Here is a 56,521-nt window from a genome sequence, read left to right as displayed (position 1 = left end):
TTCACACAGGTCACACCCGGGATCCGGGTCAGCAGCTCGTACGCCGTGTCCCGCTGTTCCAGAAGCCGGCCCCCGGGCAGGACCAGGTCCTCGATCGACTGCCGGCCCTGGAGCGCGGCCGCCACCGCGTGCTGCGCCGGCATGTTGGCGCACAGGCGCATGTTGGCGAGGATCGTCAGTCCCTCGATGTACGAGGAGGCGTGGGCCTTGGGGCCGCAGACGGCCAGCCAGCCCGAGCGGAAGCCGGCCACCCGGTAGTTCTTGCTCATCCCGTTGAAGGTGAGGACGAGCAGGTCGGGCGCGAGGGCGGCGGTCGGCGTGTGCGTGGTGCCGTCGTAGAGGATCTTGTCGTAGATCTCGTCCGAGCAGACGACCAGGTTGTGGCGCCGGGCGATCTCCGTGAGGGAGCGGAGCATCTCGTCGTCGTAGACCGCGCCCGTCGGGTTGTTCGGGTTGATGATCACGATCGCCTTGGTGCGGTCGGTGATCTTCCGCTCGATGTCGGCGAGGTCCGGCATCCAGTCCGCCTGCTCGTCGCACCGGTAGTGCACGGCCGTGCCGCCCGCCAGCGAGACGGAGGCCGTCCACAGCGGGTAGTCGGGGGCGGGGACGAGCACCTCGTCGCCGTCGTCGAGCAGCGCCTGCATCGACATCTGGATCAGCTCGGAGACACCGTTGCCGAGGTAGATGTCCTCGACGGAGAGCGGAATGCCCTTGGTCTCGTAGTGGCTCATCACCGCGCGGCGGGCGGAGAGCAGGCCCTTCGCGTCGCCGTAGCCGTGGGCGTCGGCGAGGTTGCGCAGCACGTCCTCGAGGATCGCCGGCGGGCACTCGAAACCGAAGGCGGCCGGGTTGCCGGTGTTGAGCTTGAGGATGCGATGACCGGCAGCCTCCAGCCGCATCGCCTCTTCGAGCACCGGGCCCCGGATTTCGTAACAGACGTTGGCGAGCTTCGTGGACTGGATCACCTGCATGTCGAGAGCTTACGGCGGGCCGGGACGGGACGCCTCGTGTTTTGGGACACGTCGGGCGGTACGGGGAGGGGCGGGCGTATGTCGCGAATGTGACCTGGCTCGCTCTCGGGGCGGCGTGATCCCTAGAATTCGCGGCCATGAGCCACCAGGACAGCGGCGCCCCCCGCGCCCCGGAGCGCCGCAGCCGGCACGCGTCGGCGCGCCGCGCGCCGGGCGTGCGGTGGGGACTCTTCGGAGGGGGCGTCCTCGGCGTCGGACTCCTCGCGGCCGTTGTCGCAGCGGTCGTCGGCGGAACGTTCCGGTCCGGGCAGGACGGGGGGTCGCGGTCCGAGGACGACCGGCGTCCGGGGATGCCCGCGCTGATCCAGGCGGACCCCTCGTCGAGCGGCGACTCCGAGGGGGCGGGCGGGGACGGGAACGGGGACGGGAACGGGGACTCGGGCGGAGGATCGGGCGAGGGCACGGGAGCGCCGCGGCCGGGCACGGCCACGGAATCCGCGGCCGCCACCGGGGCCGCGACTCCGAGCGCCTCCGTTACTCCGTCCGGGGACGAGGGCGCGGGGGCGGGCTCGGGGGCCGTGACCGCCTCGCCCACCGCCGCGACGGACGGTTCCGGCGGCCGGCCGGGCAAGTCGGGGTCGGCTCCGGGCGCCTCGAAGCGACCGAAGTGAGCCGCGTGCGGCGAGGGCGGTGAGTGCGGCCGTGCGGCGGCGGGCACGGCGGGTGCGCGCGGATCCGCATCCGCACCCGGGTCGGGGTGCGGCGCGCGCACCGCGCGTATCGCCGCTGTCACCAGGTGTTTCGCGCCGGTCACCGGAACCGGCCCGGTCGCGCGGGTCAGGATAGGTTGACCCGTCATGTGGGTTCTGAGCGCCTCCGGATGCCGGTGGCTGGGTGCGGCCGGATCACTCGCCGTGGCCGTCGGCGGTCTCGCGGCCGGCACGCTTCCGGTACGCGAGCCGTGGGGTCTGTGGGTCCCGCGCGGCTCGATGGTCACGGTCGCCGGCGCCGTCCTCGCGTACCTCGGGCTCACGCTGCTCGTGGCGGCCTGGTGGCGGTACGGGCGGCTGCTGGCGGACGGGGTGCGTGACCGGATCCTGGTGACCCTCGCGTGCTGGACCGCGCCGCTGCTCCTCGCCCCGCCGCTGTACAGCGCCGACGTCTACAGCTACATCGCCCAGGGCGCGATGGTCCTCGAAGGCCACGACGTCTACGGAGCCGGCCCTTCCGTCCTGGGCCCCGACGACCTGGGCGCCGACGCCGCCGACAGCGTCGGCGGGCACTGGACCGACACACCCGCGCCGTACGGCCCGGTCTTCCTCGTCCTCGCCCAGGCGGTGGTGCGGCTGACCGGTGGCGAGATCGTGCCGGCCGTGTTCGGGATGCGGCTGATCGCGCTGGGCGCGCTCGCGCTCATCGTCTGGGCCGTTCGGGGGCTGGGTGGCGACAGCAGGGCGCTGTGGCTGGCGGCCCTCAACCCGTTGCTGCTGATCCACGTCGTCGGCGGCATGCACAACGACGGCCTGATGATCGGTCTGATGCTGAGCGGTGTGCTGCTCGCGGTGCGCGGGCGGTGGGTGCCCGGCTGCGTTCTCGTCGGGCTGGCGATGATGATCAAGTCACCGGCGGCGGTGGCGCTGCTGTTCATCGGGGTGATGGTGGCCCGCCGGGACGGGGGCGTACGGGGGCTGGTGAAGGGGCTCCTGCTGCCGGGGCTCGTGGCGGGGGCCGTGGCGGTCGGCGCGACGCTCGTCGCCGGGACCGGGTTCGGCTGGCTCCGCACGCAGAGCGTCGCCGGGGCCATCCACACGGCGTTGTCGGTGACGAGTGACGTGGGGCTCGGGCTGGGGTTGCTGGTCGGGGACGACCCCGAGCCGGTCAAGAGCGTGGTGCAGACGCTGGGGCTGCTGGCGGCGGTGGTGATCATTCTGGTGCTGGCGTGGCGGGCCTGGCAGGGGCGGATCGATCCGGTCCTGGGGCTGGGGCTCTCGCTGGTGGGGCTGGTGGCGCTCTCGCCGATGGTGCAGCCGTGGTACGTCCTGTGGGGGACGGTGGCGGTGGGGGCTGTGGGCGCGGTCGGCTGGGGGAGTCGGCTGGGGGCGGTGCTCGGGGTGGTGTCGGGGGCGCTCGTGTACGAGACGGCGCCGTCGGGGCATACGCCGTGGTACGGGTTTGTGATGGGTGGTGTGGTGCTGGTCCTGGGGCTCGTGCGGGTGCGGCGGGCGTCGGGGGCGGCCGGTCTTCGCGGCGGTGAGGCTCTCGTGGTGACCGGCCCCATGGAGCGGACGCGCCCGTAAGGCCGCCGTCCGCCGCGCCCACCGTCCCCCGGGCTCCGTCCGAGGGGACTCCCATCGCCCCGGCGGAACGAATGCCCACAGCGGGGAGCGCGGGGCGTGGGGCCGTCAGGTTGCCGGCGTGCGGCGGATGGAGCGGCCGGGGAGGGCGTCGGTGCGTTTGCCGTCTTCGATGACGAAGGTGCCGTTGATCAGGACGTGGGGGATGCCCGTCGGGAGTCTGCGGGGGGAGGCGTACGTCGAGCCCGCCGCGACCGTCATCGGGTCGAAGAGGACCAGGTCCGCGCGGTAGCCCTCGCGGATCAGGCCCCGGTCCGGCAGGCGCAGGCGGGCCGCCGGGCGGGAGGTCAGGTGCGCCACGCACTCCTCCAGGGAGAGCACGCCCAGCTCACGCACGTACCGCCCGAGATAGTGGGGGAACGTGCCGTACGCGCGCGGGTGCGGCTTGAGGCCCCGCAGGATGCCGTCCGAACCGCCCGTGTGGACCCGGTGGCGCATGATCGCCCGGACGTTCTCCTCGTGGCCCACGTGCTGGAGGATCGTCGTGCCCAGCCGGTCCTCGACGAGGAGCCGGCGGACGGTGGTCCAGCCGTCCACGCGGCGGCCCACGAACCGAGCGAGCCCCGGGTCGCTCACCCCCGAGATCTCGACGGTGTCCCACTCGACCGGGACGCCGTGGCAACCGTCCGAGCCGATCTCCTCCAGGTGGTGGCGGATCCGCTCGGAGGCCGCCTCGTCCCGGAGCCGGGCCAGGATCGCCTCCGGGCCGCCCTCGCTCGCCCAGCTCGGCAGCAACGCGACCAGCGTCGTGCAGCCGGGGGCGTAGGGGTACGTGTCGAGGCTGATGTCCGCGCCGGCGTCGAGCGCCCGGTCGAGGAGGGACAGCAGGTCCGGCGCCTTGCCCTTGTTCACGCCGAAGTTCATCGTCGCGTGGGCGAGGTGGAGCGCGCAGCCGGCGTCCCGGGTGAGGGCGACCATCTCCTCGTACGCCTGGAGCGCGCCGGCGCCGTACGAGCGGTGGTGCGGGCAGTAGTAACCGCCGTACCGCGCCACGACCCCGCACAGTTCGGTGAGTTCGGAGTCGGGCGCGTACATGCCGGGCGTGTAGGTGAGCCCGGAGGACATGCCGACCGCGCCCTGCTCCATGCCCTCGGCGACGAGCCGGCGCATCCGGTTCAGCTCGGCGTCGGTGGCGGGCCGGTCGTCCCAGCCGACGGCGTACATCCGGACCGTCCCCTGCGGGACGAGGTACGCGGCGTTGACGGCGATGCCCCTGCCGCCGTGGGAACGGTCGAGGCGGTCGAGGTACTCGCCGACCGTGCGCCAGTCGAAGTCGATGTCGGAGCCGTCGCCGTTCCACCCCGTGATCGCCCGGCGGACCTCCGTGAGCGTGCGGTCGTCCACCGGCGCGTACGAGAGCCCGTCCTGGCCCAGGACTTCGAGGGTCACTCCCTGCGCGGCCTTGGCGCTGTGGTCCGGGTCGCGCAGGAGCGCGAGGTCGCTGTGGGCGTGCATGTCGATGAAGCCGGGGGAGAGGGTGAGGCCCTCGGCGTCCAGGACGCGCCGGGCGGTGGGGCGCTGGCAGCCGGCCGCCGCGCCCTCCTTCACTATCGCGGCGATACGGCCGCCGTCGAGGGCCACGTCGGCGCGGTAGGAGTCCCCGCCGGAGCCGTCGACGACGTCCACGTCACGGATGACGAGGTCCATGGTGACCGGCTCCTCTAGAAGAACGTACGGATGTAGTCGACGACCGTGCCGTCCGCCTCCACCAGCGGGATCAGCTGCCACTTGTCGAAGGACGTGCAGGGGTGGGAGAGGCCCATGCCGAGCCAGTCGCCGACCTCGATGCCGGCCTCGGGCGCGGTGCGGAGCCAGCCGTGCTGGTCGGACAGGCCCGTCACGGTGATGCCGGTGGCCGGGCGCTGCGAGCCGTCGCGGGCGGAGCGGACCACCTGCGCCTCGGGCAGGTCGAGATCGTAGGCCGCGTCCCGCTTCCCCGCGTTGGTGAACGCCTGCTCGGCGGTCGGGCGGGAGACGACCTGCGCCCAGAGCCGGAAGGCGGGCTGCAGCGCGCCCTCCTCAGGGGCCCGGTTGAAGGGGGTGAGACGGCGGTAGTGGCCGTCGTCGTGCGAGACGTACGCGCCCGAGCGCAGCAACTTCAGGACGGGCAGGGAGAGTCCGGGGATCTCGGCGAAGACCTCGGCGACCGTGTCGAACCAGGCGCTGCCGCCAGCGCTGATCACGATCTCGTCGATGCCGGGGGAGAAGCGGCCGGCCTTGTCGAGGTCGGCGGCGAGCGCCACGAGCCGGTTCAGCCACTCCCGTACGCGCTCGGTGGTGGCCTGCGGGACCTCGCCCTCGTAGCCGGCGACGCCGACCAGGCGCAGGGTGGTGGTCGCCGCGACGGCGTCCGCGACGGCGGCGCAGTCGGCTTCCGTACGGGCTCCGGTACGAGCTCCCTCGCCGGCGCCGAGCTCCACGACGACGTCCACCGGGCGGGTCGCGCCGGCCTCGGTGAGGGCCGCGTCCATGAGCTCGACCCCGCGCACGGAGTCGACGTAGCAGATGAAGCGGAAGCGGGGGTCGGCGTCGAGCTCGGTGGCGAGCCAGTGGAGGGCGGGCGCGTCGACGAGTTCGTTGGCGAGGAAGATCCGGGCGATGCCGTGGGCGCGGTAGACGCGGGTCTGGTGCGGGACGGCGGCGGTGATGCCCCACGCGCCGTGCTCCAGCTGGCGGTCGAAGAGCTGGGGTGCCATGGAGGTCTTGCCGTGCGGGGCGAAGGCGAGGCCGTGGTGCTCGGCGTAGGCCTCCAGGAGGCGGAGGTTGTGCTCGACGGACTCGGCGGAGAGGGCGAGGACGGGAGTGGTGAAGCCGCCCGTGAAGAGATTACGGCGCTGGGCGGCGAGCTCGCCGACGGTCAGGCCCTCGGCGTCCGGGGGCAGCCCCTTGAAGCGGTGGTCGACGCGCTCGTTCGCCAGTTCTGCGGGCATGGGGTCTCCTCCGTATTGCGGTGTTGCAACATACGCAACACCCGTTGCGCATACCGCTTGAAGCTGTCTAACATCCGGGCCAACGCCGGGTCAACGGACCCGCATGATCGCCCAGGAGCCCGAGTGAGCGGAAACCCGACCGTGGGCGAGCGGTCCGTGGACGGGCGGTCCGTGGACGTCGCCTGCCTCGGGGAGTCCATGGTCACCTTTCTGCCCTCCCGGCCGGGCCGCCTCGCCGAGGCCCCCTCCTTCACCCGCACCATCGGCGGCGCCGAGTCCAACGTGGCCTGCGCCCTGGCGGTGGCCGGACACCGCGTGAAGTGGGTCAGCCAAGTGGGGCAGGACGGCTTCGGCGACCATCTGGTCGAGGCGATCGGGGCCTACGGGGTGGACGTCTCGGCGGTCGGGCGGGACGCCCTGAGGCCGACCGGGATCTACTTCCGTACCGCCACCGACCGGGCGACGGACGAGCACGAGGTCGTGTACTACCGGGCCGGGTCGGCGGCGTCCGCGATGTCACCGGCGACGGTGGGGCCCGAGGCCGTCGGCGACGCCCGCGTCCTGCACCTGTCCGGGATCACGGCCGCCCTCTCGGACGACTGCCTCGCCCTGATGCGCGAACTGACCGCACCTCGCGAGGGCCGCCCGACGGTGTCGTTCGACGTGAACTTCCGCCCGGCGCTGTGGCGCGAAGCGTCTCATGGCGGTGGTGTGCTGCTGGAGCTGGCGCGGGACGCGGATCTCGTCTTCGTCGGCGCCGACGAGGCGGAGGCGGCATGGGGGGTGGCGGGTCCTGAGGCGGTCCGGGCCCTGCTGCCGGAACCCGCGACGCTGGTCGTGAAGCGGGGCGGCCGGGGCGCGGTTGTCTTCGAGCGGGACATTCCAGCCGGTCCCGGCGGCCACGCCCCCGACACGCCCACCGGAACCGACACCCCCACGCCCACCGACACCGTCACCTTCGCCGCCGCGCCCCGCGTCGACGTCGTCGCGCCCGTCGGGGCGGGGGACGCCTTCGCCGCCGGGTTCCTCTCCGGGACGCTGCGCGGACTGCCCGTACGGGAGCGGATCCGGCACGGGCACCTCATGGCCGCCGCCGCCCTCACCGCCCCCGGCGACCTCGGGCACCCGCCCGCCCGTCGCCCGCCCGCCACCCCTCACGCAGCAGCTCCGCGGCGCTCCCCCTGGATCGCCCACGCCGACCGGCTCGTCGCCCTCGACGACGCGGCCTGGGGGAGACTTCACCTCGGCCCCGGCTGGACGCGTACCGGGGCGGACCAGGAGGGACGTACGCCATGAGCCAGACCGTCGACCGCGCGCTGAGCATCCTGCCGCTGCTCGCGCAGGGCCCCGCCGACCTCGGACAGGTCGCCGACCGGCTCGGGGTGCACAAGTCCACCGCCCTGCGCCTGCTGCGCACCCTGCACGAGCACGGCCTCGTGCACCGCCAGCAGGACCAGCGCTACCGCCTCGGCGCCCGCCTCTTCGCCCTCGCCCAGGAGGCCGTCGAGAACCTCGACATCCGCGAGATCGCCCACCCCCACCTCGCCGCGCTCAACGAGCAGACCGGGCACACCGTGCACCTCGCGGTGTACGAGGAGAGCGAAGTGCTCTACATCGACAAGGTCGAGAGCCGCTACCCGGTCCGGATGTACTCGCGCATCGGCAAGCCCGTCGCGATCACCGTCGCCGCCGTCGCCAAACTGCTCCTCGCCGACCTTCCCGAGCCGGAGCGGCGCGCCGTCGCCGCCAAGCTCGACTACCCCATGTACACGCCCCGTTCGACCCCGAACGCCGCCGCCTTCCTCACGGAGCTGGCGACCGTACGCGAACAGGGCTGGGCCACCGACCTCGGTGGCCACGAGGAGTCCATCAACTGCGTCGGCGCCCCCGTCCGTGGCGCCGACGGCCGGGTCGTCGCCGCCATGTCGGTCTCGGCGCCCAATGTGGTCGTCACGGCCGAAGAACTCCTCACCCTGCTCCCGCTGGTGCGCCGCACCGCCGACGCCATCAGCCGCGACTACTCAGGCAAGGACCCCGCATGACCGAGAAGACCGCCCTCACGCCCGCCACCCACACCGCCCCGCCCGCGAAGTTCTCGCACGGCGTCAGGAAGGGCAACATCCTCCAGGTCGCGGGCCAGGTCGGCTTCCTCCCGGCCGTGGAGGGCCAGGCCCCCACCCCCGCCGGTCCGACCCTGCGCGAACAGACCCTCCAGACCTTCGCCAACGTCAAGGCGATCCTGGAGGAGGGCGGCGCGAGCTGGGACGACGTGATGATGATGCGCGTGTATCTCACGGACGTCGACCACTTCGCCGAGATGAACGAGATCTACAACGCCTACTTCGAGGAGCAGGGCCTCAAGGCCCCCGCCTCGGCCCGTACGACGGTCTACGTCGGCCTCCCCAAGGGTCTCCTCATCGAGATCGACGCCCTGGCAGTCCTCGACTGAACCTGAGCTGATTCCCCTGCAACCACCGCCCCACGGCCCGGCGTTCGTCCCCGGAACGCCGTGCCGCGCTCCCCCCTGCCCAAAAACGAGGTGCTCCCCGTGCAGCCCCACACCGGTGGTCTCCTGCTCCAGTTACCCGGCACCGCCGGCCTGCTGACCGTCGCTGCCCTCGGGATCGCCCTCCTCCTCGTCCTGATCATCAAGGTCCGGCTGCAGCCCTTCGTCGCACTGCTCGCCGTCTCCCTCACTTCGGGATCTCGGAACGGGACACCCTGAAGTCCTGGACGGTCCTGGAGTCGGTGCTCTGCCTGGCCGGTTTCGCCGTCGCGGCCGCCCTCAGCCTCGCCGTCTGAGCCCTCCCGCGTCATACGGCCGGCTCACCCGCCGCAGCCGCCGCACCCTCCGCCGCAGCCGCCCCCGCCGGACGACGGCCGCTCGTTCGCCTTCCGGATCGCGCGGCGCAGGCCCTTGTCCCGTATCCCGCGCGTGCCGAAGAGGGCCACGCCGACCGCCTCCGGACCGGAGTGGCCCCGTTCGTGACCGCAGGCCGGGGCGTCCGCCCAGGAGGAGCCGTCCAGGTGGCGGTGGGTCTCCCGCAGCCGCGCCAGGGCCGCCGCGCCCGCCGGCGTCAGCCGGCCCTGCGGCGAGAACCGGCCGAAGGGCGCGAGGAAGAGGCTCGCCACCAGCAGCGCGAACGCGAGCAGCGAGGTGGCGTTCAGCCAGGCCGCGTCACCGCTCCCGCCGGCGGTGAACAGTCCGAGGAAGACGGAGGGCAGACAGACCGCGAGGTGCCACCGCCAGGCCCGCCGCCACGCCCGCAGCGGAGCGGGCGGCCACAACAGCCCCTCCTTGACGAGCTCCTGGTCCAGGGCCTTCATGCGACCGGACGTCACCAACGCCTCGTGCAACCGGTGCGCGGCCACCTCGCCTCCGGCCGTCTTCTCCCGTACGAGGAGGCGCAGGCGGTCCGAGCCGTATGCCTCGCTCTCGCCCGCACGGGCCTTCTTCCCGTCGAGGACGAGGAGCCCCGCCTGGTGCATCGCGAGGAGCACGGTGTCCGCGACCCGTTCCGGGCCGCCGGCGAGCAGCGCCACGGCCAGGGGGTCGGCCGGATCGGCCGGATCGGCCGGATCGGCCGGATCGGGCGTGTCCGCCGGCCGCCCCGGCGCACGACCCTCGGCCCGCCTGGCCACCAGCAGGAACAGCGTCCCGCCGCCCGCGAGGAGCGGCACGAGCAAGGTCAGACCGCCGTGGTGCACAGCACGTTCCTTCCCCCGTCGACCTCGTAGGTCCAGTAGATGTTCCGGTCGTCACGGCTCCGGGAGCAGTAGCCGGCCGGATAGGACTTCTGGGCCTGGTGGTAACCGGTGATCTGCAGCACCGTGTTGAAGCCCTTGGGGACCTTGGTCGCGTCGCAGTTCCAGAGGTTCAGGGTCCGGGACGCGGTGATCGTGTCGCCGCTGCGCTTGGCCACGAAGCACTGGCCCTTGCGGAACTGTCGCTCCACGCAGAGCGTGGTGGCGAAGGAGTGGCGCGAGCCGGAGTGGTACCAGTAGCCGCGGCCGTTGCCGGAGGCGCAGTCCGCGAAGTCGATGCCCTCGGTCGCCGATGTCACCCGCAGATAGGCGTTGGCGGCGGAGCAGCTCACCGTCTGCGGCGTCCTCGTCGACCAGGAATCGTAGCCGTCGTCGAAGGCGGTGAGACAGTCGCCGGTGTCGACGGAGCGGAAGGCCAGGTCCACGGCGTCCGGTGTCGGAGTCGGTGCGGGGGTGTACGTGGAGCCGGAGCCGTACGACGCGTCGTAGGTGGAGCGCGACGAGGACGAACCCCTGCCCGTCGAACCGGAGTTGCCGGTGTTCGTCTCGTAGATGAAGAACGCCACGAGGGCGAGCAGGAGGATCCCGAACCATCCGCCGCCGCTCTTGCGCGCCGGTGCCGGTGACGGGGCGGGCGGCGAGGGCGTACGGGCCGGGGGCGTCGGAGGTGTCCGGGAGGCGCGGGCTCGCCTGAGCTGCTCCTCCTGGGCGGCGAGGGCCGCGGCCATGGCGGCCTGGGCAGCCCGTGCCTGGTCGGCGCGGCGTGCCCGCTCCTCCGGAAGCACCCTGGTCGGGTGCGGTGGCGGGACCGCGCTCGTCCTCTGGTCCACGGTCGGCCCCTCGGCCTCTCGCGCCCCCGTCCCCGTCCCCGCCCCTGTCTCCCGGAGGCGTCGCCCCTGGCTCTCGTACGCGCCGATCAGCTCCGTCCAGCGCGGTGGCAGCCAGCGATTGCCGCTCGGGGAGTTCGGCAGGCCGGAGAGCGAGGCGGTGAACTGCTCCAGGACCTCGCCCGGTTCGGGCCGTGCGGCCGGTTCGGTCGCCAGACACGGACGGATCAGCGGGGTGAGCTCCTTCGGCAGCCCGCCGAGGTCCAGGTCGCCGCGCTGGACGCGGGCGAGCAGTCGCAGCGTGTCCCCGTCCACGGGGTAGGGCGGCCGGCCCACGGCGAGGTGGAAGAGGGTCGCGCCGAGCGAGTAGACGTCGGCCGCCGTCGTCGACTCCTCGCCCCGCGCCTGCTCCGGAGAGGTGAAGGCTATGGTCCCGAGGGTCAGTTGGGTCCGGGTGAGGTCGCTGGCGTGCGAGATGCCGAAGTCGATCAGGCGGGGCCCGTCCAGGGGCAGCAGGATGTTCTGCGGCTTCACGTCGCGGTGGACGATGCCCATCCGGTGCAGGGTGACCAGCGCTTCCGCCGTCCCGGCCGCGACCCACCGCACGGCCGAGGCCTGCAGCACACCCTTCGCGCGCACCAGCTCCGCCAGTGAGGGAGCGGCGATGTACTCGATCGCCATCCACGGCCGGTCGGCGGTGGCGTCCGCGTCGAGCACCTGTGCCGTGTAGACGCTGGTGACCCGCTGGGCGAGCGCGACCTCGCGCGCGAAGCGCCGGCGGTCGGTCTCTTCGACGACCCCCTCGGCGAGCAGTGTCTTCACGGCGACGAGCCGTCCGCCGCGCGTGCGGCCGAGATAGACCCGGCCCATGCCGCCCGAGCCGAGCCGTCCGAGCAGCCGGTAGCGACCGAGCTGTCGTGGATCGTCCCCGCGCAGTTCCTCTACGCGCGCCCCCGTCATGCCGTACCTCCCCCGTGGTACCGGTCCCGTCTCCACAGTGACATGAGGGGGGCGGCTCGGCCACGGTTCTCCCTGTCCCGGACGCGACCGGGACAGGGAGTTCACGCGATCGATATCAACTCGTGCAGTACTGCGCGGCCTTGCCGATCGAGCGGTACATGCAGTCCGCGTTCTCCAGCAGCTGCAGGACGGCGTCCTTGTTCCGGCTGGTCTCGCGCTCGATCACCTCGTCGGGCGGGTAGAAGCCGCCGCCGGAGGACGAGGCCGGGTACATCTCGAAGGTGTAGCCGAAGATCTTCTGCGCACCCCACAGGTAGTCGTCGATCGACCCGTCCGTGATGTAGAGGTCGCTGGACTGCTCGGCGGTGTAGCCGTTGCTCGCGGCCATCTTCTGTCCCACGGCCGCGAAGGCGTCGCGGTCGTCCTGGGTCATGCCGGGAGCGGTGTTCGCGGTGGTCCAGCCGTACGGCCAGAGCACCAGCTCGCTGTACGTGTGGAAGTCGATGCCGGCCTTGATCTGCTGCTTGCCGCCCACCACACGGGAGCGGACGAAGTCGGCGACGACCTTCACCTCGGGGGCGGACTCGGGGGCGGTGCCCCGGTAGGTCTCGGAGCTCTTTGAGCCGGAGGAGCCGCCGCAGCAGCCCCACTTGTAGTTCCAGTTGCGGTTCATGTCGGTGCCGACGTAGCTGGAGCCGGAGTTGGGCTGCCGGTTCTTGCGCCAGCTGCGGTAGGAGCCGGAGGCGATGTCGTACTCGCCGCCGTCGGGGTTGAGGTCCGGCACGATCCAGATCTCGCGGCTGTTCACCACGTTCGTGATCCGGGAGTCGGATCCGTAGCCCGCGCCCAGCTCGCGGAGCAGGTACAGCGCCATCTCGACGGTGAGGTGCTCACGCGCGTGCTGGTGGTGGGTGAAGAGGACCTCGGGCTCGCTCTCGTCCGTGGCGACGTTGTCGCTGATCTTGATGGCGACGATGTCCCGGCCCTGGTACGTCTTCCCGATCACCCGCTTGTTCATGATGCCCGGGTACTGGGCGAGCCGCTGGTCGATCTCCGCGTTCATCTCGGCGTAGTTGTGGTAGCGCGAGTCGGCGGAGGGGAAGTCGAGCGGGGTGACGCCGAGGCCCTCGACCGTGCGGTCCGGGGGCCCGGGCAGGGCGGTCACCTTGTGGCCGAGGGCCTTGACCTTCCGGAGCTGTTCCGCGTTGGCGCTGATCACGACCGAGCGGGCGTCGACCTCGTCGATCGAGACCCCGGTGGCGGTGAGGGCGGTGCGGGCGGCCACCGTGGAGGGTCCGGCGACCTCGTACTGCCGGATCACCTCTTCGGCGGAGGCGGAGGTGGCGGCGGTCGGCGCCGGGTCGGCCCCGGCGGGGGTCGCGCTTGCGGCGAGTGGCGTCGCCACGGCGAGCGCGAGAAGGGCCGCGAGGGTGGCGGACCTTCTTCCGCGAATGCGAAGTCGCATGCTGTCTCCTGGGTGGGGAGTGTGGGGGTGTGCGACAGGACAGGTACGGGTGTCCGGCCACATCGTCCGGCTCTGGCATGCACCGGTCAAGGAGCTGTCTTCGGCCATACTGTGCGCGTGGGGACGCTGATCGGTAGGTACGAGGTCGAGCACAAGCTAGGCGAAGGCGGCATGGGCACCGTGTATCTGGCGCGCTCGCGCGGCGGACGCGCGGTCGCGGTGAAGGTCGCACGGCCGGAACTCGCCTCGGATCCGGCCTTCCGCGCCCGCTTCCGGGCCGAGGTCGAGGCGGCCTGGAGGGTCGGCGGCTTCCACACCGCCCAGGTCGTGGACGCGGACCCCGAGGCCGATGCGCCCTGGCTCGCGACCGCGTACATCCCCGGTCCCACCCTCGCCGGCCTGGTCGCGGCCGAAGGGCCCCTGTCCGAAACGCGGCTGCGGGGACTGGGGGCCGCGCTCGCCGAAGCGCTGGAGGCCATCCACGCCTGCGGGCTCGTCCACCGCGACCTCAAGCCGGGCAACATCGTCATGGCGGCCGACGGGCCCCGGGTCCTCGACTTCGGGATCGCCCGCGCCCTGGAGTCGACCCGGCTGACGGCCACCGGGGCGGCCTTCGGCACCCCCGGCTACCTCGCCCCCGAGCAGGCTCTCGGCGGGGAGGTGACCGGCGCGGCCGACGTCTTCGCGCTCGGCGCCGTCCTCGTCGCGGCGGCCGGCGGGCGGCCCTTCGGGGGTGGCACACCGATGGGCCTGATGTACCGCACCGTCCATGAGGCGCCGGACCTGACGGCGGTTCCGGCCGGGCTGCGCGGCCTGTTGGGGGCCTGTCTGGCGAAGGCGCCGGCGGAGCGCCCGACCCCGGGCGAGATCCTGGACACCCTGGCGGGCGCGCCGCTGCGGGAGGGGGCGACGCCCACTGTCGTCGTACGGGACGCGACGCCGGTGCCTGTACGGGACGCGACGCCGGGGCGGGACGCGACGCCGGTGCCTGTACGGGACGCACTACCCGTACGGGATGTGCCACCGCTGCCCGCACTGCCCACCATGCCCGCGGAGCCGCCCCCTCCCGCGCCGGCGCTCGTCGCCGCGGACGGGGACTGCGGGGTGGTCGCCGACGCCGAGGGGATCCGCTTCGAGGTCTTCGACGAGGAGGCCGAGTTCAGCTGGGCGGAGATCGGATCCGTCGAGCACGAGTCCGCCCGCAGGGGCCGGCAGCTCCGTGTCGTCGTCACGCTGTACGACGGCTCGGCGTACGAGTGCGAGGTCAACGGCCGCGCCGCCCTCGTGAAGGAGTGGACCGCCCGGCTCGACCTGATACTCCGACACTGCATGCCGCGCTAGGTCGGGTCCGGAAGATAGTGCCGCCCGCCCGCGTGCCAGGCGGGACTTCACGGACACGTGCCTAGCCCGCAGACGCGGGCGGCGCCGCCGGGGGGAAGACCGGCGGCGCCACCGTTTCCGCACCGTCGCGTCGTTACGGCAGGTTGTGGACGTGCGGCCCGACCGCGTTGGACCAGGCGTTCGAGGCCGTCGCGTCCCAGTTGGTCGACCACGTCATCGCGCCGCGCAGGCTCGGCCAGGTCCGGGCCGGCTTGAAGGTGCCGCAGCCGGTGCCGCGGGTCAGGCAGTCCAGCGCGTTCTTCACGACCGACGGGTCGACGTAGCCGCTGCCCGCGCCGCGGGTGGAGGCGGGCACGCCCAGGCCGACCTGGGAGGCGTCGAGACCGCCCTGGAGCTGGATGCAGGCGAGGGCGGTGAGGAAGTCCACCGAGCCCTGGCTGTAGACCTTGCCGTCGCAGCCCAGCATCGAACCGCTGTTGTAGTACTGCATGTTGACCACCGTGAGGATGTCCTTCACGGCGAGCGCGGTCTTGAAGTACTCGGTCCCGGTGTTCTGCATGTCGATGGTCTGCGGGGCCATCGTCAGGACCATGGACGAGCCGGCCTTGGCGGACAGCTGGCGCAGCGCCTTCGTCAGGTACGTCGAGTTGATGCCGTGCTCCAGGTCGATGTCGACCCCGTTGAAGCCGTACTCCTGCATCAGGGCGTACGCGCTGTTCGCGAAGGCGGTCGCGGAGGCGTCACTGTTGATGGTGACGTTCCCCTTCTCGCCGCCGACCGAGATGACGACCGACTTGCCGGCGGCCTTCTTGGCCGCGATGTCGGCCTTGAAGTCGGCCACCGAGGCGTAGCCGACGGCGGGGTCGAGGTTGAAGACGATCTGGCCGGGCGTGGCGGTGGAGTCGGCGAAGGAGACGGCGATGATGTCGTACTGCGCCTGCACGTCCCGCAGCTTCTGGACGGTCGCGCCGTTGTCGAAGTTCTGCCAGTAGCCGGTCAGCGCGTGCTTGGGCACGGCCGGCCCGGGGCCGGGGTTCGTCACCGTGCTCGTCCTCGCCGAGACGGTGGCGGACTTGGCCGACTCGCCCGCCGCGTTCGTCGCGGAGACCTGGAACTGGTACATGGTGTCGGCGGCCAGGCCGGTCACGGTGGCCGAGGTGCCGCTCACCGAGAGCACCTTGGTGCCGCCCCGGTAGACGTTGTAGCCCGTCGCGCCCGAGACCACGTTCCAGCTCAGGGCGACGGAGGACGACGTGACGGTGCCCGCGGCGAGACCGGCCGGGGCCGCCGGGACGACCGGGTCGGGGTCGGTGCCGCCGCCCCCGTCGGGGCCGAAGACGGAGACGTCGTCGACGTGATAGGCAGCCTGTCCGTACCAGCCGTGCGTGTAGACGGTCACGGAGGTGGTGCTCGCGCCCGTGGTGAAGGTGGTGGTCAGCTGCTTCCACGAGGAGCTGTCCGGGGTCCAGGTGGAGACGTCCGTGGTGCCGGTGCCGCTCGCACCCAGGTAGGCGTACCCGCCCTGGACCCAGGCGCTCAGCGTGTACGTCGAGTTGGGCTTCACGGCCACGACCTGGGTGCACTTGGCGTGGTCCTGGCCCCCGGGGGCCGCCTTGAGGGCGCCGGCCCCGGTCCGTACCGGCGAGGAGACGGCGGTGCCGCTGCCGGCGGAACAGGTCCAGTTGGCGGTCCCGGACTCGAAGCCGGCGTTCTTGGCCACGTTCACGTCCGCGGCCTGGGCGGTGCCTGCGCCGCCGGCGAGGACGAGCCCGGAGCCGACGGCGAGCGCCAGGGCGCTGCCTATCCATCTGCGGGAGCGTGTGGTGGTGCGGTCCACTTGCTGCCTCCGGTGGGGGAGTTGAGGGGAATCGAGAGGAATGGAGGGGAATGGAGAGGGAATCGAGGGGGAGGGGGGGAGCTCGGAACGGTGGCCACCGTTGGGGGAACAAGCTGGTCCAGACCAATCGAGTTGTCAAGACCTCTGGCGGCCAAGGGGGTTGGCGCATGGGTCCAGGGGCCCAACTCGGGGCCCAGCGCAGACCCGGAGCGGACCCAAAGAAACCCCCTTCGCTTAACGGATTGTGTGTTCACCACCCCGTATCTCGTGGATAAAGTGCACTCACGCAGACGCAGTGACGCGGTGAACGCGGTGAGTGACATGGACGGGGAGCCTGACGTGCCGACAGCGATCGCGGTCACCAGCGCTGACCTGGTGCTGCCACCGACCGACCAACAGACACCGAACGCCGCCGTCCTGCCCGCGCCCGGCAGCCAGCCGCTCGCCTCGGCGGTCGCTGACCTCCAGCTCCTCCTCGACCGGTACGGCCACGTCATCGTGGTCTGCCCCTCCTCCGTGCCGACCCCGACGGAGCAGCGCCTGCACGCCGTACGGTCCCTCCTGGAGAGCGACCGGATCGCCCTGGTGAAGTCCGAACTGCCGCCCCTGGGCACCGCCGTGCTCGCCCGGCAGCTGCGGCAGCTGTCCATCTGCGACTTCAGCCCCGGAGTCGTCGCCTCCGCCGCCAGGCTGCTCGCCCACTACATCTACGCCGGGGCCGTCCTCGGCTCCGTGGCCAAGCTCGACCGCGTACCGGTGAGCCTGAAGTCGCACCTCAAGGGCTGGATGCCCGGCGCCCAGTTCGCCGTGCTCGCCGGGCCCGTGCCGCAGCTCGTCAAGCTCGGACCGGGGGCCGAGCCGCCGGCCGGACCCGAGTTCGCCACCCAGCTCGTCCTGGCCAGAGGTCAGCTCCAGACCGACTGGCCGATCTCCGCCCTCGCTCCCCGGTGGCAGGTCCAGGGGGTGCAGGAGGCACCGCTGCCCGCCGACTCGCCTGGATGGTGGGGCACCGGCCGCCTGGTGGAGTTCGCCGCCCACCTGCCCGACCTCGCGGTCCTGCACCAGTTGGTCTCCTCCGTACGGCGCGAGACCTGCCACTGGTGCCGGATGGAACTCATCGGCGACCGCTGCGGCTTCTGCTCCGCTCCGCTGCCCACGCCCCCGGCGGACACGGGGACGCGGGCGGGGGGCCGGGCCCTCACGTCCGGAGGCCGCGTCCCGTAGCGGTGAGTGCTCAACCGTCAGCCCTGTCAGCCGCATCAGCCCCGTCACTTCCGTCAGACGGCCACCGTCCCCGTCCGCCGAGTCACACGTATCCGATCGAGGTCGTACGGCAATGAACTCCCGCCAGCGTCGTGGCGTCATCCTCCTCCTGCTCTCCGTGCTGTGCGCGCTCGCCGCCTTCGCCGGCGTCCTCTCCGTGATCGGTGACGTGAACTCCAAGGTCGGGCCCGAGGTGACGGCGTACCGGGTCAAGGGCGACGTGGCGCCTTACACGCCGCTGAGCGACCGGCAGTTCGAGAAGGTGTCGATGCCCGAGCGCTGGCTCTCGGACACCGCCGTCACCGATCTCGCGCAGATCGAGGGGAAGATCGCCGTCACCCAGCTACGGGCCGGATCCCTGCTCCAGACCGACATGATCGTGAAACGGCCCGCGCTCCAGCCGGGCCAGCAGGAGATCGCCATCATGATCGACGCCGCGACCGGAGTCGCCGGCAAGATCACCGCCGGGGCGACCGTCAACATCTACGCCACCTTCGCCGGCGAGAAGGGCGGACAGCCCGCCCAGTCCAAGGTCATCGTCAGCAACGCCCGCGTCATCGACGTCGGCCGCCTGACCCCGATCAGCGACCGCTCCGACCGGGGCAGCCGCGCCACCGAGGCCGTCCCGATCACCTTCGCACTCTCCACCCTCGACACCCAGCGCGTCGCCTACGCCGAGTCCTTCGCCGAGCACGTACGGCTCGCCCTGGTGGCCCCCGGCGGCGAGCCCACGATGGCGCCCGGCGACCGCACCTACACGCTCGACAAGGACAAGTGAGGCCGGTATGACCACCAGGATCCTGCCGGCCGTCGCGGACGCCGACGCGGCCCGGTCCGTCACCACGCTGCTCAGCCAGCTCCCCGACACCGAGCCCGCCGCCCCCGTCCCCGACTCCACCCAGCTCGTCGACACCCTCGCCCGGCTGGCCGCCGACTCCCTCGACGAACTGCCCGAAGTCGTCCTGGTCCACGAACGGATCGGCCCCGTCCCCGCCCTCGAACTCATCCGCGAGGTCGCGCTCCGCTTCCCCGCCGTCGGGGTCGTCCTCATCACCGCCGACGCCAGCCCGGTCCTCTTCTCCGCCGCCATGGACTCCGGCGCACGGGGGCTCGTCACCCTTCCGCTGGGGTACGAGGAGCTGGCCAGCCGCGTCCAGGCGGCGGCGCAGTGGTCCGTGGGCGTCAGGCGCCACCTCGGCGCGGGCGCCGACGTCCTCACCGGACCCGGGGGCACCGTCGTCACCGTCAGCGGCGCCAAGGGAGGTGTCGGCACCACCGTCACCGCCGTCCAGCTCGCCCTCGCCGCCCGCGCCTCGGGCCGTACCGTCGCCCTCGTCGACCTCGACCTCCAGGGCGGCGACATCGCCTCCTACCTCGACGTGCAGTTCCGGCGCTCCGTCGCCGACCTCGCGGCCGTCGACGACATCTCGCCCCGTGTCCTCCAGGACGCCGTCTTCACCCACGAGACGGGCATCGCCCTCCTCCTCGCGCCCGGCGAGGGCGAACGCGGCGAAGAGGTCGCCGACCGCTCCGCCCGCCAGATCGTCAGCGCGCTCCGCTCCCGCCACGACGTCGTGGTCGTCGACTGCGGCACGTACCTCAACGGCGCCAACGCCGCAGCCGTCGAGATGGCCGACGCGGCCGTCCTCGTCACCACCCCCGACGTCGTCGCCGTGCGGGCCGCGAAGCGGGTCGTACGGATGTGGGACCGCCTCCAGGTCCGCAAGGCAGAGGAGACGATCTGCCTGGTCAACCGCTACACGCGCGCCACCGAGATCCAGCCGGTCCTCATCCAGAAGATCACCGGCACCCGGATGGCGGGCGTCGTCGTGCCCGCCCACTTCAAGGAGCTCCAGGGTGTGGTGGACGCGGGCCGGATGCACGAACTGGACGCCCGGTCGACGGTGAAGCAGGCGCTGTGGTCGTTCGCGGGGGAGCTGGGCCTGGTGGCGGCACCGGACCCCGACGCCGACCGGAACGGGAGGCAGTCCGGCAGGGCGTCCGGCAGGCAGACCGGCAAGCCGTCCGGAAAGCAGTTGGCGAGGGTGGCGCGCGGGAACGACCGCGGTTCGCTGGGGCTGCGCCGACGCGGCGGCGGGGGAGGGCGATAGCCGTGGCCCCGTCGTACCGGGACGACGACCGAGGGCAGGTGGCCGTCGAGTTCCTCGGCATGGTGCCGCTGATCCTGCTCACGCTGGTGTTGCTGTGGCAGTGCGTCCTGGTCGGCTACACCTACACGCTCGCGGGGAACGCGGCGGACGAGGCGGCCCGGGCGGGAGCGGTGGGTGACGACTGCGGGGAGGCGGGGATGCGGCACCTGGACGGGGCGTGGGAGGCGGGCGCGAACGTGAGGTGCGAGCCGGGCACGGACCTGTTCCACGCGGAGGTACGGCTGCAGGTGCCGGTGCTGTTCCCGGGGGCGGTCAGCTTCCCCTTCTCGGTGACCGGTGAGGCCGGAGCCGTACAGGAAGAGAGGGGTGGGCCGTGAGCGGAGTGCGTCGTCTCTTCCGGAGCCGTACGACAGACCGGGTCCGGGACCGGGACCGGGGCCGGGACCGCGGGCAGGTCGCCGTCGAGTACCTGGGGTTCCTGCCCGTCCTGCTGCTCGTCGCGCTCGCGGGCATCCAGCTCGGGCTCGCCGCGTACGCCGCCCAACAGGCGGGGACGGGGGCGCGGGCGGCGGCCCGCGCCGCGACCCACGACACGGCCGAGATCGGCCCGGAGGCGGCGGGGAAGTCGGCCATGAGCGGCTGGATCGCCGAACGGAGCGATGTCTCCACCCCCGGCGGGGCAGCGGACGAGGTCACGGCCACCGTGACCGTCACCATCCCGTCGGTCGTCCCCTTCTGGGACTTCGGGGACGTACGCAGAAGCGCCGTCCTGCCGATGCCCGAGTCCGAGTCCGAGGAGGACGAATGAGTCTGCGGGCCCGCATCAGCGCCCCCGAGGAGACCGGCGGGGGAGGCCGGGAGGACGGCCATCTCGTCGCCTCCTTCCGTGCCAAGCTCCTGGAGGAGATCGACCTCACCGAGATGTCGGCCCTCGCCGCCGCCGAGCGGAGGGCCCGCCTCGAACGCGTCCTCGGGCACATCATCAGCCGCGAGGGCCCGGTCCTCTCCACCGTGGAGCGCGCCCAGCTCATCCGCCGGGTCGTCGACGAGGCGCTCGGGCTCGGCGTCCTGGAACCCCTCCTCGAAGACGCCTCCATCACCGAGATCATGGTCAACGGCCCGGACCAGATCTTCATCGAACGGGCCGGCCGCGTCGAACTGCTGCCGCTGCGCTTCGCCTCCCACGAACAGCTGATGCAGACCATCGAACGGATCGTCTCCACCGTCAACCGGCGGGTCGACGAGTCCAATCCGATGGTCGACGCCCGCCTGCCCTCCGGCGAACGCGTCAACGTGATCATCCCGCCGCTCTCCCTGACCGGCGCCACCCTGACCATCCGCCGCTTCCCCCGCGCCTACACCCTCCAGGAGATGATCGGCCTCGGCTCGCTCGACGAGCAGATGCTGTTCCTGCTCGCCGGCCTCGTCCAGGCCAAGTTCAACGTGATCGTCTCCGGCGCGACCGGCACCGGAAAGACCACGCTCCTCAACGCCCTGTCCGGACTGATTCCCGAGGGCGAACGGGTCATCACCATCGAGGACTCGGCCGAACTCCAGCTCCAGCAGTCCCACGTCATCCGCCTGGAGAGCCGCCCCCCGAACGTCGAAGGCCGAGGCCAGGTCACCATCCGCGACCTCGTCCGCAACTCCCTGCGCATGCGCCCCGACCGCATCGTCGTCGGCGAGGTCCGGGGCGGCGAGACCCTCGACATGCTCCAGGCGATGTCCACCGGACACGACGGCTCGCTCGCCACCGTCCACGCCAACTCGGCCGAGGACGCGCTGATGCGGCTCCAGACCCTGGCGTCGATGTCGGAGGTCAAGGTCCCCTTCGAGGCGCTCAGGGACCAGATCAACAGCGCCGTGGACGTCCTCGTCCAGCTCACCAGGCACGCCGACGGCACCCGGAGGATCACCGAGATTGCCATCCTCGCGTCCAACGGCCGTGAACGCTTCACCCTCGCCACCGTCTGCCGCTTCCGCGCCCAGCCGCTCGCGGCCGACGGACGGGTGTACGGCGTGTACGAGTACCACCCGCTGCCGCGACGGGTCGCCGACCGGCTCTACATAGCGGGTCAGCCGATCCCCCAGGCCTTCGGGGTGGCCGCGACCGACGAGCAGCTCGCCACCCGAGAAGCGAAGTAGGGGGACCCCCACATGAAGGACCTCACCTGGCCGGTGGTCGGCGTCGCGCTGCTCTGCTGCGTCCTCGGCGTGGCCGGCGTCCACACGTACGCGAGCGGATCCGCCCAGCGCGCCGCCCTCGTCGCCCGGCTCACCCAGACCGGCGAACCCGAGGGCACGGGCGGCCGCCGCAGACGCCGCTTCCGCGCCCTCGACCGCCGCATCCGCCGCACCCGCTTCGGCAGGAGACTGGAACTACGGATCTCCGCCACCGGTTTGGACCTGACCCCCGGCGAGTTCGTCGCCGCCATGGCCGTGACGGTGGCCGCGCTGTGGACCGCCGGCCAGGCCGTGCTCTCCCCGTTCTTCGGCCCGATCTGCGGCTTCCTCGGTGTGTGGGCGGCTCTCGGGTTTCTCCACTGGCAGCGGCAGAAGCGCATCGAGAAGTTCATCAACCAGCTCCCCGAGCTCTCCCGCATCCTCGCCAACGCCACCCAGGCCGGACTCGCCCTGCGCATGGCGCTCAGCATGGCCGCCGACGAACTCGAGGCTCCGGCGGGCGACGAACTGGAACGCGTCGCCCAGCAACTCGCCGTCGGAACCTCCATCGACGACGCCCTCGGCGAACTCGCCGAACGCCTCCCCTCCCGCGAACTCGTCGTCCTCGTCACCACCCTCGTCCTCGCCAACAAGGCGGGCGGCACGGTCGTCGCCTCGCTGCGCAACCTCACCGAGACGCTCGAGGAGCGCAAAGAGACCCGGCGGGAGGTCCGTACCCAGCTGTCCCAGGTGAGCATGACGGCGTACGCGGTCCCGGTCATCGGCATCGGATCGCTGCTGCTCATCGACAACATGCAGCCGGGCGCGCTCGACCGGATGACCGGCTCGGGCCTCGGACAGTTCGCCGTCGTCGCCGCCTTCGCGCTGTACGTCGTCGGCTTCGTCGTCATCCGCCGCTTCTCGAAGATCGACGTCTGAGGGGCTGGAGCCGTCATGGAACTGCTGCTCGCACTCGCCGCCGGCCTCTCCGTCGCCGGGGTCTTCCACGGCATCCGCCTCTACCGCGCGGACGCCAGACTCCCCAGCGACCTCCAGCTCGCCCTGGAGGTCGGCTCCTCACGTACCGGAGCCGTCGACTCCGTCGTGGACCGGCTCGGCATGCGCTACTCGGCCGCCGTGCTGCGCGCCATGGGCCCCAAGCGAGTCAACGCCGTACGCCGCAGGATCGACCTCGCGGGCAACCCCGGCGGCCTGACGATCGACCGGTACGGAGCCCGGCGCGCGGTCTACGGCTTCCTCGGCGGTCTCGGCGGCCTGGTCATGCTCTCGAACGGAGACGTGGTCGTCGCGCTGATTCTCTTCGCCTTCGCCGCCTTCTGGACCGAGGTCGGCATCTGGTCGGCCATCCGCATCCGCAAGGACCAGATTGAACGCACCCTCCCGGACTTCCTCGACGTCCTCGCGGTGGTCGTCAGCGCGGGCCTCGGCTTCCGGCAGGCGCTCGACCGGGTCGCCGACAAGTACGAGGGACCGTGGTCGGACGAGCTCAGGATCACCCTGCGGCAGATGGACATGGGCGTGAGCCGGCGGCAGGCCTTCGACGAACTGCGCAGACGCAACGACTCCGAGCAGGTGGCCCAGTTCGTCACGGCGCTCCAGCAGGGCGAGGAACTCGGCGCGCCGATCGTCGACACCCTGATCCAGATCGCCAACGACATGCGCCGGACCGACGCCCAGAACGCCCGGCGCAAGGCCGCCAAGGCGGTCCCCAAGGCGACGATGGTGATCACGACGCTGATGGTCCCGGCCACGATGATCCTGCTGGGGGCGGGGCTCTTCCTGGGCACGGGGACGAACTTCGGCTCCATCACGGGGGAGTGAGCGCGATGGGAGCGTCGATCGGGGCGGGCGGGGCCGGTGGGGCGGGCTGGGCTGTGGGTGACGTGCGGGCCCCGGGCGGGGCTGGACGTGACGTGCGGGCCCCGGGCGGGGCTGGGCGTGACGTGCGGGCCCCGGGCGGCCTGAACGGGCAGGCCATCCAGGTCAACGCCCTCCAGGCGATGTGCCGGCAGGTCTTCGGCTTCCGCCTCGCCATGATCGCCCTGGCGAGCCCGGCGGCCCTGCTCGGCGCTGCCGACGGCCTGGCGGCCTGGCTCGTCGGCGCGGCCGTCCTGGTCACGTTCATGGGCTCGTACGTGCTGTTCAGGGACTGGGAACGGTTCGGCCCCCTGCTCCTGAGGCACCCGGCGCTCCTGGCGGCCGACACCCTCTTCGGCTCGCTGCTGCTCGTCACGGCCGGCCCGCAGAGCACGCTCGGCTACGTGAGCGTCTGCACCCCGCTGCTCGCGGGCCTCGTCTACAGCTGGCGCGGCGCCGCCTTCTTCGCCTGCCTCCAGTCGCTGATTCTGCTCGCCCTCCACGCCTCCGACCCGCACCACCTCGACCCGACCCTCGGGGAGGCGACGCTGCTTCCCGGGCTGTGCGTGATCACGGGCGCGCTCGGCGTGACGATCCGTAACCTGCTCCTCCGTTTCGGCGCCGCCACACAGGCCCTCACCGATGTCCGCGCCCGCCTCGCCGCCGCCCAGGCGGTGGAGGAGGAACGGGCCCGCCTTGCCCGCGACATGCACGACTCGGTGGCCAAGACCCTGCACGGCCTGGCCCTCGCGGCGGACGGCCTGGCCGCGACGACAGATCCTGGGGCCGTACGGGAGCGGGCCGACCTGGTCGCCCGGTCGGCCCGCCGGGCGGCCGCCGAGTCGCGGGAGCTGCTCGCGGACCTGCGCCGGCAGTCGTACGGAGGCGGTGGGACGGACGTCGACCTCGCCTCAGAACTGACCGACCGCGTACGGGATTTCAGTCGTCGCTCGGGCATCGAGACGGCCTACCAGGGCGTCGGGGAGACGGCGGTGCCACCCGTCCCGTACGCCGTGGCACGACAACTGCTCACCATCGCCTCCGAGGCCATGGAGAACGCGGGCCGGCACGCCCGCCCGACCCGGGTCGACGTCTCGGCCGGCGTCGTCGCGGGCCTGCTCCGCATCAGCGTCCGTGACGACGGCCGCGGCCTGCCCCCGGGAACGACCCTGGACGGTCTGCGCGGGGCGGGTCACTTCGGCCTGGTCGGCATGGTCGAGCGGGCGGCGGGCGTGGGGGCACGGCTCAGGATCGGCAGGGGCGGGGCGGCGAAGGGTACGGAAGTACGCCTGGAGCTCCCGGTCGGGAAGGCGGTCGGCACATGACACTCACCGTGGTCGTCGCCGACGACAACCCGGTCGTCCGGGCTGGACTGACGTCCCTCCTGGAGGGCCGCCGCCCCGACATCCGCGTGGTGGCGGAGGCCCCGGACGGCGGCACGGCACTGGAGGTGACCCGGCGCACCCGCCCGGACGTGGTCCTCCTCGACGTCCGCATGCCGGTCCTCGACGGCCTCACGGCCCTGCCCCACCTGGCCCGACTGGCCCCGGTCCTGATGCTGACGTACAGCGGAGAGAGCGAAGTGGTGCAGGAGGCGCTCCGGCTGGGCGCGGGCGGATACCTCGTGCACGGCGAGTTCACGGCGGAGGAACTGGTGACGGCGGTCCATGACGTGAGAGCGGGCAGGGCCCACTTCACACCGACGGCGGCGAACGCGTTGGTGGGTGTGGTGCGTGCGACTGCACATGACGACGGTTCCGCAAGGTCCGCTGGAGCGCTGCAATTTGGTCGAATGCCTTCGCACGTGCAACGAAATGTGGGACAGTTCGGTCTGAGTGGGAGGGAGGCAGAGGTGATGGACCTGATCGCTTCGGGCCTGAACAACCGACAGATCGCGGACACCTGCTTCATCAGCGAGAAGACGGTCAAGAACCACATCAACCGCATCTTCGCGAAACTCCACAGCACGACGAGAAGCGAGGCCATAGCCGCCTGGCTCGGCACGAGGACCCTCACATGACCCTTTGGGCCCCCGGACCCTGTTCGCTCCCCGGACCGGAGGCGTACCGTGCCGCGAGAGGGCAGGAACTCGAAGGGGGTCAGGATGAGCGACACGCTGCTGAAGGCCGCGACCAAGGCCAAGGTGCACCTGGCGAACTGGGCGCGCGAGCGCGAGCAGCCGAAGGACCGGGGGCAGACGGCGGTCGAGTACCTGGGGATCATCGTGGTGGTGGTGGCCATCGTGATCGCGATCTCGGGGACGAGCATCGGGCAGTCCATCAAGGACGCGATCAGCTCGAAGATTGCCAGCCTGACCGGCGGCGGGGGCGAGTGACCGATCGCCCAACCGGCGATTCCGGGCAGGCCTTCCCCATCTACATCACGGTGGTGGCGGGCCTGCTCTTTCTCGCGTTCGCCTATTTCGCTGTGGGCCAGGCGGCCGCGACCCGCAACGGAGCCCAAACAGCAGCTGACGCTGCGGCGTTGGCGGCTGCGCAGGATGCGCGGGACCAGCTGCGGGACGGCTGGCTCGAGGTCATCCTAGATCCCGACGCATGGGAGCGGTTTCTCAGCGGTGAGGGCTACACGGCGACTATGGCCTGTGAACGGGCCGAAACCTTTGCCGCCAAGAACGATGCGGATCTCTGGGGCGACGGCTGTGTCCGCCTGCCACTGGGTGAAGAGGGCTTCAGGGTGCAGGTACGCACTCGCTATACCGTAGGCGCGTCGCTCATTCCGGGGACGGAGCGGCAGCATGCCACGGCAGAGGCCACGGCGGTGCTCGAACCACGGTGCACGTTTTCAGCCCCCGAACCCACAGAGGATCCCGGAACGGATCCCGAACCAGAGCCACAACCAACACCGACGGAACCCGTCCCGATTCTCGGCCTGTCATGCGACGGTGATCCCTGGGAGATCGACCCGGAGCGACCGCGGCTGCCCACCGCCGCTGATCTCTTCACCGTTCGACTGGCTGACTGACAAGCGGAGGAATCCCAACTCATGAGTGTTCGGTACGTGACGAAGGCCCGTAGGGGGATGTTCGCGGTCGTCATTGCGACTGGACTGGCTCTCGGCGCCGGCGGCTGCGGCAGTGAGGACAAGCCCCCGCAACAGAAGTCTTCCGCGAGCACCCAGGCTTCGAAGGCCTCCGAAAGTGACAAGGGGGCGCAGACGGAGGAACCCGCCGAAGTGCTGGCTGTTCTCAAGGGGCAGCAGGGGCTCGAGTTCACTGTCCAATCCGCGGAGCGTGACGCGGGGGGGTTCCTGACCGTCAGCGGAAAGCTGTCCAACACCTCCGATGCGACTCAGGTCATCCCGGCCCGGCTCGCGGGTGACGAAACGGAGATCGTCAAGCACGGTGACTCGTTCGGTGGCGCCACACTCGTGGACTCCGTAGGCAAGAAGCGTTACTACGTGCTCCGGGACACAGACGGCCGTCCGCTGACCACGACCGGACTGTCCAGCCTCGGCAAGGGCCGCTCCACGAACGTCTTCATGCAATTCCCCGCCCCGCCCGCCGGCACCACCGAGGTGACGTTCCAGCTGCCCACCTTCCGCCCAGGCACCATCAAGCTCTCCTGAGGTGCTGCCGCCATGAACACTCCCCCCCGCCTCCTCGCCCTCGCCACCACCACCCTCCTCCTTCTGACCCTCCCCACCCTCCCCGCCCTCGCCGACGATCCCCCCGGCTCCACCTCCAGCGCCTCCCCGCCCCCGGAGATCGACGCCAACTCCCCCGAACTCATGCTTCCCGACGGGGCATCCCTCGCGCCGGCCAAGGTCCTCGACATCAAGCAGGTCGTCGAGGAGCAAGGAGGCGAGCAGCGGCGGGAGGACACCAACGTCGACGTCACCTTCGCCCTCCAGGCCGAGGTCCTCTTCCCCAAGGACAGCGCCAAGCTCAGCAGCGCCGCCACCGCCCGGATCGCCGCCATCGCCGCCGAGATCAACAAGCAGAACTCCAGCAAGGTCCGCGTCTTCGGCTTCACCGACAACCTCGGTACGTACGAACACGGCCTGAAGCTCTCCAAGCAGCGCGCCGACGCCGTCCAGCTGGAACTCGCCAAGAATCTGAACCCCGGGACGATCTTCGACATCCGCGGGTACAGCGAGGACTACCCCATCGCCGACAATCGCACCGAGGAAGGCCGCACGAAGAACCGCCGCGTCGAGATCTCCTTCCCCCGCACCACGGGCGGCTGACCCCCTCCCTCAGCTCGTCGTAGCGGTGGACGTCCCGGCCGTGGGCGTCGCGGGTGCCGTGGAAGGCGAAGCCCTCGACCTCGACCGCCGGGCCCGCCGCGCGGAAGAGGAGGCCGGGGCGCAGGGCGCGGTCCGAGCGGGTGTGGAGAAGGGGCTGCGACTCCGGGTGCAGGTCCGCGTCGTGCATGCAGCCGGGCCACCGTCTCGGCGGGCGAGACCGAGGCGGCATCGGCCCGGCGCAGCCAGGCACGGGCGCGCGTGGGCACCGCGGCGAGGCACGGCCGGGACGATCCTGCCGAGCTCCCTGTGGACAACGTGCGCCTGGGACAGCCGCACGCCTGCCCGCACCAGGGCCCGGACATAATCGAGCGCATGTCCCACGTCCGGCCCCGTCCCTCACCGGCCCTCGCCCTCGCGCTCGGCGGCTACGCCGCCACCCGCGTCCTCGGTCTGGCGGTCCTCGCCCTCGCCGCCGCACTGACAGGCAAGGACGGGCTGCACCGGCTCTCCGGCCGCTGGGACTCCGTCTGGTACGTCCGCGTCGCCGAGCACGGGTACGGCTACGAGGTCACCCTTCCCAACGGCAGCGTCCACTCCGACCTCGCCTTCTTCCCCCTCCTCCCCGCCCTCGAACGGGCCCTCGCCACCGTCCTGCCCGTCGACGCCGCCACCGCCGGGCTGCTCGTCTCCTGGACCGCCTCGCTCGCCGCCGCCTGGGGCATCTACGCGTGCGGCGCCCATGTCTCCGGACGCGCCGCCGGAGTCGCCCTCGCCGTCCTCTGGGGCGTGTACCCGACCGCGTTCGTGCAGTCGATGGCGTACACCGAGACGCTCTTCACCGCCCTCGCCGCCTGGTCGATCCTCGCCGTGCTGCGCGAGCGCTGGATCCTGGCCGGAGCCCTCTGCGCGTGCGCCGGGCTCACCCGGCCGACCGCCGCCGCGCTCATCGCCGCGATCGGGATCACGGCGCTCGTCACGGTCGTCCGCGACCGCCGACTGCCCGCCCGCATGGTGGCCGGTGTGCTCCTCGCGCCGCTGGGCTGGCTCGCGTACATCGTCTACGTCGGCGTCCGCCAGGGAAGTGCCACCGCCTACTTCGACGTCCAGGCCGCCTGGGGCAACTCCATCGACGGCGGGGTCGCCCTCGCCCGCTTCATCTGGGGTCTGCCGCCGCTCGCCGCGCTCGGGCTGTGCGCGGCGCTCGGTCTGCTCGCCTGGCTGGTGGTGCTCTGCGTACGGCGGAAGCAGCCGCTGCCGCTCCTCGTCCACACGATCGCGGTCGTCGTCATCTCCCTCATCGGCGCCGCCTACTTCGGCTCCCGGCCCCGCCTGATGATGCCCGCCTTCGGACTGCTGCTCCCGGCGGCCGTGGCACTGGTACGGCTCCGGGTGCGCAACCGCGTCCTGGTACTGGCCGGGCTCGCGCTCGCCTCCGCCGCCTACGGGGCGTTCACGCTGCTCGGTCCGGGACCGCCGTGACCCGCACCCCCGGCCGCAGCCCCCAGCCCGCCATCGCGCCGCCCTCCGCCTCCAGCACGTGCCGGCCGCGCGGCCGGATCATGCCGAGCCGGCCCGGCTTCATGGTCACCACGTCGAGGACCGTGAAGTGGCGGTCCAGGTAGGCCACGTCGATGGTGAAGCGCATGCCGAAGGTGTGCACGCTGTTGGTCGGTGTGATCAGCAGCGCGCCCGTGATCCCGTCCCGGCCGAGCAGACCGCGCCGCCGCGCGCGGTAGGAGGCCGCGATCTCCAGGTCGACCGCCCCCTCGGGGACCGCGAGTGCGCCGGTCCCGTCCCGCCATCTCCCCGCACTGCCCCGACTCCCGGCACCGCCCGGACCTCCCGCACTGCCTGTTTTCCCCATGGGGAGAACGTAGCGGCAGGGGGGGTAGGGTGCCGCGCGTGTACGCCACGCTGATCGCCGTCGCCGCCCTGTGGGGCGCCGCCACCGGGCTGCTCATCCCGCGCGCGGCGTACCGGCTCTCCGTCGAGCCGGACCGGCGATGGCGGGACACCTGCCCGGCGGGGCACACCCTCGCGGGGCCCGCCGGCGGCTGGCTCGGCACACCGGCCTGCCGCACCTGCACCACCGAAGCCGCCTCCCCCGCGCCACCCGCCTCCCCCGCGCCGCCCGGAACAGCGCCCACGTCCGGGCCTGCGACCGCGCCCGGCACCACCACCCCCGGATCCACCCTCGACGCCACCCCGGAACCCACTCCCGCGCCCCTCCGGCGCCCGATCACCGCCCCCCTCCTCACCGGTCTCACCTGCGCCACCCTCGCCCTGGCGAACGGCCCCCGCCCCGAGCTGGTCGTCTGGCTGCTGTCCGCGCCCTTCGCCCTGCTCCTGGCGACGGTCGACGTCCGCGTGCACCGGTTGCCCGACCAGCTCACCCTCCCGCTCGCCGCCGCCACCCCGCTGCTCCTGGCCGTCGCCGAACTCCTGCCGTACGACGGCGGCTCCTGGCTCCACGCGCTGTTCGGGGCACTCGCCCTCGGCGGCGGATACTTCGCCCTGTTCCTGATCCACCCGACCGGCATGGGCTTCGGCGACGTGAAACTCGCCCTCTCCCTCGGCGCCGCTCTCGGCTGGTACGGCTGGGGCGTCCTCTTCGCCGGTACGTTCGCGGGCTTTCTCCTCGGCGCGCTCTACGGGCTCGGGCTGGTCCTCGCCCGGCGCGGAAGCCGCACCTCAGCCATCCCGTTCGGCCCCTTCATGCTCGGCGGGGCCCTGCTCGGGCTGGTCCTCGGCGCGCTCTCCGCCACCCCCTGAGGTTCCCGTCCTAGCATCCCGTCACATGCGGACAATTGCAGACAGAAGCATTCAGGTCGTTCCAGCGGTCCTCCGGCTGCCCCGGAGGGCGTCCGCCCTGCTGCCCTGGGCGTGGGCCGCCGCCCTGTGCCTCCTCTACGCGACCGTCGCCGTGCGCCGGCACGTCCTCCTCCGCACCACCGGATACGACCTGGGCATCTTCGAGCAGGCCGTCCGCGCCTACGCCGAACTGCGCGCCCCCGTCGTCCCTTTGCGCGGCCCCGGCTTCAACCTCCTCGGCGACCACTTCCACCCTCTCCTCGCCGCCCTCGCGCCCCTCTACCGGATCTGGCCCTCCCCCCTCTGCCTGCTGATCGCCCAGTCCGCCCTTCTCGCACTCGCCGTCGTCCCCCTCGCCCGCTGGGCCCTGCGGGTGCTCGGCCGCCGGGCCGCTCATGTGGTCGCCGCCGGCTACGGCCTCAGCTGGGGCATCGCCTCGGCCGCCGCCTTCGACTTCCACGAGGTGGCCCTCGCCGTACCGCTGCTCGCCCACTCCCTGGAAGCCCTCGGCCGCCGCCGATGGGGACATGCCGTCGCCTGGGCCGCGCCCCTGCTCCTGATCAAGGAGGACCTGGGTCTCACCCTCGCCGCCGTCGGTGTGTACATCGCCGTCAAGGGACCGCGCCGGCTCGGGGTCGCGACGGCCGCCGCCGGGCTGATCGGCTCGCTGATCGAGATCAAGCTCCTGCTGCCCGCCTTCAACCCCGGCGGCGACTACGCCCACGGCGGCAACCTGTCCGACGGCTACGGCTCGCTGCTCTCCACCCTCGCCCACGCCCCGCTCGACGCCTTGCGCCCCGACATCAAGGCCATGACCCTGGTCCTGGTCTTCGCCCCGTCCGCGCTGCTCGCCCTGCGCTCACCGCTCTCGCTGATCGCCGTCCCCACCCTCGCCTGGCGGATGGTCTCCGAGAACGGCTTCCACTGGGGCACGGCCTTCCACTACAGCGCGATCCTCATGCCGGTCGTCTTCGCCGGGCTGATCGACGCGCTCGCCGTCTGGCGCCGCGCCGGCCACCCGCTCGCCGCCCGCCACGTCCGCGCCTCGCTGGCCACCGTGCTCGCCGTGACGGCGGTGATGATCCCGTCCTTCCCGCTGGCCCAGCTCGCCCAGCGGGCCACCTGGCGGACCACCCCGCACATCGAGGCGGCCCGCGAGCTGCTCGCCAAGATCCCGGACGGCGCCACCGTCGCCGCCTCCAACCGGCTGATCCCCCAGCTCACTTCGCGGTGCACGGTCGTCGTCTTCCCGACCTTCCCGGTCGACAACGAGCTCTACCGGTACGACCGCACGGTCTTCCCGCCGCCCACCACGGAGTGGATCCTCCACGACGCCCAGGCGCCGGAGGCGTGGCCGTACAAGACCGGCCACTGGCCCTACCCGATCGAGCAGCAGGAGGCCGAGCTGAAGGCGGCGCGCGAGCGGCACGGCTATGAGCTGGTCGCCCACCGCGACGGCCTGACGCTCCTCCACCGGCCGACCCGGCCGAGACCGGGAGCGACTCGCTGACCCGTCAAGCGGCCCCGTTCGAGGGCACCCCTCACGCGTGCGGGCCCACCGCCACCGGCCCCACCGTCAGCTCCGCCGTCCCCTCCAGGACCGCACCCACCCGCTCCGCCTGCTCCGTCAGCTCCCCCAGCCGCGCCGCGACCGGTCTCTCCGCCGAGGGCAGCGGCTCGACCGTGACCGCGATCCGCTTTCCCGACCGCCGCTGGTGCCACACCCCGGCGACCGTCCCGTCGACCAGCAGCACCGGGAAGTTCCCCGCCTGCCCGCCCGCCAGGGCCCGGCCGTACGCCTCTCCCGGGAAGAGGCGCTCGCGCGGCTGTGAGGCGATCGTGAACGCGTCGAAGTACGGCAGCAGCCGCACCCCGCGCGCCGGCACGTCCGGGAACTCCGTGTCCCCGGCGGCGACCCATGCCGGGTCGCCCTCGAAGGAGACCTCCTCGATCCGGCCCTCCCCGGCCAGCGCGGCGAACAGCTCGCCCGCCCAGCCGCCCGGCGCCGCCAGCCACTTGGCGAAGTGCTTCGGGGTCGCGGGGCCGTACGCGTGGAGGTAACGCTCCACCAGTTCCCCGAGCGCCGCCGTCCCCTCGGCGGGCCGTACGCCGGGATTGGTGTACGTGACCTTCCGGCCCCGGTCCGCGCCGAAGCACAGGACCCCTCGGTGTGCGGCCGTGTGCGTGACCTGGCGCCAGCGGGGCCACTTGTCCTGGAAGGCATCCATCACCCGGTCGCCCGCCCACGGGCCGGTGCGCGCCACGATCGCGTCCGTCAGTTCGTCCACGGTCAGCTCGGCGCCGGTCAGCGCGTCCGCGATCGCCGCCACCACCTCGTCCGTCTGGGCCGCCGTCATCCGTACGTCCGCCGGCATCGGGCTCGTACCGGCGGGGATCGCGGAGAGCGCCCCCGTCCACAGCGGCAGGTCGGCGGCGGGCAGCAGATGCACGGTGCCGCGCGGGCCGTACGTCTTGATCAGCGTCCGCTCCTCCCGGAGCGCGGACCGCACATCCGCACGGGTCGCCTTCGCCGTGCGCAGCGCCACGGACAGCTCGGCGGCCGAGAGGACCTGGGCGTGCGCGCCGAGCATCGCGGCGGTCACCTCGGCCGGTGTGGTTCCGGCCGGCTCGTCCAGGAACTGCCGGTGGATTCTGCGGGCGTCGGCCTCGGCCCAGCCGACGTGTGGTGGGGTGGTCGTCATGCCCTCGACGGTAGGGCCGGAATAGGTCGGATGCTGTCCGCCTTGACCGAACAGTCGGGACGAATCGAGGAGTTGGCGATGGCCAAGGGGAAGACGGGGTACGACTGCGGGCTCGACGCGGCCGTCGACGTCGTGGGCGGCAAGTGGAAGCCGCTCATCCTGTGGGCGCTGCACGCCCACGGCACAACCCGCTTCGGTGAGCTCAGGCGGCATATCACCGGTGTGAGCGAGAAGGTGCTGATCCAGCAGCTGCGCGAGCTGGAGGCGGACGGCATCGTGCACCGCGAGGTCTACCAGGAGGTCCCGCCCCGGGTGGAGTACTCCCTGACCACGCTCGGCGAGGAGCTGAACACGGCGCTGCTGCCGCTGGGGGAGTGGGGCGACCGGTTCATGAAGGAGATCCTCGCCCGCAAGGCCGAGCAGGCGGCCTGACCGGCCCGACCGGCCTGGGGGCGTCAACCGGGGGCCCGTCACCGAGGGTCCCCCTTGGGAGGTACGAAACCCGCCGCCACGCCGGGGCGCAAAGCCGCCACGGGCCCCGCAACCCTTGTCGCAGCAGGGCTCCAGGGGCTTCAGGGCAATCCGTCGGCGCAGGGTGGCACACAGCACGACTTACGAAGGGTTATGGTGGAAACCCCCCCTCGGGCCGGTCCGTATCCCCCCCACGGACCGGCCCGTTTTTCGTCCCCCCGGCGGCTCGCGCGGCTTTCGTTCGCCCGGCTGCGCCGCGCGGTGGCCTCAGCTCCGGCCGGCCCAGATGTTGGTGCCCTCGGTGTCCACCGCGAAGGAGTCGATCTCCTTCAGCTCCTCCGCCGTCAGCGGCGGGCCGGACAGCGCTGCCACGTTCTCCTCCAGCTGCCCGACGCTGGACGCGCCGATCAGCGCGGAGGTCATCCGCTCGTCGCGCAGCACCCACGACAGCGCCAGCTGGGCCAGCGACTGCCCGCGGCGCTCGGCGATGTCCGCGAGGCCGCGCAGTCGCCGCAGCACCTCGTCGGAGAGCAGGTTCGGGTCGAGGGACTTGCCCTGCGTGGCCCGCGAACCCTCCGGGATGCCCTTCAGGTACTTGTTGGTGAGCAGCCCCTGCGCCAGCGGCACGAAGGCGATGCAGCCCATGCCGGCCGCCTCCAGCGTGTCGAGGAGGGCGTCGTCCTCGGTCCAGCGGTTGATCATCGAGTACGACGGCTGGTGGATGAGGGCGGGGACACCCATGTCCTTGAGGATCCCGGCGGCCTCGGCGGTCTGCTCGCTGGTGTACGAGGAGACACCGACGTACAGCGCCTTGCCCTGCTGGACGGCGGAGGCCAGGGCCCCCATCGTCTCCTCCAGCGGGGTGTGGGGGTCGAAGCGGTGCGAGTAGAAGATGTCGACGTGGTCGAGACCCATCCGCTTCAGGGAGGCGTCGAGCGAGGACAGCAGATACTTGCGGGAGCCCCACTCGCCGTACGGGCCGGGGTGCATCAGATAGCCGGCCTTCGTCGAGACGATCAGCTCGTCCCGGTACGGCGCGAAGTCCTGGGCGAAGAGCTTGCCGAAGTTCAGCTCGGCCGATCCGGGCGGCGGCCCGTAGTTGTTCGCCAGGTCGAAGTGGGTCACGCCGAGGTCGAAGGCGCGGCGCAGGATCGCGCGCTGCGAGTCGAGCGCGCGGTCGTCGCCGAAGTTGTGCCACAGGCCGAGCGAGACGGCGGGAAGCTTGAGCCCGCTGCGGCCGGTGCGGCGGTACTCCATGTGGTCGTAGCGGTTTGCGGAGGCGCGGTACGGGGAGGCGTCAGTCACGTATCTCTGCTTATCACGGACTTGTGACAGTCCCGGGCTGGGAGCCTTTGACCGGTGCGCAGTAATGTGGCGGCTTCGGGGACCGCCGCGGCATGGAGGGGTTAAGAACAGTGAACCTGCGCGACCTGGTGTACGGGCTCTACGCACGCCGGGTGGAAGGCCGCCTCGACCACGACCAGGTGCCCAAGCACATCGGCGTGATCCTCGACGGCAACCGGCGCTGGGCCAAGGCCTCCGGAGGCACCCCCGAGCAGGGGCACAAGGCCGGCGCGGACAAGATCCAGGAGCTGCTCGGCTGGTGCGCCGAGACCGACGTCGAGGTCGTCACGCTCTGGATGCTCTCCACGGACAACCTGAACCGGCCCGAGGAGCAGCTCGTCCCGCTGCTCGCCATCATCGAGGACGCGGTGCGCGCCCTCGCGTCCGACGGCCGCTGGCGGGTCCACCACGTGGGCACCCTCGACCTGCTGCCCGCCAGGACCCAGTCCGTGCTGAAGGAGGCCCAGCAGGCCACCCACGACAACACGGGGATACTCGTCAACGTCGCCGTCGGCTACGGCGGCCGCCAGGAGATCGCGGACGCGGTCCGCTCGCTGCTCCTGGAGCACGCGGACAAGGGGACGAGCTTCGAGGAGCTCGCGGAGATCGTCGACGTCGAACACATCTCCGAGCACCTGTACACGCGCGGGCAGCCCGACCCCGACCTGGTGATCCGCACCAGCGGCGAGCAGCGCCTGTCCGGTTTCATGCTGTGGCAGAGCGCCCACTCGGAGTACTACTTCTGTGAGGTCCACTGGCCGGCCTTCCGGAAGGTCGACTTCCTGCGGGCGCTGCGCGACTACGCGGCCCGGCACCGGCGTTACGGAACCTGACCTCCCGCGCCTCCGCCCCGCCCCGGCGGCGGTCACCTGGCGTTCATGAACGCGTCGTCATATGCCCGCGCATGGTAGCGGGCCTTCGAGGGCATATCCCTTGCAGAGTGAGCGGCACGGAGACCGCCACCCGGGAGGCCCGTTGCACCAGGACGACCGTGCAGGACATGTACGGACGAAGCGGAGGGCCGGCGTTCGGCCCTTGCTTCGCGGCCAGAGCCCGGTCCCATTCCGCAGCGACACCGATTCCGTCGCACCCCGACCTCACAGGGGTCTTCAGAGGGGGTCTGTCCTTCCGTGGTGACCAGCACTAAGCGCCGCTTGTCCGACAGGCGCACCTACGTTCTCGACACCAGCGTCCTGCTGGCCGACCCCAACGCCGTGTCCCGCTTCGACGAGCACGAGGTCGTGCTCCCGATCGTCGTGGTCACCGAGTTGGAGGCCAAGCGGCACCACCCCGAGCTCGGCTACTTCGCCCGGGCGGCCCTACGCCTCCTGGACGACTTCCGGGTCCGGTACGGACGCCTGGACGCCCCGCTCCCCATCGGGGACCTGGGCGGGACGCTGCGTGTCGAACTCAACCATTCCGACCCCGGCGTGCTTCCGGCCGGCTACCGGTTGGGGGACAACGACTCACGGATCCTGGCTGTCGCGCGCAATCTCCAGGCGGAGGGGTACGACGTCACGGTCGTCTCCAAGGACCTGCCGCTGCGCATCAAGGCCTCCTCGGTCGGTCTCCTCGCCGAGGAGTACCGCGCCGAACTGGCCATCACCGACTCCGGTTGGACCGGAATGTCCGAACTGGCACTCGGGGCCGATCAGGTGGACATCCTCTTCGACCAGGAGTCCCTGTACGTCCCGGAGGCCGCCGAGCTGCCCGTGCACACGGGCCTGGTCCTGCAGTCCGAGCGGGGCAGGGCGCTCGGCCGGATCACGGCCGAGGGGAACGTCCGTCTGGTGCGGGGCGACCGGGAGGCGTTCGGCATCCGCGGACGCAGCGCCGAGCAGCGGATCGCGCTGGATCTGCTCCTCGACCCGGACGTCGGCATCATCTCGATGGGCGGCCGGGCCGGCACCGGCAAGTCGGCGCTGGCGCTCTGCGCGGGCCTGGAGGCGGTCCTGGAGCGCCGGCAGCACCAGAAGGTGATGGTGTTCCGTCCGCTGTACGCGGTCGGCGGTCAGGAGCTCGGCTATCTGCCGGGCAGCGAGGCCGAGAAGATGAGCCCCTGGGCGCAGGCGGTCTTCGACACGCTCTCGGCCGTGGCGAGCCGGGACGTCATCGAGGAGGTGCTGGGCCGCGGCATGCTGGAGGTCCTGCCGCTCACCCACATCCGGGGCCGCTCCCTCCACGACGCGTTCGTCATCGTGGACGAGGCGCAGTCCCTGGAACGGAACGTCCTGCTGACCGTTCTGTCCCGGATCGGCGCGAACTCCCGCGTGGTGCTGACCCATGACGTCGCCCAGCGCGACAACCTCAGGGTCGGCCGGTACGACGGAGTCGTGGCCGTGGTCGAGAAGCTGAAGGGCCATCCGCTCTTCGCCCACGTCACACTCACCCGCTCCGAGCGCTCCCAGATCGCCGCGCTCGTGACCGAAATGCTGGAGGACGGCCAGATCTGACCCGTTACGGCAGTTGGCGCCGCCCGGCGAAGCGCAGGAGCTTAGCCGGGCGGCGTCGTGCTGTCCGCAGATTCGGCCAAAACCGCTGGGACGGAAGCGGTGTGAGCTTTCACACGCAACGCAGAATTGCCTTGCGGCGTCGGCGTCCGGCAGAGTCTTGCTTCCGTCAGGCCCCGCATACGGCACACGTGCACCCTCAGGGGTGCGGCACCACACAACTCAACAACCGTTCGCCGTATGCCGCCCACAGCACCACGGGCCCGTGTCTTCAGTGACCCAGTAAGTCGAAGACCAGCGCCAGGGGCACGATTTCGCCCGCTTGGTCACCTGCGTGGGCGATGCTGGAAGGAAACCGTGTGAGCCGGATCTCGGTCCGGGGATTCGCGGTGGCTTCGGCCACTGCGGTCACCACCGTCGGCGCCGTCGTGGGCGTCGCCTCGGGCAGCACCCAGCCCTCGGACGACAACTTCGAGGCCACCGCGGCCGACACCACGCTGCTCGCGGACATTCCCGCGGGCGAGCAGGCCCAGGTACAGGTCTCCTCGCTCTCGGAGCAGGCCGCCGTCCAGGCCGCCGCGGCCGACTCGGCCGCGAAGAAGTCCGCGGAGGAGGCGGCCCGCGTCCAGGCCGCCAAGGACGCAGAGGCGAAGAAGAAGGCCGCCGACAAGGCGGAGCAGGAGCGCAAGGAGGCCGCCGAGCGCGCCAACCGCTCCTCGCTGCGCGACGCGTCCAGCTTCACCTCGCAGGGCTCGTACTCCATCGCCGAGGTCAAGGCCATCGCCCGCCAGATGATCCCGGCCTCGCAGTTCCAGTGCTTCAGCAACATCGTGGACCACGAGTCCGGCTGGAACTACCGCGCGACCAACCCCTCGTCGGGTGCGTACGGTCTCGTCCAGGCCCTCCCGGGTTCGAAGATGTCGTCGGCTGGCGCCGACTGGCAGACGAACCCGGCCACCCAGATCAAGTGGGGCCTGAACTACATGAACAACCGGTACGACAGCCCCTGTGGCGCGTGGTCGTTCTGGCAGGCCAATCGCTGGTACTAGACCGGCAGCTCAACCTCGTGAAGCCCCTCACCGTCCTTCGGTGAGGGGCTTCGTGCGTGTAGGTTCGGAAGGTCCACGGGCTCTCCCGGGGAGTGAGCGGGGGAAGAGGGAAGAACATGTCGAGACTGCCTGGATGGCTGAGCCGCCTCGGCGACAGCGTGAGCCGTATGAGTGAACGCCTGGCCGAGCGGCGCGCGGAGGCGGAACGGGACGACGACGAGCCGTCCGGCGGCCCGTACGGCCAGGCCGGACGACCGGACGCCGGCGCCTCCGGTGCGGTCGCCGGGGAACCCGGCCGGGCCCCGTCCGGAGACGACGCGACGGGCGGGGACGCGGGTGGCACCGCCGGCGAGGACGCCGGCCGGCCCGGCGGTGACACGAAAGGCCCGGCGGGAGGCCCGGCGAAGGCAGGGGCCGGCGCCGGGCGATGGCCCGGCCGGCGCGCACCCGCCGCGCCCACGCCCTCCGTTCCGGCGCCACCCGACTACGCCCCGGCCGTCCCGGCCCGGCCCGATCCCGCCGCCGCGATCCCCTGGGGCATGCGGGTCGCCGCCGAGGCCGGCTGGCGGCTCCTCGTGCTCGCCGGCACGCTCTGGGTCCTGATGAAGGTGATCAGCTCCGTGCAGCTGGTCGTCCTCGCCTTCGTCGCCGCGCTCCTCATCACCGCGCTGCTCCAGCCCACCGTGAAGCGGCTGCGCAGGGCGGGGCTGCCGCGCGGACTCGCCACCGCCGTCACCGCCGTCACCGGCTTCGTGATCATGGGCCTGGTCGGCTGGTTCGTGGTCTGGCAGGTCATGGACAACATCGACAACCTCTCCGACCAGGTGCGCGACGGCATCGAGGAGCTCAAGCGCTGGCTGCTCGACTCCCCCTTCCACGTCACCGAGCAGCAGATCAACGACATCGCGAAGAACCTCAGCGACACCATCGGCTCCAACACCGAGCAGATCACCACGGCCGGGCTCCAGGGCGTGACCGTGGTCGTCGAGGCGCTGACCGGCATACTGCTCGCGATGTTCTCGACGCTCTTCCTGCTGTACGACGGGAAGAAGGTCTGGAACTGGACGCTGAACCTGGTGCCCGCCCAGGCACGGCCCGGCGTCGCGGGCGCCGGCCCGCGGGCCTGGCGGACGCTGACCGCCTATGTGCGCGGAACGGTGATCGTCGCCATGATCGACGCGGTCTTCATCGGACTCGGGCTGTACTTCCTCGACGTCCCGATGGCCGTGCCGCTCGCCGTCTTCATCTTCCTCTTCGCCTTCATCCCGCTCGTCGGCGCCGTCATCTCCGGCGCCCTCGCGGTCGTGGTCGCCCTGGTCACCAACGGGGTGTTCACCGCGCTGATGGTGCTCGTCGTGGTCCTGGCCGTGCAGCAGATCGAGGGCCATGTGCTGCAGCCGTTCATCCTGGGCCGTGCGGTCCGCGTCCACCCGCTCGCCGTGGTCCTCGCGGTCGCGGCCGGCGGACTGACCGCGGGCATCGGCGGCGCGGTGGTGGCGGTTCCGCTGGTCGCGGTCACCAACACGGTGGTCGGCTACCTCCGCGCGTACAGCACCGAACAGGCCCTGCTCAGTACGCCGGAGCCGCGAGGCGCGACCGCCTACCGGGTCGCGCCGACCCCGGCACCGGGATCGGCGGACCGTGACCGTGACCGTGACCAGGGCCAGGATCGGGGCGAGGCGTGATATCAGAACCGGAGCTGGTGGGCGGGACGGTCTTCCCCGCGGTCGAGACCGTACGGATCGAGCCCCCGCCGCCGCGCCCGCCGAGGCCGCGACGCCCGTGGCTGTGGGCGCTCGGCGGCGTGGTGGTGGCGTCGGCGGTGTGGGCCGGCGGACTCTACGCGTACGAACGCTCCCAGGACGGCGGCCCGGACCTCGGCGGATACCGCGCGGTCGAGAATCTGTGCGCGAAGGCCGAGTTGAAGGCGCTCTCCGTGGCGCTCGGGAAGAAGTCGACGGACGCCGAGACCCCGACGGAGAAGCACCCCGCGCTGGACAAGGCGAGATGCTCGACCACGCTCGGCCCGCCCGAGACGGCGTACAACGCCATGATCGTGTACGACCTGCACAAGGTGACCGACCCGGGGCCCGAGTTCGAGCCGGACCTCGGGGAGTCGGGGTTGGACGTCGAGCGGATCGCGGGACTGGGGGAGCAGGCGTTCTTCCACGTCGACGCCGACAACTCCGGCGCGTGGATGCGCGTCCTCGACGGGCAGGTCGAGCTGGAGATCTGGATCTACGTCCAGGAGGACTGGGACGCGGAGACGAACCAGACCGTCCCGACGACGAAGAAGGCCGACCTGTCGGGCATCGACACCGTGCTGGCGCAGGACATGAAGGCGCTGATGGCCGCGCTCAAGAAGTGAGGGAAGGGCCCCGGGGTGCACGACCCCGGGGCCCTTCTCGTCGTACGGGCGGTGCGTGCCGTTACTCGGCCAGCAGCGCTTCCGCGTCCAGCGTCACGCCGACCGCCTGGATCACCGAGGCGATCTTGACGGCCTCCTGGATCGTCTCGCGGTCCACACCGGCCTTGCGGAGCACCTGCTCGTGCGAGTCCAGGCACTGGCCGCAGCCGTTGATCGCGGAGACGGCCAGCGACCACAGCTCGAAGTCGACCTTCTCGACCCCGGGGTTGCCGATGACGTTCATCCGCAGACCGGCGCGCATCGTCCCGTACTCCGGGTCCGACAGCAGGTGCCGGGTCCGGTAGAAGACGTTGTTCATCGCCATGATCGCGGCGGCGGACTTGGCCGCCGTGTACGCCTCGGGCTTGAGATTGGCCTTGGCCTCCGGCTCCAGCTCGGCGAGGACCTTCGGCGAGCGCGAGGCGATCGCGCAGGCGAGGACCGTGCCCCAGAGCTGCTGCTGCGGCAGCTCGCTGTTGCCGATCACCGAACCGAGGTTCAGCTTGAGGTCCTTGGCGAAGTCCGGTATGGCGGACTTGAGTTCGTCGAGAGCCATCTCAGTTCACCCGTCCTTACTCGCCCGAGAGGAGCGCGACCGGGTCCAGCGTGGTCTCGCCCTTGGTCCAGTTGCACGGGCACAGCTCGTCGGTCTGCAGGGCGTCCAGGACCCGCAGGACCTCCTTGGGGTTACGGCCGACGGAGCCGGCGGTCACCATGGTGAACTGGATCTCGTTGTTCGGGTCCACGATGAAGACGGCGCGCTGGGCGAAGCCGTCCGCGCCCTCGACGCCACAGTCACGCATCAGCTCGTGCTTGGAGTCGGCGAGCATCGGGAAGGGCAGGTCACGCAGGTCCGCGTGGTCCTTGCGCCAGGCGTGGTGCACGAACTCCGAGTCGCCCGAGACGCCGAGGATCTGGGCGTCGCGGTCCGCGAACTCGTCGTTCAGCTTGCCGAAGGCGGCGATCTCGGTGGGGCAGACGAAGGTGAAGTCCTTCGGCCAGAAGAACACCACACGCCACTTGCCCTCGTAGGACTTGTGGTCGATCTGCTCGAACTCCTTGCCGCTCTCCAGCGACACGCAGGCGGTCAGGTCGTAGGTGGGGAACTGGTCACCGATAGTGAGCACGCGCTCTCCTTGCAGGTTGGAAGGGTCCCTTTTGGGGCCTTCCGTGAGGGGTTGGACGGGTCACAGCATGGCACGGGGTGCATTGATCAGTGAAATAGCTACACTCGGTCGGGTTGATCGAAGGTGGTTATCAGTGATTCCGGTGCGGCGTGTGAAGCAGCCCAGTCTTTCCCAGCTCAGAGCCTTCGCGGCGGTCGCGGAGTACCTCCACTTCCGGGACGCGGCGGCGTCGATCGGGATGAGCCAGCCGGCGCTCTCGGGCGCGGTTTCGGCTCTCGAAGAGGCACTCGGTGTCCAGCTCCTCGAGCGTACGACGCGCAAGGTGCTGCTCTCGCCCGCGGGGGAGCGGCTCGCGGTGCGGACGAGGGCCGTCCTGGAGACCGTGTCGGAGTTGATGGAGGAGGCGGAGGCGGCGCAGGCGCCCTTCACCGGGGTGCTGCGGCTCGGCGTGATCCCGACCGTCGCCCCGTACCTGCTGCCCACCGTGCTGCGCCTGGTCCACCAGTGCTACCCGGAGCTCGACCTCCAGGTCCACGAGGAGCAGACCTCCTCGCTCCTGGAGGGGCTCGCGGCCGGGCGGCTCGACCTGCTGCTGCTCGCCGTGCCGCTCGGCGTGCCCGGGGTCACCGAACTCCCCCTCTTCGACGAGGACTTCGTGCTCGTCACCCCGCAGGGCCATCCGCTGGCCGGCCGCGACGACATCCCCCGCGAGGCACTGAAGGAGCTCAAGCTGCTGCTCCTGGACGAGGGGCACTGCCTGCGCGACCAGGCCCTCGACATCTGCCGCGAGGCCGGCCGCACCGAGGGCGCGCCGGTCACCACCACCGCGGCGGGCCTCTCCACCCTGGTCCAGCTGGTGGCCGGCGGCCTCGGCGTGACCCTGCTCCCGCGTACGGCGGTCAAGGTCGAGACCGCTCGCAACACCGCCCTGTTCACCGGGCGCTTCACCGCCCCCGCCCCCTCGCGGCGGGTCGCGCTCGCCATGCGGACGGGCGCGGCGCGCCAGGCGGAGTTCGAGGAACTGGCGCACGCCCTGCGCGGCGCGATGAAGCGCCTTCCGGTACGGGTGGTGGGCGACGGCGAGTGAGCCGAAGGGCGCGCCACTGCCGACAGGGGGAGCGCGCAGGCCGCGAGGAACGCGGCCGAGCACGGTCGGCTGTCGACAGTGGCTGAGGCGCCCCGGAGGCGAAGGAGCGTCAGAACGAAGGGGGCTACTCCGTCCTGAGAGCGTCCGCGCGCATCAGCCGCCACAGCGGCGGCAGGCTCAGCAGGGTGACGGCCACGATGAGCGCGGCGCCGACCCCGGTCACCGGCAGGAAGACCCACCAGTCCTCGACCTGAGCGCCGATCATCTTCAGCAGCACCACGCCGAGGCCCAGACCGCCGGCCACCGCGAGCGCCAGGCCCAGCGCGATCGGGACCGCCGTCTGCCACAGGACCGACCAGCTCAAGGTCGTCCGCCGGGTGCCGAACGCGACCAGTGAGGACAGCAGCCGCTTGCGGTCCCGCAGTTGCTCCAGGGTCGTGACCAGCAGCGAGGCCGCCACCAGCAGCATCGTCGCGGTCGCGCCGGCCAGGATGCCGGTGCGGACACTGCTGAACTGCGCGTCCCGCTGGGTGTCCTGCAAGGTCCGGACCCAGGCCAGCGGATCGAGGGACGCGGCCGTGTTCCGTACGTGCTCCGCCGCGTCCGGCACCGCCGGGTCGATCCGCACGCTCACGCCCGCCTCCGGGGCGTCGAGCCGGGAGGCGTCGATCGCCGACGGGGTGGCGAGCACGCCGAACTGGTACTGGCCCACCGGGTCGCGGCGCGCCTCCACCACGCGGGCGGTGTCCGGGATCCGCCACAGCGGCACCGGCTCGCCCCGTTGCGGACCGTCGACGTCCCGCAGGGCGACCTGGGCGCCCGGCTCGGCCGTCCGCCTGACCCATGAGTCCTCGGGGCCACCCTCCGCACCGTGCGCCAGGGCGACGAACACATCGCCGTCCTCGCAGGAGGGCAGGGCGGCCAGCTCTCTGAGCGACGGGCAGTCGGCGACGGTCATCGGGGTGGTGGGGGCGAACTCCTCACCCTGCTTCAACGGCCCGGGCCGCCACACGTGCGACGTGATCGTGCCGATCACCCCTGTGACGCCCTCGGTGTCCGAGAACCTCGCGATCATCTCCCGGGCCTCCGCACCGTCCTGGGCGTCCACGCGGACGTCCAGCTGGGCCCGCGAGGAGTCCATGTTCGTCACCGTCACGAAGTCGTTCTGCATCGCCTGGAAGAGCATCTGGAGCGCGATCGCCCCGGCCGCCGCGACCACGATGCCGCTGACCGCCCTGGCGGCCGTACCGCTGCTCAACTGGAGGCGGCGGACGGCCAGCTGCCAGGCCACCGGGCCGCCGCGCAACCGCCTGACGAAAGCCTCCACCAGCCAGGGGAGGAGAGTGGTGAGACCCGTGAGGGCCAGTACCGAGCCCACCGCGACCCCCACGGTGTCGATCGCGGTGTCGCCCAGGTCGATCGCGCCGGCCATCGGGACGAGCAGGGCCGCCCCGGCCCCGAGGAGCAGCAGCCGCCACCACAGCCGACGGGGCCGCGGGGTCGCCGTACGGACCACGCCGAGCGGCTCGATCGCGACCCCCCGCAGGGCGAAGAGGGTCACCACGACGGCCGAGACGGGCACCACGGCGAAGATCAGCGCGGCGAGCGCCGGTACCGGTACCACGTCGGAGGGGAACGCGTTGACGTCCCACACCTGCACCATGCCCGAGAACCGGCGCCCGACGAGGAAGAACCCGGTACCGCACACGAGGCCGAGCAGCGCCCCCATCAAGGACTCGCCGGCCGCGATCCGCCGGGTCATGGCGGTGTCCGCGCCGACCAGCCGCAGCGCCGCGAGGCGCCGGTCGCGCTGTTCGCCGCCGAATCGGACGGCGGTCGCGATGAAGACGAGCACCGGCAGGAGCAGCACCACGCAGGCGATGAGGACGAGCAGGAGCAGGAAGGCGTTGAACGGTTCGTCCGGCACGGACCAGCCGTACTCCCTGCCGCGTCCGTCGTAGTTGTCGGTGGTGAGGGTGTCGCTGCCGGCGAGGTAACGCAGCTCGGCCGGGCCGATGAGCCCCGCGTCGCCGACGGTGCCGACGACCTTGTACGGCAGCCGGTCGCGCAGCAGCGCGCCGTCCGGGGAGCCGAGCAGTTCGCCCAGCGCGGGGGAGACCAGCATCTCGCCCGGTCCGGGCAGCTTCGCGGCGCCCGGCGGCAGAGCGGCGTCCGGGCCCTCGGGCCGCAGCACCATGCCGGTGACCGTGTCGCCCCGGAAGAGCGTCTGGTGGCGCACGTACAGAAAGGTGTCGCGCCCCGGCTGGAGGGTCTCGTAGCTGGCGTCGGGGTCCCTGACCGACTCGCGCACCTCTCGCTGGAACGTCATGTTCGGCAGAGAGGCGGCGAGCAGCAACAGGGCCACGCCGAGGCCGACGCCGACGGCCGTCAGGAAGGTGCGCAGCAGGCCGCCGCGCCCCCCGGTCACCGCGAACCGGCCGCCGAGTGCCAGGTCCCGGGCCCAGGTACGGAGTCTCATACCGCCCACTCCGAGCTCCGTACCGAACCGTCCCGTACGACGACCTCGCGGTCGGAGTAGGCGGCGACCCGGGCCTCGTGGGTGACGAGGACGACGGCCGCGCCGGTGTCCCGGGAGGCGTCGGTGAGCAGCTGCATCACGCGCTCGCCGTTGAGCGAGTCGAGGGCGCCGGTCGGCTCGTCGGCGAAGATCACCCGCGGGGCGGTGACGAGCGCGCGGGCGACCGCGACCCGCTGGCCCTGGCCGCCGGAGATCTCACCGGGCCGCTTGCCGCCGACGTCCTCGACCTCCAGGCGCGTCAGCCACTCCTCGGCCTTGAGCTCGGCGCTCCGGCGCCGCTCGCCGTTCAGCCGCAGCGGAAGGGCGACGTTCTCGACGCAGGTCAGCTCGGGGACGAGCTGACCGAACTGGAAGACGAAGCCGAAGTCGCTGCGGCGCAGGGCGCTGCGCGCCGCGTCGGGGAGGGAGGTCAGCTCGCGGCCGTCGTAGGTGATGGTGCCGGCGTCCGGCCGGACTATCCCGGCGAGACAGTGCAGCAGCGTGGACTTTCCCGAACCCGAGGGGCCCATCACGGCGACGACCTCGCCGGCCCGGAGGGCGAAGTCGGCGCCCACCAGCGCGGGGGTCGGTCCGTAGGCCTTGTCGATGCCGCTCGCCAGGAGCAGAGGGGCGGTGGTCATCGGCGGATCTCCTCGGCGAGCCGGTCGAGCCGGGCGGCGGTCAGTTCCAGCCAGCGCAGGTCGGCTTCCAGGTGGAAGAGCGCGTGGTCGCAGATCAGCTGGTCCGCGAGGTCGCCGTCCTTCTTGCGCCGGGTCAGCTCCCGCATCAGCCGCAGGTGCTCCGCCCGCTGGACGTCGAGCAGCTCGGCTGCCCCGCGTCCGGTCAGCAGGGCCAGGACGACCTTGGTGTAGAGGGTGGACTGGAGGTACGGCTCCGGCTTCTCGGGCTGCGACAGCCAGCGCTCGACATCCGTGATGCCGGCCTCGGTGATCGCGTACCGCTTCCGCTCCGGGCCGCCGCCGGCCTCGACGCCGTCGACCTCGACGAGGCCGTTCCTCAGGAGCCGGGACATGGTCGAGTAGACCTGCCCGTAGTGCAGCGGCCGGTCGTGGCCGAATCTCTCGTCGAAGGCGCGCTTGAGGTCGTAACCATGGCGCGGACCGGACTCCAGGAGCCCGAGAAGGGTGTGACCGATTGACATGGCGACCACTGTACACCCGGTGTATACGCACGATGTATAGCTGGTCGGCCGACGGATCGTTCTCCGTACGGACGGACTGTGACCGGTCTCGCACAACCATCACGCACCGTGGAGCGTCGGTTTCATAGGAGCGGGTGCTGAACCTCACGTCCGGAAAAGCCGGATCGATCGCCCTTTGTCTGCAAGGGCGGTGTTAGCTTGCTGAGCTGATTCGACGAAGAGTGGAGCGACGGAAGACATGGGCCGAACGGAACGACAGGAGAAGAAGGGCGGGCGGATACGCCGACTCTTCACCTGGAAGAAACTCCTGGGCACGTTCTTCGTCGGCTGCCTGCTCCTCATGGGCGCCTTCTACGTGATCTACCTGATGGTCCCGGTGCCCACGGCCAACGCCCAGGCGACCATGCAGAGCAACGTCTACAAGTACGCGAACGGCAAGATCCTCGCCCGTACCGGCGAGATCAACCGGGAGATCGTCGGTCTGGAGAAGATCCCCAGGGACGTCCAGGACGCCTTCGTCGCCGCCGAGAACAAGACCTTCTACAAGGACAACGGCGTCGACATCAAGGGCACCGCCCGCGGCGCCCTGAACACCGTCACCGGCAAGGGCAAACAGGGTGGTTCGACCATCACCCAGCAGTACGTCAAGAACTACTACCTGGACCAGGACCAGACGGTCACCCGCAAGCTCAAGGAAATGGTGATCGCGCTCAAGGTCGACCAGCGCATGGCGAAGAGCGAGATCCTCGCCGGCTACATCAACACCAGCTACTACGGCCGCAGCGCCTACGGCATCCAGGCCGCCGCGCAGTCGTACTACGGTGTCGACGCCTCCAAGCTGAACGTCGCCCAGGGCGCCTACCTCGCCTCCCTGCTCCAGGCCCCCAACCAGTACGACTGGACCGCCGCCTCCGCGACCGGGCGCAAGCTCGTCGAGGAGCGCTGGAACTACACCCTCGACAACATGGTCGAGGAGGGCTGGCTCGACCCCGCCAAGCGCGCCGGGCTCACCTTCCCCGTCCCGCAGAAGCCCAAGGCCGCCCCCGGCATGGAAGGCCAGCGGGGCTACCTCGTCGAGGCCGCCAACCAGGAGCTGATGCGCCAGGGCCTGCGCGAGGAGGACATCAGGGCCGGCGGCTGGACGATCACCCTCAACATCGACGAGAAGAAGCAGAACGCGCTCGTCGCGGCCGTCGAGCGGCAGCTCGAGGCCAAGCTCGACCGCAAGGGCGACGAGAAGGACGCGACCGTCCAGGCCGGTGCCACCTCGGTCGACCCGAAGACCGGCAAGGTCCTCGCGCTCTACGGCGGCGTCGGTGCCACCGAGCACTGGACGTCGAACGCCACCCGCCGCGACTACCAGCCCGCCTCGACCTTCAAGCCGATCGTCCTCGCCTCCGCCCTCGAGAACGACGCGAAGACGCAGGACGGCCGGAGGATCGGCCTCGGCACGATCTACGACGGCACCAGCCGGCGGCCGGTCGAGGGCAGCGACGTGCCGTTCGCCCCGGAGAACGAGGACGACCGGCGGTACGGCCCCGTCACCGTCCAGAAGGCCACCAACAGCTCCATCAACTCCGTCTACGCCCAGATGATCGTGGACGTCGGCCCCGGCAACGTGAAGAAGACCGCCCTCGACCTCGGTATGAAGGACGGCCCGGACTTCGGCGAGAGCCCCGCGATGTCGCTCGGCACCATGGGCGCCTCCACCTGGGACATGGCCGCCGTCTACGCGACGCTCGACAACCACGGCGTCAAGGTCACCCCGACCATCGTGAAGTCCGCGCAGCACAAGGACCGCAGGGCCGACCCGGTGAAGCCGATCGGCGCCCAGGTCATCAGCCGCGAGACCGCCGACACCGTCACCAAGGCGATGACCGGAGTCGTCCGCAGCGGCTCGGGCTTCCGCGCGGCCGGCGACTACCACGCGGCGGGCAAGACCGGCACCTCGGAGAACAACCGCTCCGCCTGGTTCGTCGGCTACACCCCCGAACTGGTCACCGCCGTCGGCCTCTTCGGCGAGGACATCAAGGGCAACCAGGTCACCCTCACCGACACGATCAACGAGGGCCGCGCCAACGGCGGCAGGACCCCGGCCCAGATCTGGGGCGACTACACCACCCGGGCGCTCGGCGGCGGCTCCGACGCCCGCTTCGACCTGGAGACCGACGGTTCGGCCGTCACCGAGCCGGACGCCCCGGCCCCGACCGGGACGACGACCGGGTCCCCGGACCCGACAGCGCCCGCCACCCCCACCGGGTCGCCCGACCCGACGCCCCCGCCGACGCCGACGACCACCACGCCGCCGCAGCCGACGGGCACGATCACGATCCCGCCGCCGCCGACGGAGACCACGGATCCGACGGAGCCGACCGGCCCGCCGGTCGATCCCCCGGTGGGCGGCGAGGGTGAACGGGACGATCGGCGACGAGCCGGGCAGTGACGCGATGACGCGATGACGCGATGACGCGATGACGCGACGAAGGCCGGGCCCGGAAGGGGCCCGGCCTTCGCCGTGGACGTGGTCCGCACGGCCCGGGCGGTTCGGTCCCTCAGCTCCGCGTCGGCAGCTCGAACCAGACCACCTTGCCGCCGGAGAGCCGCGTCGCCCCCCACCGCCTGGCCAGCCGGTTCACCAGGAAGAGACCCCGGCCGCCCTCGTCCGTGTCCCGCGCCCGCCGCTGCCGGGGCAGCTGCGGGGAATCGTCCCCGACCTCGCAGCGCAGCACATCGGTCCGCAGCAGCCGCAGCGTCACCGGCCGCTCCGCGTACCGCACCGCGTTCGTGACGACCTCGCTGATCAGAAGTTCGACCGAGTCGGACAGCTCCTCCAGGTCCCAGCGGGCCAGGGCCCGCCGGGCCAGGCGCCTCGCCCGCCCCGGGGCCGCGTCCTCCGGCTCCAGGAACCAGTACGCCACGTCGCTCGGCGCGATCCCGTCGAACCGGGCCGCGAGCAGCGCGATGTCGTCGTCCCGGTCGCCCGGGCCGAGCATGTCCAGGACGTCGTCGCAGAGCGCCTCCAGCGGCGGCGAGTGGTCCGGACCGGTCAGCTGGGCCGTCGCCGCGAGGCGCTCCCGCAGCTGCTCGATACCGGTCCACACGTCCCGCAGCCGGGACTCGACCAGCCCGTCGGTGTAGAGCAGCAGCGTGGCCCCGGCCGGGGCGTCCAGCTCGACCGCCTCGAAGTCGACCCCGCCCACGCCGATCGGCGCCCCCGGCGGGACCCGCAGCACCTCCGCCCGGCCGCCCAGGTGGAGCAGTATCGGCGGCGGATGGCCGGCGTTGGCGATGGTGATCCGGTGCGAGACGGGGTCGTACACCGCGTACAGGCAGGTCGCCATCCGGTCCTGGCCGAGCCGCTGGGCCTGCTCGTCCAGGTGGTGCAGCACCTCCTGCGGCGGCAGGTCGAGGCCGGCCAGCGTCTGCGCCGTGGTCCGCAGCTGGCCCATGATCGCGGCCGAGGTCATGGAGTGACCCATCACGTCACCCACGACCAGCGCGACCCGGCTGCCGGGCAGCGGGATCGCGTCGTACCAGTCGCCGCCCACCCGGGCCGTCTCGGCGGCCGGCAGGTATCGGGACGCCAGCCGGACGCCAGTGGGCTGCGGCAGCGAGTCCGGCAGCATGGTGCGCTGCAGCTCGTCGGCGATGTACGCCTCGCGTCCGTACAGCACGGCCTTGTCGATGCCGAGTGCGGTGTGCGTCGCCAGCTGGGCGGCGACGAGCAGGTCGTTGGGTTCGAAACCGGGCCGCTCGGGGCGGCGCAGGAAGACGGCGGCGCCGATCACCCGGCGCCGGCCGCGCAGCGGGGCGAGGATCGCCCGATGCCCGCCGGGGACCGGATGGTCCCCGCCGAGCAGCTCGGGCAGCGCGGCCCGGGCGGCGGCGGAGTCGCCGAAGACCGGCCGCACCCCGCGCAGCACCTCGGCGAGCGCCCCGCCGGAGCGGACCTCGCACAGCTCGGCCGCCGGCGTCGGGTCGGGATCCGGGACGAGCACCAGCTCCTCGCCCTCCAGGTCCGTTAACCGCAGCCGGTCGGTGCGGCGCAGCCGCAGCACGAACGGCGCGACCGGCCGCTCGTCGCCCACCGGGAGCGGGTCGCGCAGATAGACCAGGATCGCGTCGGAGAAGGTCGGCACCGTGGCCCGGCAGAGACCGAGCACGATCTCGTCCAGATCTATCCCGCGTGCGATCCGCCGGGTCGCCGCCCCCACGAACCGGAGCCGGTCCCCCTCGTGCCGCGCGGCGAGCCCGTCCGGGGCGCCCTGCGGGCCCTGCGCGGCGGTGACCGCCATCGCGGCCGACGCCGTGCCGGCCTGCGCCGACGCCCCGCCGCCGGGCGGCGTGACGGGAACCGCCGCGACGGGCGGACCGGCCTGCGCCGGCAGGACGGGCCACTCGCGGCCGGAATCCTCACCGGACACGGACGAGGCGGCGGGCACGCGGCGCGTGTCGGCTCCCGCCCCCGCGGCGGCGTGTCCCTCCTCGGAGGAGGGCCTGGCGGGGGAGTCGTGCCCGTGCTCGTGCGCCGGACCGCCGCGCGCGACCGCCCGCGAGCGCCCGGCGGACGGGCCGGGCTGCCCCGGAACCGGCACGTCGGCCGCGGCGGCCGGAGCGCCCGCCCCGGCCGCCTCCTGCCGGGGGCGGGCGCGCTCCTGCGGCCGGGCAGCAGGCGGCTGGCGGCCTTCGTGGGAGGTGGGATGCTCCGTCACGCGTGGGATTCCGTCCGTCCGGGCCGGTGGTGCGATGCACTCGCTCTTCTCGCCGATGCCGCGCCTTCACCGGGGATAAACCCCCGGCGAGCGGTGGATGTGAATGCCTCGCGAGCGGCGGCTACGACAGGGGTCGGCACACCCGGGCACACGTCCGGCACTGCTCTCCCCCTCATGAATGACTTGCGGTCAGGTCCTGTGCTCTGCTCAGTGGTTGACGGCTCGTTCGGTGGATCATCGTCTTGCGGAGGACGATCCTACGTTTGCACCCCGGGGGCGCATCAAGGGTCTCACGGTGCGGTGTGCGCCGGGGTGCGATCCCAGTCGGCCGGCAGCTCGGGCACGGTCCATCCCGGATCGGGCCGCCAGTCCTCCCACCCGTCCGAGAACGGCGTGCCCCACGCCCGGATCACCTCGACCGCTGCGCTTCCCGCGGCCCGTACCCGCGCGGCCTGCGCCGCGTTCATCAGACCGGCCCGCTGGGCCTGCGCGAACTCGTCCTCGTCACGCCACAGCCAGCTGCGGTCGGGGTAGACGGAGATGTCGAGGAAGTGGTCCTCGGAGTCGACGCCGCCGGCCCACCGGGTCCGCGGCTCCTCGAGGTTCACGTACCAGCTGCGGAAGCTCCAGCCGCGCTCCCAGAACAGCCAGACCGACCAGGGGTCCCCCGGCCGGGCCAGCTTCAGTACGCCTGTGCCGAACCAGCGCGACCGCGCGGTGGTGCGCGGGGCGGTGTAACGGGTGGCGAGCGGCTCCTCGTGCACGGGAGTCCCGTCGGCCAGCACCGGGCGGACGCACTCGGTGCCCGGCGCCATCCAGACGGCGAGCAGCTCGTCCGTGTCCTGGACGACGGTCACCGGCCGGCAGATGTGCACGTCGCCGGAGCCGTTGCCGCGGTAGCGCCAGAGGATGTGCTCCCCCGGCGCCCAGTGCTGAGGGCCGCCCGATCCTGTCATGCGCAGATCTTAGGGGCGGGCCCCCGTGAACGCTGCGGCACAGGTCACGGATGAGTCATGCGCAGCACGTCGAGGGCCTCGTCGAGCTGCTCGACCGTCAGGGCGCCGCGCTCGACGTAGCCGGACTCCAGCACCACCTCACGGATCGTCTTCCGCTCGGCCAGGGACTTCTTGGCCACCTTGGCCGCCTCCTCGTAGCCGATGTACTTGTTCAGCGGTGTGACGACGGACGGTGACGACTCGGCGTACTCCCTGGCCCGTTCGACGTTGGCGGTGATCCCGTCGACCGTACGGTCCGCGAGGAGGCGCGAGGCGTTGGACAGCAGCCGCACGGACTCCAGCAGGTTCTTGGCGATCACCGGCAGCATCACGTTGAGCTCGAAGTTCCCCGCCGCGCCCGCCACCGCGACCGTGGTGTCGTTCCCGGTCACCTGCGAGGCGACCATCAGGACCGCCTCGGGAACGACGGGATTCACCTTCCCCGGCATGATCGACGACCCGGGCTGGAGGTCGGGGAGATTGATTTCGGCCAGGCCCGTGCGCGGGCCGCTCGCCATCCAGCGCAGATCGTTGGAGATCTTCGTCAGCGAGACGGCGATGGTCCTGAGCTGGCCGGACGCCTCCACCAGACCGTCGCGCGCGCCCTGCGCCTCGAAGTGGTCCCGGGCCTCGGTGAGCGGCAGGCCGGTCGCCTCGGCGATCTCGTCGATGACCGCGGCGGAGAAGCCGGGCGGGGTGTTGATCCCGGTGCCCACCGCCGTACCGCCCAGCGGCAGTTCGGCGAGCCGGGGCAGCGAGGCGCGCAGCCGCTCGATGCCGTACCGGACCTGGGCCGCGTAACCGCCGAACTCCTGACCCAGGGTCACGGGCGTGGCGTCCATCAGGTGTGTACGGCCGGACTTCACCACGGCCGCGAATTCGGCCGATTTCCGCTCCAGCGAGGCCGCCAGGTGGTCGAGGGCGGGGATGAGGTCGTGGAGGACGGCGGCCGTGGCGGCGATGTGGATCGAGGACGGGAAGACGTCGTTGGACGACTGGGAGGCGTTCACATGGTCGTTGGGGTGGACCTCCCGGCCGTCGGGGAGCCGCTCGGTGGCCAGGGTGGCGAGGACCTCGTTCATGTTCATGTTGGACGAGGTGCCGGAGCCGGTCTGGAAGACGTCGACCGGGAAGTGTTCGTCCCATCGGCCCTCGGCGACCTCGGCGGCGGCGGCCATGACGGCATCCGCGAGGTCCTGGTCGATCACGCCGAGCGCGGCGTTGACCTTGGCGGCGGCGGCCTTGATCCGGGCGAGGGCCTCGATGTGGCTGCGCTCCAGGCGCTGGCCCGAGACGGGGAAGTTCTGTACCGCCCGTTGGGTCTGGGCGCGCCATTTGGCGTGGGCGGGGACCCGCACCTCACCCATGGAGTCGTGCTCGATCCGGTAACCGTGGTCGTCACTCATGTCACTCATCCTCGTCAACCTCCTGCAAAAGTTGAGCACTTGTCTTGTTCCATGTATTCCCAAGGCGCGTACCGGCCAGTAAAAACCGTGGGTAACCCCACCTCCAGGAGGCGCAATGAGGCGCACCAGGCGCAGATTCCGCTGGACGATCGCGGCCACGGCCGCGGCTGCCGCGGCCTTGGGAACCATGTCAGCCGCGGCACCCGCCGGTGCGGCTGACACCGCAACGGGCCCCCGTACGGCGGCATCCGTACCGCTCTCGCCCGAGCTGGAGGCCATCCGCGCCGCCGAGGCCACCAAGATCTACGGTGACCCGGCCGAGCGGCCGTTCGCCCAGCGCAGGACCGGTCTCATCTCGCTCGGCGACAGCGAGATCTCGGGCGAGGGCGTCGGCACCTACGAGCCGCCCACCAACGGTCCCACCAACTGGTGCCACCGCTCGCCCGAAGCCGCCGTCCACCGCACCGGGATCCCCGCGGACCTCACGTTCAACGTGTCCTGTTCCGGCGCCTACAGCGGCAACATCCGGATCGGCGGCTCGAAGCAGTACGCCGACGAGCTCGTCCAGAGCGACAACCTCGCCATCAAGGCCCGCAACACCCGTATCAAGATGGTGCTGCTCGTCGCCGGAGCCAACGACGACCTGCAGTTCGGGCCCGTCATGACCGACTGCGTCACCCGCTACCTCACCCTCCAGGGCCCCTGCGCGCCGAAGTACGCCCCCGGCTGGCAGGCCCGCGTCGACGCGCTCGTCCCCAAGGTCGAGCAGACCGTGCGCGACCTGAAGACCGTGATGCGCGATGCCGGTTACGCCGACGGCGACTACAAGCTGGTCGTCATGGGCTACCCGAGCCCGATCGGTCCGGACTTCCACGACAACCCGAACTTCCCCGGCAAGCTCTCCTGCGGCGGACTCGGCTACGACTCCGACACCGTCTGGGGCCGTGACACCGCCGTGCCCGCCTTCGAACGCGGCATGCGCAAGGCCGCCGCCGACACCGGCGCCGTCTACCTCGACAACTCGCGGCTCTTCCACGGCCACGAGGTCTGCATGGAGGACCCCTGGGCCCGCGGTCTCTACATCGACCTCTCCAAGCCGGGCACCCCGGACGAGAACTCCGTCCGGCAGTCCTTCCACCCCAACGCGCGCGGACACGCGGCCTTCGCGTCCTGCCTCACCCAGATCTACGGCTCCGGTCTGCGGGAGGCCAGTTGCGCGGACGTCGACTCCTCCGGGAAGCCGACCCTCTTCCCGTACGCCTGGGACGACGTCTACAAACCGCTGAAGAACGGGGCGACCGGCAACTGCGTGGACGTCGAGGCGGCCTCCTCGAAGAACGGCACCGGCGTGGTCGGCTGGGACTGCCACGGCGGGCGCAACCAGGGCTGGTGGTACGACTCCGGGCGACGGACGTTCCACACCGAGCTCACCCAGGACCGCTGCCTGGACGTCCCGGGCGCCCGCTACCAGGCGGGTACCGCGGTGATCCTCTGGAACTGCTCGGGCGCGGCGAACCAGCGGTTCGTCCGCGACGGGGCCACGATCCGGCCGGCGGCCGCGACAGGGCTCTGCCTGACGCAGGGGGCGGCGAAGGAGCCGCTGCGGCTCCAGAGCTGCGACGGCTCGGCGAACCAGCGGTTCGTGTAACCGGTCCGTTCGGCCGTACCGACGCCATGGCCCCCGCCCGGTGCGGGGCGGGGGCCACGGCGTGCTCGGCTCAGAGCGCCTTCACGCTGTCGCGGGCCAGTTCGTACGCGGGAAGCATCTCCCGGTGCTCCTGCGTGTCGAGCCCTCCGAGGTGGACGATCACGGTCCCCTTCGGGGTGGAGACGGCGAAGGCACGCTCCTCCTTGGACTCCTCCATGATCTTGTTGTAGACCGTGTACGTCACCTCGGTGGCGGGCAGCCCACCCGCCTTCGTCTCCTTGTAGACCACCTTCGAGGTGTTCTCCTCGGCCTTCACGAACCCTTCGAGCGCCGTACGGGCCCGGCCCTTGCCGGCGCTCCAGACCCGCATATAGCCGATGTTCCCGGCCGGCTTCGCGTCGATCTCGCAGACCATCGTCGCCGGGCCCTGCTTGCCGAGCGCGGCGAAGACCTCGTCGTCGGAGGCGTGGACGGCCTTCGGCTTCCACTGGGCGGCCAGGTCGAAGGAGACCGGGAGCGGGCAGGCGGTGCCCGGGGCGCCGAGGGAGGCCTTCGGGG

51 protein-coding genes and 1 pseudogene (1 of these 52 running past the window's edge) are annotated in these 56,521 nt (G+C 71.7%); 33 read left to right on the top strand and 19 right to left on the bottom strand.

Translation table 11 applies throughout. The features are described 5' to 3' along the window. A protein-coding gene (locus IE136_RS14940; RefSeq protein WP_158989843.1) for a pyridoxal phosphate-dependent aminotransferase crosses the window boundary here: on the bottom strand, positions 1-974 show its 5' portion. The gene continues 238 nt to the left of window position 1, outside the view; 974 of the gene's 1,212 nt are visible here — the first part of the coding sequence; the start codon lies at positions 972-974; its stop codon lies off the left edge, out of view. 137 nt (positions 975-1,111) lie between these two features. On the opposite strand from IE136_RS14940, the gene IE136_RS14935 reads away from it, so the two are divergent. Next, positions 1,112-1,645 (top strand): hypothetical protein, encoded by a 534-nt coding sequence (locus tag IE136_RS14935; protein WP_158989845.1) that lies wholly within the window; start codon positions 1,112-1,114, stop codon positions 1,643-1,645. Between the two features lie 186 nt (positions 1,646-1,831). Further along, positions 1,832-3,271 (top strand): polyprenol phosphomannose-dependent alpha 1,6 mannosyltransferase MptB, encoded by a 1,440-nt coding sequence (gene mptB, locus IE136_RS14930; protein ID WP_158989847.1) that lies wholly within the window; start codon positions 1,832-1,834, stop codon positions 3,269-3,271. Positions 3,272-3,376: 105 nt separating this feature from the next. Here mptB and IE136_RS14925 read toward each other — a convergent pair whose 3' ends face one another. Together IE136_RS14925 and IE136_RS14920 are read right to left on the bottom strand one after the other, a co-directional pair. After that, positions 3,377-4,975 carry an N-acyl-D-amino-acid deacylase family protein gene (locus IE136_RS14925; protein ID WP_189600563.1) on the bottom strand — a complete coding sequence of 533 codons (1,599 nt, stop codon included), beginning with the start codon at positions 4,973-4,975 and terminating at the stop codon, positions 3,377-3,379. 14 nt (positions 4,976-4,989) lie between these two features. After that, entirely contained in the window at positions 4,990-6,258 is a 1,269-nt protein-coding gene (locus tag IE136_RS14920) for an alanine racemase (RefSeq protein WP_189600562.1), read from the bottom strand. 123 nt (positions 6,259-6,381) lie between these two features. Here IE136_RS14920 and IE136_RS14915 point away from each other — a divergent pair, with 123 nt between their 5' ends. From IE136_RS14915 to IE136_RS14900, 4 genes and pseudogenes are all read left to right on the top strand, one after another. Next, positions 6,382-7,554: a sugar kinase gene (locus IE136_RS14915; protein WP_268247928.1), complete on the top strand. Its 1,173-nt coding sequence runs from the start codon at positions 6,382-6,384 to the stop codon at positions 7,552-7,554. Next, positions 7,551-8,300 (top strand): IclR family transcriptional regulator, encoded by a 750-nt coding sequence (locus IE136_RS14910; RefSeq protein ID WP_158989853.1) that lies wholly within the window; start codon positions 7,551-7,553, stop codon positions 8,298-8,300. Before IE136_RS14915 ends, IE136_RS14910 begins: the two co-directional genes overlap by 4 nt. Beyond that, complete coding sequence (locus IE136_RS14905; RefSeq protein WP_158989855.1) at positions 8,297-8,707, top strand: RidA family protein; 411 nt, start codon at positions 8,297-8,299, stop codon at positions 8,705-8,707. The genes IE136_RS14910 and IE136_RS14905 overlap by 4 nt, the downstream gene beginning before the upstream one ends. Before the next feature lie 75 nt (positions 8,708-8,782). Then, positions 8,783-8,974: pseudogene (locus IE136_RS14900) on the top strand (GntT/GntP/DsdX family permease); the annotation flags it as partial. Between the two features lie 110 nt (positions 8,975-9,084). Here the strand turns inward: IE136_RS14900 and IE136_RS14895 are convergent. The 3 genes from IE136_RS14895 to IE136_RS14885 all read right to left on the bottom strand — a co-directional run bounded on the left by IE136_RS14895 (position 9,085) and on the right by IE136_RS14885 (position 13,275). After that, entirely contained in the window at positions 9,085-9,966 is an 882-nt protein-coding gene (locus tag IE136_RS14895) for a TIGR04222 domain-containing membrane protein (RefSeq protein WP_189600561.1), read from the bottom strand. Then, on the bottom strand, positions 9,948-11,810 hold the full coding sequence (locus tag IE136_RS14890; RefSeq protein WP_189600560.1) for a serine/threonine-protein kinase: 1,863 nt from the start codon (positions 11,808-11,810) through the stop codon (positions 9,948-9,950). Before IE136_RS14890 ends, IE136_RS14895 begins: the two co-directional genes overlap by 19 nt. A gap of 115 nt (positions 11,811-11,925) precedes the next feature. After that, positions 11,926-13,275, bottom strand: coding sequence for a M14 family metallopeptidase (locus IE136_RS14885; RefSeq protein WP_189600559.1), 1,350 nt, complete (start codon positions 13,273-13,275; stop codon positions 11,926-11,928). 111 nt (positions 13,276-13,386) lie between these two features. On the opposite strand from IE136_RS14885, the gene IE136_RS14880 reads away from it, so the two are divergent. Next, the gene (locus IE136_RS14880; RefSeq protein ID WP_444545720.1) at positions 13,387-14,616 is read left to right on the top strand and encodes a serine/threonine-protein kinase; all 1,230 of its coding nucleotides are present in this window, start codon (positions 13,387-13,389) and stop codon (positions 14,614-14,616) included. A 133-nt stretch (positions 14,617-14,749) separates the two neighbouring features. Here the strand turns inward: IE136_RS14880 and IE136_RS14875 are convergent, their stop codons facing one another. Continuing rightward, positions 14,750-16,453 carry a chitinase gene (locus IE136_RS14875; protein WP_189600558.1) on the bottom strand — a complete coding sequence of 568 codons (1,704 nt, stop codon included), beginning with the start codon at positions 16,451-16,453 and terminating at the stop codon, positions 14,750-14,752. A 321-nt stretch (positions 16,454-16,774) separates the two neighbouring features. Here IE136_RS14875 and IE136_RS14870 point away from each other — a divergent pair, with 321 nt between their 5' ends. The 15 genes from IE136_RS14870 (at position 16,775) to IE136_RS14800 (ending at position 29,553) form a co-directional block, all read left to right on the top strand. Then, a complete protein-coding gene (locus IE136_RS14870; RefSeq protein WP_189600557.1) occupies positions 16,775-17,677 on the top strand; it encodes a hypothetical protein in 903 nt (300 codons plus the stop codon). 112 nt (positions 17,678-17,789) lie between these two features. Continuing rightward, a complete protein-coding gene (cpaB, locus tag IE136_RS14865) occupies positions 17,790-18,494 on the top strand; it encodes a Flp pilus assembly protein CpaB (RefSeq protein WP_158989867.1) in 705 nt (234 codons plus the stop codon). 7 nt (positions 18,495-18,501) lie between these two features. Then, complete coding sequence (locus IE136_RS14860; RefSeq protein WP_189600556.1) at positions 18,502-19,827, top strand: CpaE/TadZ family protein; 1,326 nt, start codon at positions 18,502-18,504, stop codon at positions 19,825-19,827. A gap of 2 nt (positions 19,828-19,829) precedes the next feature. Next, a complete protein-coding gene (locus IE136_RS14855; protein ID WP_373309069.1) occupies positions 19,830-20,204 on the top strand; it encodes a TadE/TadG family type IV pilus assembly protein in 375 nt (124 codons plus the stop codon). Then, positions 20,201-20,635, top strand: a complete 435-nt coding sequence (locus IE136_RS14850) for a TadE/TadG family type IV pilus assembly protein (RefSeq protein ID WP_308432415.1) — start codon at positions 20,201-20,203, stop codon at positions 20,633-20,635. The genes IE136_RS14855 and IE136_RS14850 overlap by 4 nt, the downstream gene beginning before the upstream one ends. Continuing rightward, on the top strand, positions 20,632-21,972 hold the full coding sequence (locus IE136_RS14845) for a TadA family conjugal transfer-associated ATPase (protein WP_189600555.1): 1,341 nt from the start codon (positions 20,632-20,634) through the stop codon (positions 21,970-21,972). Before IE136_RS14850 ends, IE136_RS14845 begins: the two co-directional genes overlap by 4 nt. Before the next feature lie 12 nt (positions 21,973-21,984). Beyond that, positions 21,985-22,929: a type II secretion system F family protein gene (locus tag IE136_RS14840; RefSeq protein ID WP_189600554.1), complete on the top strand. Its 945-nt coding sequence runs from the start codon at positions 21,985-21,987 to the stop codon at positions 22,927-22,929. 15 nt (positions 22,930-22,944) lie between these two features. Then, positions 22,945-23,832 (top strand): DUF5936 domain-containing protein, encoded by an 888-nt coding sequence (locus tag IE136_RS14835; protein WP_189600553.1) that lies wholly within the window; start codon positions 22,945-22,947, stop codon positions 23,830-23,832. Positions 23,833-23,837: 5 nt separating this feature from the next. Then, positions 23,838-25,193, top strand: a complete 1,356-nt coding sequence (locus tag IE136_RS14830) for a sensor histidine kinase (RefSeq protein WP_189600552.1) — start codon at positions 23,838-23,840, stop codon at positions 25,191-25,193. Continuing rightward, complete coding sequence (locus IE136_RS14825; RefSeq protein ID WP_158989877.1) at positions 25,190-25,888, top strand: response regulator; 699 nt, start codon at positions 25,190-25,192, stop codon at positions 25,886-25,888. Before IE136_RS14830 ends, IE136_RS14825 begins: the two co-directional genes overlap by 4 nt. 84 nt (positions 25,889-25,972) lie before the next feature. Further along, on the top strand, positions 25,973-26,203 hold the full coding sequence (locus IE136_RS14820) for a Flp family type IVb pilin (RefSeq protein ID WP_189600551.1): 231 nt from the start codon (positions 25,973-25,975) through the stop codon (positions 26,201-26,203). Next, positions 26,200-26,850: a pilus assembly protein TadG-related protein gene (locus IE136_RS14815; protein ID WP_189600550.1), complete on the top strand. Its 651-nt coding sequence runs from the start codon at positions 26,200-26,202 to the stop codon at positions 26,848-26,850. The genes IE136_RS14820 and IE136_RS14815 overlap by 4 nt, the downstream gene beginning before the upstream one ends. Positions 26,851-26,871: 21 nt before the next feature. Then, positions 26,872-27,453 (top strand): hypothetical protein, encoded by a 582-nt coding sequence (locus IE136_RS14810; protein WP_189600549.1) that lies wholly within the window; start codon positions 26,872-26,874, stop codon positions 27,451-27,453. Between the two features lie 12 nt (positions 27,454-27,465). Next, the gene (locus IE136_RS14805) at positions 27,466-28,074 is read left to right on the top strand and encodes an OmpA family protein (protein WP_189600548.1); all 609 of its coding nucleotides are present in this window, start codon (positions 27,466-27,468) and stop codon (positions 28,072-28,074) included. Between the two features lie 372 nt (positions 28,075-28,446). Continuing rightward, on the top strand, positions 28,447-29,553 hold the full coding sequence (locus IE136_RS14800; protein WP_158989883.1) for a putative hexosyltransferase: 1,107 nt from the start codon (positions 28,447-28,449) through the stop codon (positions 29,551-29,553). On the opposite strand, the gene IE136_RS14795 is transcribed toward IE136_RS14800, so the two are convergent. Beyond that, a complete protein-coding gene (locus tag IE136_RS14795; protein ID WP_158989885.1) occupies positions 29,525-29,938 on the bottom strand; it encodes a DUF192 domain-containing protein in 414 nt (137 codons plus the stop codon). The genes IE136_RS14800 and IE136_RS14795 overlap by 29 nt on opposite strands. 38 nt (positions 29,939-29,976) lie before the next feature. On the opposite strand from IE136_RS14795, the gene IE136_RS14790 reads away from it, so the two are divergent. Continuing rightward, positions 29,977-30,846, top strand: coding sequence for a prepilin peptidase (locus IE136_RS14790; RefSeq protein ID WP_158989887.1), 870 nt, complete (start codon positions 29,977-29,979; stop codon positions 30,844-30,846). 25 nt (positions 30,847-30,871) lie between these two features. Continuing rightward, positions 30,872-32,395: a DUF2079 domain-containing protein gene (locus IE136_RS14785; RefSeq protein ID WP_158989889.1), complete on the top strand. Its 1,524-nt coding sequence runs from the start codon at positions 30,872-30,874 to the stop codon at positions 32,393-32,395. Between the two features lie 31 nt (positions 32,396-32,426). Here IE136_RS14785 and IE136_RS14780 read toward each other — a convergent pair whose 3' ends face one another. Further along, positions 32,427-33,587 (bottom strand): winged helix DNA-binding domain-containing protein, encoded by a 1,161-nt coding sequence (locus IE136_RS14780; protein ID WP_158989891.1) that lies wholly within the window; start codon positions 33,585-33,587, stop codon positions 32,427-32,429. A 78-nt stretch (positions 33,588-33,665) separates the two neighbouring features. On the opposite strand from IE136_RS14780, the gene IE136_RS14775 reads away from it, so the two are divergent. Then, complete coding sequence (locus IE136_RS14775) at positions 33,666-34,019, top strand: winged helix-turn-helix transcriptional regulator (RefSeq protein ID WP_158994651.1); 354 nt, start codon at positions 33,666-33,668, stop codon at positions 34,017-34,019. 306 nt (positions 34,020-34,325) lie between these two features. Here the strand turns inward: IE136_RS14775 and mgrA are convergent, their stop codons facing one another. Continuing rightward, entirely contained in the window at positions 34,326-35,363 is a 1,038-nt protein-coding gene (gene mgrA / locus IE136_RS14770) for an L-glyceraldehyde 3-phosphate reductase (RefSeq protein WP_158989893.1), read from the bottom strand. A gap of 110 nt (positions 35,364-35,473) precedes the next feature. Here mgrA and IE136_RS14765 point away from each other — a divergent pair, with 110 nt between their 5' ends. From IE136_RS14765 to IE136_RS14745, 5 genes are all read left to right on the top strand, one after another. Continuing rightward, entirely contained in the window at positions 35,474-36,235 is a 762-nt protein-coding gene (locus tag IE136_RS14765) for an isoprenyl transferase (protein WP_158989895.1), read from the top strand. Between the two features lie 297 nt (positions 36,236-36,532). Continuing rightward, the gene (gene phoH2, locus IE136_RS14760; protein ID WP_158989897.1) at positions 36,533-37,855 is read left to right on the top strand and encodes an RNA 5'-3' helicase PhoH2; all 1,323 of its coding nucleotides are present in this window, start codon (positions 36,533-36,535) and stop codon (positions 37,853-37,855) included. A 356-nt stretch (positions 37,856-38,211) separates the two neighbouring features. Beyond that, on the top strand, positions 38,212-38,901 hold the full coding sequence (locus IE136_RS14755) for an aggregation-promoting factor C-terminal-like domain-containing protein (RefSeq protein WP_158989899.1): 690 nt from the start codon (positions 38,212-38,214) through the stop codon (positions 38,899-38,901). A gap of 167 nt (positions 38,902-39,068) precedes the next feature. Further along, entirely contained in the window at positions 39,069-40,586 is a 1,518-nt protein-coding gene (locus tag IE136_RS14750) for an AI-2E family transporter (RefSeq protein WP_373309068.1), read from the top strand. Then, positions 40,583-41,269 carry a hypothetical protein gene (locus tag IE136_RS14745; RefSeq protein WP_158989903.1) on the top strand — a complete coding sequence of 229 codons (687 nt, stop codon included), beginning with the start codon at positions 40,583-40,585 and terminating at the stop codon, positions 41,267-41,269. The genes IE136_RS14750 and IE136_RS14745 overlap by 4 nt, the downstream gene beginning before the upstream one ends. A 61-nt stretch (positions 41,270-41,330) precedes the next feature. Here IE136_RS14745 and IE136_RS14740 read toward each other — a convergent pair whose 3' ends face one another. Both IE136_RS14740 and IE136_RS14735 read right to left on the bottom strand, forming a co-directional pair. Continuing rightward, on the bottom strand, positions 41,331-41,864 hold the full coding sequence (locus IE136_RS14740) for an alkyl hydroperoxide reductase (RefSeq protein ID WP_147980985.1): 534 nt from the start codon (positions 41,862-41,864) through the stop codon (positions 41,331-41,333). A gap of 16 nt (positions 41,865-41,880) precedes the next feature. Beyond that, a complete protein-coding gene (locus IE136_RS14735) occupies positions 41,881-42,435 on the bottom strand; it encodes a peroxiredoxin (RefSeq protein WP_158989905.1) in 555 nt (184 codons plus the stop codon). Between the two features lie 151 nt (positions 42,436-42,586). On the opposite strand from IE136_RS14735, the gene IE136_RS14730 reads away from it, so the two are divergent. Beyond that, positions 42,587-43,522: a hydrogen peroxide-inducible genes activator gene (locus IE136_RS14730; RefSeq protein ID WP_229818845.1), complete on the top strand. Its 936-nt coding sequence runs from the start codon at positions 42,587-42,589 to the stop codon at positions 43,520-43,522. A gap of 124 nt (positions 43,523-43,646) precedes the next feature. Here the strand turns inward: IE136_RS14730 and IE136_RS14725 are convergent, their stop codons facing one another. From IE136_RS14725 to IE136_RS14715, 3 genes are read right to left on the bottom strand one after another with little or no spacing between them, the layout of a single operon-like run. Beyond that, positions 43,647-46,001 carry an FtsX-like permease family protein gene (locus tag IE136_RS14725; RefSeq protein WP_189600543.1) on the bottom strand — a complete coding sequence of 785 codons (2,355 nt, stop codon included), beginning with the start codon at positions 45,999-46,001 and terminating at the stop codon, positions 43,647-43,649. Next, on the bottom strand, positions 45,998-46,681 hold the full coding sequence (locus tag IE136_RS14720; RefSeq protein ID WP_158989911.1) for an ABC transporter ATP-binding protein: 684 nt from the start codon (positions 46,679-46,681) through the stop codon (positions 45,998-46,000). The genes IE136_RS14725 and IE136_RS14720 overlap by 4 nt, the downstream gene beginning before the upstream one ends. Next, a complete protein-coding gene (locus tag IE136_RS14715) occupies positions 46,678-47,202 on the bottom strand; it encodes a PadR family transcriptional regulator (protein WP_158989913.1) in 525 nt (174 codons plus the stop codon). The genes IE136_RS14720 and IE136_RS14715 overlap by 4 nt, the downstream gene beginning before the upstream one ends. A 238-nt stretch (positions 47,203-47,440) precedes the next feature. On the opposite strand from IE136_RS14715, the gene IE136_RS14710 reads away from it, so the two are divergent. Further along, the gene (locus tag IE136_RS14710) at positions 47,441-49,645 is read left to right on the top strand and encodes a transglycosylase domain-containing protein (protein ID WP_189600542.1); all 2,205 of its coding nucleotides are present in this window, start codon (positions 47,441-47,443) and stop codon (positions 49,643-49,645) included. A gap of 109 nt (positions 49,646-49,754) precedes the next feature. Here IE136_RS14710 and IE136_RS14705 read toward each other — a convergent pair whose 3' ends face one another. The 3 genes from IE136_RS14705 to IE136_RS14695 form a co-directional block, all read right to left on the bottom strand. After that, positions 49,755-51,914: a SpoIIE family protein phosphatase gene (locus IE136_RS14705; protein WP_189600541.1), complete on the bottom strand. Its 2,160-nt coding sequence runs from the start codon at positions 51,912-51,914 to the stop codon at positions 49,755-49,757. A gap of 290 nt (positions 51,915-52,204) precedes the next feature. Further along, positions 52,205-52,870: a cytidylyl-2-hydroxypropylphosphonate hydrolase gene (fomD, locus tag IE136_RS14700; protein WP_158989919.1), complete on the bottom strand. Its 666-nt coding sequence runs from the start codon at positions 52,868-52,870 to the stop codon at positions 52,205-52,207. Positions 52,871-52,914: 44 nt separating this feature from the next. Beyond that, entirely contained in the window at positions 52,915-54,315 is a 1,401-nt protein-coding gene (locus IE136_RS14695; RefSeq protein WP_189600540.1) for a class II fumarate hydratase, read from the bottom strand. A 115-nt stretch (positions 54,316-54,430) separates the two neighbouring features. Between IE136_RS14695 and IE136_RS14690 the strand changes: the two genes are divergently transcribed. After that, a complete protein-coding gene (locus tag IE136_RS14690) occupies positions 54,431-55,963 on the top strand; it encodes a ricin-type beta-trefoil lectin domain protein (protein ID WP_158989923.1) in 1,533 nt (510 codons plus the stop codon). A 70-nt stretch (positions 55,964-56,033) separates the two neighbouring features. Here the strand turns inward: IE136_RS14690 and IE136_RS14685 are convergent. Then, positions 56,034-56,521, bottom strand: a 488-nt coding sequence (locus tag IE136_RS14685) for a lipoprotein (RefSeq protein ID WP_229818844.1), incomplete at its 5' end; no start/stop codon positions are given.

Source organism: Streptomyces lateritius (assembly GCF_014649715.1).
GTDB lineage: Bacteria > Actinomycetota > Actinomycetes > Streptomycetales > Streptomycetaceae > Streptomyces > Streptomyces lateritius.
Note: the sequence above shows the minus strand (reverse complement) of the source record. Positions and strands in the feature narration are given on the sequence as shown.

What these genes read in the sequence shown, in the direction of transcription:
- IE136_RS14935 (WP_158989845.1), top strand. Translation starts at nt 1,112, where the DNA reads ATGAGCCACCAGGACAGCGGCGCCCCCCGCGCCCCGGAGCGCCGCAGC.
- mptB (WP_158989847.1), top strand. Translation starts at nt 1,832, where the DNA reads ATGTGGGTTCTGAGCGCCTCCGGATGCCGGTGGCTGGGTGCGGCCGGA.
- IE136_RS14925 (WP_189600563.1), bottom strand. Translation starts at nt 4,975, where the DNA reads ATGGACCTCGTCATCCGTGACGTGGACGTCGTCGACGGCTCCGGCGGG.
- IE136_RS14920 (WP_189600562.1), bottom strand. Translation starts at nt 6,258, where the DNA reads ATGCCCGCAGAACTGGCGAACGAGCGCGTCGACCACCGCTTCAAGGGG.
- IE136_RS14910 (WP_158989853.1), top strand. Translation starts at nt 7,551, where the DNA reads ATGAGCCAGACCGTCGACCGCGCGCTGAGCATCCTGCCGCTGCTCGCG.
- IE136_RS14905 (WP_158989855.1), top strand. Translation starts at nt 8,297, where the DNA reads ATGACCGAGAAGACCGCCCTCACGCCCGCCACCCACACCGCCCCGCCC.
- IE136_RS14890 (WP_189600560.1), bottom strand. Translation starts at nt 11,810, where the DNA reads ATGACGGGGGCGCGCGTAGAGGAACTGCGCGGGGACGATCCACGACAG.
- IE136_RS14885 (WP_189600559.1), bottom strand. Translation starts at nt 13,275, where the DNA reads ATGCGACTTCGCATTCGCGGAAGAAGGTCCGCCACCCTCGCGGCCCTT.
- IE136_RS14870 (WP_189600557.1), top strand. Translation starts at nt 16,775, where the DNA reads ATGGACGGGGAGCCTGACGTGCCGACAGCGATCGCGGTCACCAGCGCT.
- cpaB (WP_158989867.1), top strand. Translation starts at nt 17,790, where the DNA reads ATGAACTCCCGCCAGCGTCGTGGCGTCATCCTCCTCCTGCTCTCCGTG.
- IE136_RS14860 (WP_189600556.1), top strand. Translation starts at nt 18,502, where the DNA reads ATGACCACCAGGATCCTGCCGGCCGTCGCGGACGCCGACGCGGCCCGG.
- IE136_RS14845 (WP_189600555.1), top strand. Translation starts at nt 20,632, where the DNA reads ATGAGTCTGCGGGCCCGCATCAGCGCCCCCGAGGAGACCGGCGGGGGA.
- IE136_RS14840 (WP_189600554.1), top strand. Translation starts at nt 21,985, where the DNA reads ATGAAGGACCTCACCTGGCCGGTGGTCGGCGTCGCGCTGCTCTGCTGC.
- IE136_RS14835 (WP_189600553.1), top strand. Translation starts at nt 22,945, where the DNA reads ATGGAACTGCTGCTCGCACTCGCCGCCGGCCTCTCCGTCGCCGGGGTC.
- IE136_RS14830 (WP_189600552.1), top strand. Translation starts at nt 23,838, where the DNA reads ATGGGAGCGTCGATCGGGGCGGGCGGGGCCGGTGGGGCGGGCTGGGCT.
- IE136_RS14825 (WP_158989877.1), top strand. Translation starts at nt 25,190, where the DNA reads ATGACACTCACCGTGGTCGTCGCCGACGACAACCCGGTCGTCCGGGCT.
- IE136_RS14820 (WP_189600551.1), top strand. Translation starts at nt 25,973, where the DNA reads ATGAGCGACACGCTGCTGAAGGCCGCGACCAAGGCCAAGGTGCACCTG.
- IE136_RS14810 (WP_189600549.1), top strand. Translation starts at nt 26,872, where the DNA reads ATGAGTGTTCGGTACGTGACGAAGGCCCGTAGGGGGATGTTCGCGGTC.
- IE136_RS14805 (WP_189600548.1), top strand. Translation starts at nt 27,466, where the DNA reads ATGAACACTCCCCCCCGCCTCCTCGCCCTCGCCACCACCACCCTCCTC.
- IE136_RS14800 (WP_158989883.1), top strand. Translation starts at nt 28,447, where the DNA reads ATGTCCCACGTCCGGCCCCGTCCCTCACCGGCCCTCGCCCTCGCGCTC.
- IE136_RS14795 (WP_158989885.1), bottom strand. Translation starts at nt 29,938, where the DNA reads ATGGGGAAAACAGGCAGTGCGGGAGGTCCGGGCGGTGCCGGGAGTCGG.
- IE136_RS14785 (WP_158989889.1), top strand. Translation starts at nt 30,872, where the DNA reads ATGCGGACAATTGCAGACAGAAGCATTCAGGTCGTTCCAGCGGTCCTC.
- IE136_RS14780 (WP_158989891.1), bottom strand. Translation starts at nt 33,587, where the DNA reads ATGACGACCACCCCACCACACGTCGGCTGGGCCGAGGCCGACGCCCGC.
- IE136_RS14775 (WP_158994651.1), top strand. Translation starts at nt 33,666, where the DNA reads ATGGCCAAGGGGAAGACGGGGTACGACTGCGGGCTCGACGCGGCCGTC.
- IE136_RS14750 (WP_373309068.1), top strand. Translation starts at nt 39,069, where the DNA reads ATGAGTGAACGCCTGGCCGAGCGGCGCGCGGAGGCGGAACGGGACGAC.
- IE136_RS14740 (WP_147980985.1), bottom strand. Translation starts at nt 41,864, where the DNA reads ATGGCTCTCGACGAACTCAAGTCCGCCATACCGGACTTCGCCAAGGAC.
- IE136_RS14725 (WP_189600543.1), bottom strand. Translation starts at nt 46,001, where the DNA reads ATGAGACTCCGTACCTGGGCCCGGGACCTGGCACTCGGCGGCCGGTTC.
- IE136_RS14720 (WP_158989911.1), bottom strand. Translation starts at nt 46,681, where the DNA reads ATGACCACCGCCCCTCTGCTCCTGGCGAGCGGCATCGACAAGGCCTAC.
- IE136_RS14715 (WP_158989913.1), bottom strand. Translation starts at nt 47,202, where the DNA reads ATGTCAATCGGTCACACCCTTCTCGGGCTCCTGGAGTCCGGTCCGCGC.
- IE136_RS14710 (WP_189600542.1), top strand. Translation starts at nt 47,441, where the DNA reads ATGGGCCGAACGGAACGACAGGAGAAGAAGGGCGGGCGGATACGCCGA.
- fomD (WP_158989919.1), bottom strand. Translation starts at nt 52,870, where the DNA reads ATGACAGGATCGGGCGGCCCTCAGCACTGGGCGCCGGGGGAGCACATC.
- IE136_RS14695 (WP_189600540.1), bottom strand. Translation starts at nt 54,315, where the DNA reads ATGAGTGACGACCACGGTTACCGGATCGAGCACGACTCCATGGGTGAG.
- IE136_RS14690 (WP_158989923.1), top strand. Translation starts at nt 54,431, where the DNA reads ATGAGGCGCACCAGGCGCAGATTCCGCTGGACGATCGCGGCCACGGCC.